General features: G+C 66.4%; 60 protein-coding genes (1 of these 60 only partly in view). 23 read left to right on the forward strand and 37 right to left on the reverse strand.

From position 1 onward, the window contains the following. Together HUU99_RS07265 and HUU99_RS07270 are read left to right on the forward strand one after the other, a co-directional pair. On the forward strand, positions 1-651 hold a 651-nt coding region (locus HUU99_RS07265; protein WP_174285913.1), incomplete at its 5' end, for an AAA family ATPase. A gap of 220 nt (positions 652-871) precedes the next feature. Beyond that, positions 872-2,416 carry a sensor domain-containing diguanylate cyclase gene (locus HUU99_RS07270; RefSeq protein ID WP_174285914.1) on the forward strand — a complete coding sequence of 515 codons (1,545 nt, stop codon included), beginning with the start codon at positions 872-874 and terminating at the stop codon, positions 2,414-2,416. Between the two features lie 27 nt (positions 2,417-2,443). Here HUU99_RS07270 and HUU99_RS07275 read toward each other — a convergent pair whose 3' ends face one another. The 9 genes from HUU99_RS07275 to HUU99_RS07315 form a co-directional block, all read right to left on the reverse strand. After that, entirely contained in the window at positions 2,444-2,902 is a 459-nt protein-coding gene (locus HUU99_RS07275) for a hypothetical protein (protein ID WP_254603013.1), read from the reverse strand. 57 nt (positions 2,903-2,959) lie between these two features. Next, entirely contained in the window at positions 2,960-3,511 is a 552-nt protein-coding gene (locus HUU99_RS07280; protein WP_174285915.1) for a F0F1 ATP synthase subunit B family protein, read from the reverse strand. Between the two features lie 12 nt (positions 3,512-3,523). Next, entirely contained in the window at positions 3,524-4,009 is a 486-nt protein-coding gene (locus HUU99_RS07285; RefSeq protein WP_174285916.1) for a F0F1 ATP synthase subunit B family protein, read from the reverse strand. A gap of 45 nt (positions 4,010-4,054) precedes the next feature. After that, complete coding sequence (locus HUU99_RS07290; protein ID WP_174285917.1) at positions 4,055-4,279, reverse strand: F0F1 ATP synthase subunit C; 225 nt, start codon at positions 4,277-4,279, stop codon at positions 4,055-4,057. A gap of 22 nt (positions 4,280-4,301) precedes the next feature. Next, positions 4,302-5,051, reverse strand: coding sequence for a F0F1 ATP synthase subunit A (locus tag HUU99_RS07295; RefSeq protein WP_254603014.1), 750 nt, complete (start codon positions 5,049-5,051; stop codon positions 4,302-4,304). 10 nt (positions 5,052-5,061) lie between these two features. After that, entirely contained in the window at positions 5,062-5,364 is a 303-nt protein-coding gene (locus tag HUU99_RS07300) for an AtpZ/AtpI family protein (protein WP_174285918.1), read from the reverse strand. 174 nt (positions 5,365-5,538) lie between these two features. Further along, positions 5,539-5,910 (reverse strand): YdbL family protein, encoded by a 372-nt coding sequence (locus tag HUU99_RS07305; RefSeq protein ID WP_375380044.1) that lies wholly within the window; start codon positions 5,908-5,910, stop codon positions 5,539-5,541. Between the two features lie 8 nt (positions 5,911-5,918). Then, on the reverse strand, positions 5,919-6,146 hold the full coding sequence (locus tag HUU99_RS07310) for a YnbE family lipoprotein (RefSeq protein WP_174285920.1): 228 nt from the start codon (positions 6,144-6,146) through the stop codon (positions 5,919-5,921). Continuing rightward, positions 6,143-9,310 (reverse strand): intermembrane phospholipid transport protein YdbH family protein, encoded by a 3,168-nt coding sequence (locus HUU99_RS07315; RefSeq protein WP_174285998.1) that lies wholly within the window; start codon positions 9,308-9,310, stop codon positions 6,143-6,145. Before HUU99_RS07315 ends, HUU99_RS07310 begins: the two co-directional genes overlap by 4 nt. Before the next feature lie 139 nt (positions 9,311-9,449). On the opposite strand from HUU99_RS07315, the gene radC reads away from it, so the two are divergent. Next, positions 9,450-10,139: a RadC family protein gene (gene radC / locus HUU99_RS07320; RefSeq protein WP_174285921.1), complete on the forward strand. Its 690-nt coding sequence runs from the start codon at positions 9,450-9,452 to the stop codon at positions 10,137-10,139. 114 nt (positions 10,140-10,253) lie between these two features. Next, positions 10,254-11,558 (forward strand): adenylosuccinate lyase, encoded by a 1,305-nt coding sequence (purB, locus tag HUU99_RS07325; protein ID WP_174285922.1) that lies wholly within the window; start codon positions 10,254-10,256, stop codon positions 11,556-11,558. 1 nt (position 11,559) lies between these two features. Here the strand turns inward: purB and astD are convergent, their stop codons facing one another. Further along, on the reverse strand, positions 11,560-12,972 hold the full coding sequence (gene astD / locus HUU99_RS07330; RefSeq protein WP_174285923.1) for a succinylglutamate-semialdehyde dehydrogenase: 1,413 nt from the start codon (positions 12,970-12,972) through the stop codon (positions 11,560-11,562). A gap of 79 nt (positions 12,973-13,051) precedes the next feature. Further along, positions 13,052-14,413, reverse strand: coding sequence for a protein adenylyltransferase SelO family protein (locus HUU99_RS07335; RefSeq protein ID WP_174285924.1), 1,362 nt, complete (start codon positions 14,411-14,413; stop codon positions 13,052-13,054). A gap of 37 nt (positions 14,414-14,450) precedes the next feature. Between HUU99_RS07335 and HUU99_RS07340 the strand changes: the two genes are divergently transcribed. Together HUU99_RS07340 and HUU99_RS07345 are read left to right on the forward strand one after the other, a co-directional pair. Then, positions 14,451-15,314 (forward strand): alpha/beta fold hydrolase, encoded by an 864-nt coding sequence (locus HUU99_RS07340; RefSeq protein WP_174285925.1) that lies wholly within the window; start codon positions 14,451-14,453, stop codon positions 15,312-15,314. Between the two features lie 138 nt (positions 15,315-15,452). Further along, positions 15,453-16,568, forward strand: coding sequence for a glycosidase (locus HUU99_RS07345; RefSeq protein ID WP_174285926.1), 1,116 nt, complete (start codon positions 15,453-15,455; stop codon positions 16,566-16,568). Here the strand turns inward: HUU99_RS07345 and HUU99_RS07350 are convergent, their stop codons facing one another. From HUU99_RS07350 to HUU99_RS07365, 4 genes are read right to left on the reverse strand one after another with little or no spacing between them, the layout of a single operon-like run. Further along, positions 16,569-17,975: a coniferyl aldehyde dehydrogenase gene (locus HUU99_RS07350; RefSeq protein WP_174285999.1), complete on the reverse strand. Its 1,407-nt coding sequence runs from the start codon at positions 17,973-17,975 to the stop codon at positions 16,569-16,571. A gap of 19 nt (positions 17,976-17,994) precedes the next feature. Continuing rightward, a complete protein-coding gene (locus tag HUU99_RS07355; RefSeq protein WP_254603015.1) occupies positions 17,995-18,408 on the reverse strand; it encodes a hypothetical protein in 414 nt (137 codons plus the stop codon). Further along, the gene (locus tag HUU99_RS07360) at positions 18,405-19,160 is read right to left on the reverse strand and encodes a prepilin peptidase (RefSeq protein WP_174285927.1); all 756 of its coding nucleotides are present in this window, start codon (positions 19,158-19,160) and stop codon (positions 18,405-18,407) included. Before HUU99_RS07360 ends, HUU99_RS07355 begins: the two co-directional genes overlap by 4 nt. After that, positions 19,157-19,417: a hypothetical protein gene (locus tag HUU99_RS07365; RefSeq protein ID WP_254603016.1), complete on the reverse strand. Its 261-nt coding sequence runs from the start codon at positions 19,415-19,417 to the stop codon at positions 19,157-19,159. The genes HUU99_RS07360 and HUU99_RS07365 overlap by 4 nt, the downstream gene beginning before the upstream one ends. A gap of 88 nt (positions 19,418-19,505) precedes the next feature. Between HUU99_RS07365 and HUU99_RS07370 the strand changes: the two genes are divergently transcribed. The 7 genes from HUU99_RS07370 to HUU99_RS07400 all read left to right on the forward strand — a co-directional run bounded on the left by HUU99_RS07370 (position 19,506) and on the right by HUU99_RS07400 (position 25,420). Further along, positions 19,506-20,693, forward strand: coding sequence for an acetyl-CoA C-acyltransferase (locus tag HUU99_RS07370; protein WP_174285928.1), 1,188 nt, complete (start codon positions 19,506-19,508; stop codon positions 20,691-20,693). Positions 20,694-20,939: 246 nt separating this feature from the next. Next, positions 20,940-21,728, forward strand: a complete 789-nt coding sequence (gene cobA / locus HUU99_RS07375; RefSeq protein ID WP_174285929.1) for a uroporphyrinogen-III C-methyltransferase — start codon at positions 20,940-20,942, stop codon at positions 21,726-21,728. After that, positions 21,725-22,021 (forward strand): DUF2849 domain-containing protein, encoded by a 297-nt coding sequence (locus HUU99_RS07380; protein WP_174285930.1) that lies wholly within the window; start codon positions 21,725-21,727, stop codon positions 22,019-22,021. The genes cobA and HUU99_RS07380 overlap by 4 nt, the downstream gene beginning before the upstream one ends. 41 nt (positions 22,022-22,062) lie before the next feature. Further along, positions 22,063-23,694: a nitrite/sulfite reductase gene (locus tag HUU99_RS07385; RefSeq protein WP_174285931.1), complete on the forward strand. Its 1,632-nt coding sequence runs from the start codon at positions 22,063-22,065 to the stop codon at positions 23,692-23,694. Continuing rightward, on the forward strand, positions 23,687-24,136 hold the full coding sequence (locus tag HUU99_RS07390) for a DUF934 domain-containing protein (protein ID WP_174285932.1): 450 nt from the start codon (positions 23,687-23,689) through the stop codon (positions 24,134-24,136). Before HUU99_RS07385 ends, HUU99_RS07390 begins: the two co-directional genes overlap by 8 nt. Continuing rightward, positions 24,129-24,887, forward strand: a complete 759-nt coding sequence (locus HUU99_RS07395) for a phosphoadenylyl-sulfate reductase (protein ID WP_174285933.1) — start codon at positions 24,129-24,131, stop codon at positions 24,885-24,887. The genes HUU99_RS07390 and HUU99_RS07395 overlap by 8 nt, the downstream gene beginning before the upstream one ends. Positions 24,888-25,045: 158 nt before the next feature. Then, positions 25,046-25,420 (forward strand): hypothetical protein, encoded by a 375-nt coding sequence (locus tag HUU99_RS07400; protein WP_174285934.1) that lies wholly within the window; start codon positions 25,046-25,048, stop codon positions 25,418-25,420. A 43-nt stretch (positions 25,421-25,463) separates the two neighbouring features. On the opposite strand, the gene HUU99_RS07405 is transcribed toward HUU99_RS07400, so the two are convergent. Continuing rightward, positions 25,464-26,969: a replicative DNA helicase gene (locus HUU99_RS07405; RefSeq protein ID WP_174285935.1), complete on the reverse strand. Its 1,506-nt coding sequence runs from the start codon at positions 26,967-26,969 to the stop codon at positions 25,464-25,466. Between the two features lie 98 nt (positions 26,970-27,067). On the opposite strand from HUU99_RS07405, the gene HUU99_RS07410 reads away from it, so the two are divergent. The 5 genes from HUU99_RS07410 to HUU99_RS07430 all read left to right on the forward strand — a co-directional run bounded on the left by HUU99_RS07410 (position 27,068) and on the right by HUU99_RS07430 (position 29,217). Next, on the forward strand, positions 27,068-27,565 hold the full coding sequence (locus HUU99_RS07410) for a UPF0262 family protein (RefSeq protein ID WP_174285936.1): 498 nt from the start codon (positions 27,068-27,070) through the stop codon (positions 27,563-27,565). Beyond that, positions 27,562-28,011 carry a cytidine deaminase gene (locus HUU99_RS07415; RefSeq protein WP_174285937.1) on the forward strand — a complete coding sequence of 150 codons (450 nt, stop codon included), beginning with the start codon at positions 27,562-27,564 and terminating at the stop codon, positions 28,009-28,011. Before HUU99_RS07410 ends, HUU99_RS07415 begins: the two co-directional genes overlap by 4 nt. Positions 28,012-28,089: 78 nt before the next feature. After that, positions 28,090-28,401 carry a hypothetical protein gene (locus tag HUU99_RS07420; protein ID WP_174285938.1) on the forward strand — a complete coding sequence of 104 codons (312 nt, stop codon included), beginning with the start codon at positions 28,090-28,092 and terminating at the stop codon, positions 28,399-28,401. 28 nt (positions 28,402-28,429) lie between these two features. Continuing rightward, complete coding sequence (locus HUU99_RS07425; protein WP_174285939.1) at positions 28,430-28,786, forward strand: hypothetical protein; 357 nt, start codon at positions 28,430-28,432, stop codon at positions 28,784-28,786. Positions 28,787-28,794: 8 nt separating this feature from the next. Next, the gene (locus tag HUU99_RS07430; RefSeq protein ID WP_217430802.1) at positions 28,795-29,217 is read left to right on the forward strand and encodes a hypothetical protein; all 423 of its coding nucleotides are present in this window, start codon (positions 28,795-28,797) and stop codon (positions 29,215-29,217) included. A 35-nt stretch (positions 29,218-29,252) separates the two neighbouring features. Here HUU99_RS07430 and HUU99_RS07435 read toward each other — a convergent pair whose 3' ends face one another. The 4 genes from HUU99_RS07435 to rsmI form a co-directional block, all read right to left on the reverse strand. After that, complete coding sequence (locus HUU99_RS07435; protein WP_174285941.1) at positions 29,253-30,557, reverse strand: homoserine dehydrogenase; 1,305 nt, start codon at positions 30,555-30,557, stop codon at positions 29,253-29,255. A gap of 276 nt (positions 30,558-30,833) precedes the next feature. Beyond that, entirely contained in the window at positions 30,834-31,829 is a 996-nt protein-coding gene (gene gshB / locus HUU99_RS07440; protein ID WP_174285942.1) for a glutathione synthase, read from the reverse strand. A 101-nt stretch (positions 31,830-31,930) separates the two neighbouring features. Next, a complete protein-coding gene (locus HUU99_RS07445; protein WP_174285943.1) occupies positions 31,931-32,299 on the reverse strand; it encodes a YraN family protein in 369 nt (122 codons plus the stop codon). Next, on the reverse strand, positions 32,296-33,141 hold the full coding sequence (gene rsmI / locus HUU99_RS07450; protein WP_174285944.1) for a 16S rRNA (cytidine(1402)-2'-O)-methyltransferase: 846 nt from the start codon (positions 33,139-33,141) through the stop codon (positions 32,296-32,298). Before rsmI ends, HUU99_RS07445 begins: the two co-directional genes overlap by 4 nt. A gap of 10 nt (positions 33,142-33,151) precedes the next feature. Here rsmI and HUU99_RS07455 point away from each other — a divergent pair, with 10 nt between their 5' ends. Next, positions 33,152-34,390 (forward strand): penicillin-binding protein activator, encoded by a 1,239-nt coding sequence (locus tag HUU99_RS07455; RefSeq protein WP_174285945.1) that lies wholly within the window; start codon positions 33,152-33,154, stop codon positions 34,388-34,390. Positions 34,391-34,402: 12 nt separating this feature from the next. On the opposite strand, the gene hemW is transcribed toward HUU99_RS07455, so the two are convergent. Continuing rightward, positions 34,403-35,578: a radical SAM family heme chaperone HemW gene (gene hemW, locus HUU99_RS07460; RefSeq protein ID WP_174285946.1), complete on the reverse strand. Its 1,176-nt coding sequence runs from the start codon at positions 35,576-35,578 to the stop codon at positions 34,403-34,405. Between the two features lie 42 nt (positions 35,579-35,620). Here hemW and HUU99_RS07465 point away from each other — a divergent pair, with 42 nt between their 5' ends. After that, the gene (locus HUU99_RS07465; protein WP_174285947.1) at positions 35,621-36,205 is read left to right on the forward strand and encodes a CAP domain-containing protein; all 585 of its coding nucleotides are present in this window, start codon (positions 35,621-35,623) and stop codon (positions 36,203-36,205) included. A 132-nt stretch (positions 36,206-36,337) separates the two neighbouring features. Here HUU99_RS07465 and HUU99_RS07470 read toward each other — a convergent pair whose 3' ends face one another. From HUU99_RS07470 to HUU99_RS07500, 7 genes are all read right to left on the reverse strand, one after another. Next, a complete protein-coding gene (locus HUU99_RS07470) occupies positions 36,338-37,042 on the reverse strand; it encodes a lipid-binding SYLF domain-containing protein (protein WP_174285948.1) in 705 nt (234 codons plus the stop codon). Positions 37,043-37,223: 181 nt separating this feature from the next. Beyond that, on the reverse strand, positions 37,224-38,153 hold the full coding sequence (gene mmsB / locus HUU99_RS07475; protein WP_368039938.1) for a 3-hydroxyisobutyrate dehydrogenase: 930 nt from the start codon (positions 38,151-38,153) through the stop codon (positions 37,224-37,226). A 3-nt stretch (positions 38,154-38,156) separates the two neighbouring features. Next, positions 38,157-38,933: an enoyl-CoA hydratase gene (locus HUU99_RS07480; protein WP_174285950.1), complete on the reverse strand. Its 777-nt coding sequence runs from the start codon at positions 38,931-38,933 to the stop codon at positions 38,157-38,159. A gap of 99 nt (positions 38,934-39,032) precedes the next feature. Next, positions 39,033-40,073, reverse strand: a complete 1,041-nt coding sequence (locus HUU99_RS07485) for an enoyl-CoA hydratase/isomerase family protein (RefSeq protein WP_174285951.1) — start codon at positions 40,071-40,073, stop codon at positions 39,033-39,035. A 133-nt stretch (positions 40,074-40,206) separates the two neighbouring features. Beyond that, positions 40,207-41,352, reverse strand: coding sequence for an acyl-CoA dehydrogenase family protein (locus tag HUU99_RS07490; RefSeq protein WP_174286002.1), 1,146 nt, complete (start codon positions 41,350-41,352; stop codon positions 40,207-40,209). A gap of 14 nt (positions 41,353-41,366) precedes the next feature. Beyond that, positions 41,367-41,582, reverse strand: coding sequence for a hypothetical protein (locus HUU99_RS07495; protein ID WP_174285952.1), 216 nt, complete (start codon positions 41,580-41,582; stop codon positions 41,367-41,369). A 2-nt stretch (positions 41,583-41,584) separates the two neighbouring features. Then, positions 41,585-43,117 (reverse strand): CoA-acylating methylmalonate-semialdehyde dehydrogenase, encoded by a 1,533-nt coding sequence (locus HUU99_RS07500; protein WP_174285953.1) that lies wholly within the window; start codon positions 43,115-43,117, stop codon positions 41,585-41,587. Positions 43,118-43,245: 128 nt separating this feature from the next. Between HUU99_RS07500 and HUU99_RS07505 the strand changes: the two genes are divergently transcribed. Continuing rightward, on the forward strand, positions 43,246-43,767 hold the full coding sequence (locus HUU99_RS07505) for a hemerythrin domain-containing protein (protein WP_174285954.1): 522 nt from the start codon (positions 43,246-43,248) through the stop codon (positions 43,765-43,767). Positions 43,768-43,779: 12 nt separating this feature from the next. Here the strand turns inward: HUU99_RS07505 and HUU99_RS07510 are convergent, their stop codons facing one another. Together HUU99_RS07510 and HUU99_RS07515 are read right to left on the reverse strand one after the other, a co-directional pair. Further along, positions 43,780-44,898: an aspartyl/asparaginyl beta-hydroxylase domain-containing protein gene (locus HUU99_RS07510; RefSeq protein ID WP_174285955.1), complete on the reverse strand. Its 1,119-nt coding sequence runs from the start codon at positions 44,896-44,898 to the stop codon at positions 43,780-43,782. 48 nt (positions 44,899-44,946) lie between these two features. Further along, positions 44,947-48,030, reverse strand: coding sequence for a TonB-dependent receptor domain-containing protein (locus HUU99_RS07515; RefSeq protein ID WP_174285956.1), 3,084 nt, complete (start codon positions 48,028-48,030; stop codon positions 44,947-44,949). Between the two features lie 192 nt (positions 48,031-48,222). Here HUU99_RS07515 and HUU99_RS07520 point away from each other — a divergent pair, with 192 nt between their 5' ends. After that, positions 48,223-48,759 (forward strand): hypothetical protein, encoded by a 537-nt coding sequence (locus HUU99_RS07520; RefSeq protein WP_174285957.1) that lies wholly within the window; start codon positions 48,223-48,225, stop codon positions 48,757-48,759. Positions 48,760-48,781: 22 nt separating this feature from the next. On the opposite strand, the gene HUU99_RS07525 is transcribed toward HUU99_RS07520, so the two are convergent. The 6 genes from HUU99_RS07525 to HUU99_RS07550 form a co-directional block, all read right to left on the reverse strand. Beyond that, a complete protein-coding gene (locus HUU99_RS07525; RefSeq protein WP_174285958.1) occupies positions 48,782-49,084 on the reverse strand; it encodes a hypothetical protein in 303 nt (100 codons plus the stop codon). Continuing rightward, positions 49,084-50,778: a putative 2OG-Fe(II) oxygenase gene (locus HUU99_RS07530; protein ID WP_174285959.1), complete on the reverse strand. Its 1,695-nt coding sequence runs from the start codon at positions 50,776-50,778 to the stop codon at positions 49,084-49,086. The genes HUU99_RS07525 and HUU99_RS07530 overlap by 1 nt, the downstream gene beginning before the upstream one ends. A 68-nt stretch (positions 50,779-50,846) precedes the next feature. Beyond that, positions 50,847-51,152 (reverse strand): hypothetical protein, encoded by a 306-nt coding sequence (locus tag HUU99_RS07535; protein ID WP_174285960.1) that lies wholly within the window; start codon positions 51,150-51,152, stop codon positions 50,847-50,849. Positions 51,153-51,200: 48 nt separating this feature from the next. Then, entirely contained in the window at positions 51,201-51,833 is a 633-nt protein-coding gene (locus HUU99_RS07540) for a 2-dehydro-3-deoxy-6-phosphogalactonate aldolase (RefSeq protein ID WP_174285961.1), read from the reverse strand. After that, on the reverse strand, positions 51,830-52,729 hold the full coding sequence (locus tag HUU99_RS07545) for a 2-dehydro-3-deoxygalactonokinase (protein ID WP_174285962.1): 900 nt from the start codon (positions 52,727-52,729) through the stop codon (positions 51,830-51,832). Before HUU99_RS07545 ends, HUU99_RS07540 begins: the two co-directional genes overlap by 4 nt. Beyond that, a complete protein-coding gene (locus HUU99_RS07550) occupies positions 52,726-53,622 on the reverse strand; it encodes an SMP-30/gluconolactonase/LRE family protein (protein ID WP_254603018.1) in 897 nt (298 codons plus the stop codon). The genes HUU99_RS07545 and HUU99_RS07550 overlap by 4 nt, the downstream gene beginning before the upstream one ends. A gap of 338 nt (positions 53,623-53,960) precedes the next feature. Between HUU99_RS07550 and HUU99_RS07555 the strand changes: the two genes are divergently transcribed. Further along, the gene (locus HUU99_RS07555; protein WP_174285964.1) at positions 53,961-55,751 is read left to right on the forward strand and encodes an IlvD/Edd family dehydratase; all 1,791 of its coding nucleotides are present in this window, start codon (positions 53,961-53,963) and stop codon (positions 55,749-55,751) included. Positions 55,752-55,800: 49 nt separating this feature from the next. On the opposite strand, the gene HUU99_RS07560 is transcribed toward HUU99_RS07555, so the two are convergent. After that, positions 55,801-55,956 carry the 3' end of a DUF2252 family protein gene (locus HUU99_RS07560; protein WP_174286003.1) on the reverse strand. It continues 1,050 nt past the right edge of the window, so only the last 156 of its 1,206 coding nucleotides appear in the window; the start codon falls outside the window, past its right edge; the stop codon is at positions 55,801-55,803.

Consider the following 55,956-nt stretch of genomic DNA (forward strand, 5'->3'; position numbering starts at 1 on the left):
ACCGATGCGGTCGACCAGAACCCGCATTGCGTGCTGCTGCTCGACGAGATCGAGAAGGCGCATCCGGACCTGTTCAATATCCTGTTGCAGGTGATGGATAACGGTCGCCTGACCGACCAGCATGGCAAGTCGGTCGATTTTCGCAACGTCATCCTGATCATGACGACCAATGCCGGCGCATCCGACATGGCGCGCGAGACGGTCGGCTTCGGCAACCTGACTCGCGAGGGCGAGGACGAGCAGGCGGTGCAGAAGATGTTCACGCCCGAATTCCGCAATCGTCTGGATGCGGTGGTGCCGTTCGGCTACCTCCCGCCCGAGGTCGTCGCGCGCGTCGTCGACAAGTTCATCCTTCAGCTCGAACTCCAGCTGGCCGATCGCAGCGTCCACATCAATCTGGACGATGCGGCCAAGAGCTGGCTGACCGAGAAGGGTTACGACAAACTGTACGGCGCACGCCCGATGGGACGCTTGATCCAAGAGAAGATCAAGCAGCCACTCGCCGAGGAACTGCTGTTCGGCAAGCTCGTCCATGGTGGCGAGGTGACGGTCCGGATGAAGGACGGAGCGTTGTCCTTCGCGATCGAACCCGCCGCGCCGAAAAAGCCGAAAAAGAAGGGTGGCAAGCCCGAGACGGTGTCCGCCGAATAAAATGCCTCCACACCGGGCGGCGCGGATGTCGCCCGGTGGGTCACTTTGCAACGTTCACCAAAACTTTCCGCCACCGCGCCTAAGCCGATGCATGACATCGCGGCGTGCGTTATTTCTGATCTTCAGCTTTGCGGCATTTCTGTTCGGAGGCGTCTTCACGTCGTCGGCCCGGGCGACGCAGCTGCCGCTTCACCCCTGCATCATCCGCGCTGCGCCCGGCATGACCGCACGGGATCTGTTCGCGCGGCCGAACCGGTTCGATTGTACGACGCCGCAGGTTCGGTTCGGCAGCGGCGATTTCTGGCTGCTGTCCGAACCCCTACACCGTGGCCCGACGACGAACGATGTCGTCACCATGGCCAGCGGTTGGCAAGACGCGGTGACGCTCTACGTCCTGCGCGCCGACGGATCGATCGGCAGCGTCGGCGTCACGTCCCGCACGATCGGACCCCATCTCCGGCTCGGCCCGGTGGCCGCGCTGCCCATCCCCCCTGATTCATCGCCGCCGATGCGTGTGTTGTGGCATGTGCGCGGTGCAACGAATCTGCGGGGTGTTCTGCTGCGCCCTACGATCGGAACCGAAAACCAGGTTGCCGGCAGGGAGATCCGTCTGTCCGGTTTCTTCGGCGCGCTCGCCGGCATGGCAATCACCATGCTGATCGGCAATCTGGCCCTGTGGCGCGCGCTGCGACAGGCGTTCCAGCCCGCCTATTGCATACTTCTGCTGTGCATCATCGGCTATGGCGCGACATCGTCCGGCGCGCTTGGCGAATGGTTGCCGCAAGTGGACGACCATGATCGGATGCGGCTTGCCACGCTGTTTCTCGGCGCGAGCGGTGCGGCGATGATCTTCTTCGTGCGCAGTTTCTTCGAGCCAGCGGTGTTCGCCGGATGGCTGGATCGCGTCAGCCTGTCGGTGGCGGCCTGCGTCCTGGGCGCGGAAATGCTCTGCGCGATCCTCATCCCCTGGCACGCACGGCTGCTCGACCATCTGGGGCTGGGTGCATTCATTCTCATGATGCTCTTGTTCCCGGTGATCGCCTGGCGTGCGTGGCGAGAACGAAGCAAATATTTCTGGCTGTTCGCCGCGACATGGGGGGTGCCGATCGGCTTCGCCTGGCTCCGGATCGTGAAGATGCTCTCGATCGTCGATGGCGGGTTTCTCATCGAGAACGCGACGATCATCGCCATGGGCCTGGAGGCCGCTCTATCCGGTTTGGCGATCGCCTACCGCGTCTACCTGCTAAGCTGCGAACGCGATCAGGCACAGGCGCGTGAGCTGGTGGCACTGCAACTGGCGGAAATCGATCCGCTGACCGGGTTGCTGAACCGTCGCGCTTTCTTGTCGCGCGCGATCGGGCGGCCCGGCGAACATACGCTGCTGCTGGCGGATATCGATCATTTCAAGACCGTCAACGATACGATCGGCCACGACGGCGGCGACGAGGTGCTGCGGGTCTTCGCCCGCGCATTGCGCGCGGCGACTCCGGCCGATGCATTGGTATCGCGATTCGGCGGCGAGGAATTCGCGATTGTCGTGGCCGCGGATACCGACATCGCCGCGTCGGACATCCTGGATCGCCTTCGCCGCGAGCGCATGCCGTTCGATCTGCGCGTCACCGCCAGCATCGGCACCTGTGTCGGCATGCTGTCACGAGAAAGCGATTGGAACGCGCTCTACCGAAGCGCCGATCGTGCGCTGTTCGATGCCAAGGCGTCCGGCCGCGACCGTACCCGCGCCGCGCCCGCCCAAGCCGCCGCCTGACCGATGTCGCAAGCAAATGCGGGGCGATCAACGGCCGTTGTCGGCCCTGCGCGAAGTCGGGCTCCGCGGCACGGGCACCGGTGAACGTGCCAATACAGGCGATGGCGCGATTGCAGCCAGATCAGCCCCTGTCTTCGCCAATAGCGCATCGGTCATTTGACCGCCGGTCATCGGCTGGAATTGGCGCAGCGACATCGACTGGAACTTCGCCAGATTCGTATCCGTGCTGAGCCCCGGGAGGTCCGTGTCGAGAACGAGCTTCGCCTTCGGATCGGCGATGATCTGGCCGATCGGCGTATCGAGCGTAAAGACGGCCGGTACGGATGGTGGCGCGTCGGGATCGGATACGGCGGCAGGCGCGTTCGCCGCGGGCAGGTCAAGCGAGAAAGCCTTTGCGGCATCCGCGGCGCTCCGCTGATCGGCCTGTCCTCCCGAAAGAGATGACACCAGCATCAGCGCGGAGAACAGGGTCAGGTATATCGTCATTCCGACTGAACCGGCGAAACGCTCAGTGGTTGCATCCCGGCCAAGCCCGCCGGACCGTCAGTTGAGGCGGCCTAGCCCGGCGATAGCGCGGTCGACCAGCGCGCGGTCAGCGTCCGCACCGTGACGCTGCGCGATGATCGAAGCGGCGGCATGCACCGCGGCGTCGGCGGCACGACCGCGGACGTCGGCGATCGCCTGACGTTCCGCCGCGCCGATCTTGTCCTCCGCCATCTTGCTGCGCCGGGCGAGCAGGTCGGTCGCGTCGCTTTCCGCCTTCGCCAGCATGGTCCTGGCCTCCGCCTCGGCATGCGCGATAATGGCCGCGGCATCGCCGGCACTTGCTGCATCGCGGGCGTTGGCCTGTGCTAAAAGCGCTTCGGCTTCGGCGCGGATCGCCTTGGCTTCGTCAAGTTGGCGCTTGGTTTCGGCAATTCGCTGGTCAAGCGCGTCCGTCACCTTTTTCGGTGCCTTCGCGACGAAGATCGCGAGAAGTAAGAAAATTGTCAGGCCGACATAGACCCAACCTTCGGCTGAAAAACCGAGCAACGTCGGCCCTTCGCGTGACGCACCGTCGGCCTCGGTCAACGCGGTCATGTTGTGCTGTGCCATCCGTTCCGGTCCTTAGGCCATCGCCGCGCGGGTGGCATCGATTGCCACTTCACCAATCGGACGATGCCCGGTCAGCTTCTCGACGATATCAGCGGCAGCATCGGCTGTTGCCCCTTCGATTTCGCCGAGCGCACGAACACGTGCCGCACTGATCGCCATCTCTGCTTCCGCTGAACGCGCATCAAGCACGGTCTTGGAAGTTGCGCGTTTCGCTTCAATCGAGGACGAAGCCGAAACCTGGGCCGCCTGCAGAGTTGCACGTGCCGCATTCTGCGCGGCGGCCAGGCCTGCCTCATGCGCCGCCGCCATCCGATCAGCGTTGGCCTTTGCCGAATCCGCCGCCGCCAAATCCCCGGTCACCTGATGCTCACGTGCGGCCATCACCCGGCCCAGCTTGGGCAACGTCAACCGTACCACACCGAAATACAGAATGGCGAAAAACACCCCCAGCCATACGAGCTGCGGCCAGAAGACATGATGAAAGTCGAATTGAGGCATCGTGTCAGCCGATCCGGCAGGCGGGTAAGAAGACCCGCACGAGCATTACGAGAAGGCGAGCGCCAGCGCGACGACCGCAGCGATCAGGCCGAGCGCCTCGGTCACCGCGAAGCCAAAGATCAGGCGACCACCCATCTTCGCGTCCGCTTCCGGATTACGCAAAGCGCCGTTCAAATATTGGCCGAAAATCGAACCGACGCCGATCGCCGCCAAACCCGCGCCGATCGCCGCCAAGCCTGCGCCGATAACCCTTGCCGAACCAAGATCCATGATAAATCCTTTCAGTAACCAATTAGTGAAGATTGACCGCATCGTTCAGATAGATCGACGCGAGTAGAGCGAAGACATACGCCTGGACCACTGCGATCAATACCTCCAGTGCCGACAGCGCAACGTTGACGGCAAGTGGCAGGACGCCGAACACATAGGGCAAGGCACCGAACGAGCCGAGCGTAACGACGAAGGTTCCGAACACTTTCAACAACACGTGCCCGGCGGTCATGTTCGCGAACAGGCGAATGGCGAGCGTGAACGGTCGGCTGAGAAAGCTCAAAAACTCGATCGCAGCGACGAACACCGCAAGCGGGAAAAACGTATCTTTCGGCCAAAACAGGCTGAAGAAATGCAACCCGTGCTTAGCAAATCCAACGATGACGACGATCACGAACACCAGCAGAGCCAAGCCGAGCGTCACCGATATATGGCTTGTCGGTGTGAAAGCACCCACCCACGGGATGAGTCCGAGCAAGTTGCAGACCAAAACGAAAACGAAGATTGCGAACAACAAAGGCGCAAACTGCAGCCCTTCAGGCCCAACATTCTCACGAAGCATGTTACGCACGAAATCGTAGAGATATTCGACCGCGGCTTGCATCCGCCCTGGCACCAACTGGGGCTTCGCCGTGCCGATGAACAAAAAAGCTCCAATCGCCGCGGTCGCGATCGCCATCCATAGGGAGGAATTAGTAAAGGACAAATCGTAACCACCCGCATGAAGCGGCGTGATCGTCCTGATCGCAAATTGTTCCATTGGACTGGCCATATCCGTCGCCTTATTTCGCGCTATCGGAAGGATCGGCGAATTGTGCCGATGTCTTTGCCGCGCGGTAGACGCCCGCCACAAATCCCAGGATCAGCATGCCGATCATAACCCAAGGCTTCGTTCCGAGGCCGGCATACGTGTCGACCCCCCAACCTATCGCTGCCGAGACCAAGATCACGCTGACGAACTCGATACCAATGGCCCACCCCCGGCTTTCCGCCCGCCCTTCAGCAGACGTCACGCCGCCGCCCTGTGCTGCTTTGGCACGAGCGATTCGAGTGTCGAGGTCGTCGGTGCGGCGGTCGTCGGCCAAAAAAATGCTTCCCGATAAAGAAACGCCGCCGGCCCGGGGGGCGGCGACGAGGGCTCACGACGGGCGAACCCGTGCTGGGTGGCGTTTAGGAAACGGGTCGGGCCAAGTCAACCGTCGGGGGCCATGGCGTGTTCCTCGACCGCCATGCCGGGCTTGTCCCTGCCTCACGGATCATCAGATACACCGCGAATCGCGCTCCGGCGCGGCGGCGGTGCGGGTCTTCCATATGCCGTCAGGCGTCTTGTACTTCTCGCCCGGCCTCGTCTGCCCGATCAGGTTGCAGCCGCTGGCAAACGCCAGCTGCTCGACCGTCGCGCCGCTGGCCGTTGCTTTTTGCGTGTAGGCCGCCTTGCGCTGGATGTTGATGCTATTCACCAGCGCGCGATATTCGCCGCTGCCGGTGCCGACGAGGCCGAGATAGCCATCGGGCTGCTCGCCCACTTCGCCCGTGGACCGCGCGGCGGCATAGGCCGGGTCGCGCTGCGCCCAGGCGCTGCTCGCGGTAAGAGCCGACAGCGCCAGCGTGCCGGTAACGATGCCAACCATGATCTTCATCAGAAAATCCCCGGATTCTGCTGGATCAGCGCCTTCGCCGCGCCATCGAGACGATAGACCACTTGCTGCGTGACGTTGATGTTCAGGTTGATCTCGATGGGTTTGTCGGGCGCGGAGACGTTGACGCACCCGCCAAACCCTGCGCTCGCCAACACCGCCGCGATCGACCAGCGAACGCGCACGAAACTCGTGATCCTCTCCGGCTTCGTCAATCCTGTTTCGCTCATGGCACGGTCCTGCTTGCGGGGGGCTGAATGGGGGCCGGCACCGAACTCGATTGGGGCGCGGCCTGCTTTTCCTGTTCCTCGATCAGTGTCGGCAGATTGCGTTCGATCAGCCGTCGGGGATCGTAGAAGCTCGCCGCCGAATCGAGAAGCCCGCGAAACGGCGCGCGGATCGTGACGTTGAACACGAACGGCAGCCGCTGGAGACGACGGACGAGGAAATCGGCCTTCGCGCCCGCACCCTGGCTGACGCCCGCGAAGCGCACCGCGGTGACCATCTCGCCCGACAGCGGCCCGTTCATCGTGATCGACAGGCGCTGATAGCGAAGCGATTTCAGCGCCTGGAACGCCAGATCGCCCCAGAAGCCGAGGTCCTTCTGGCCGATCTCACCGACATAGGCGATGCCGCCCCCGCCGCCCCGGACGGTCAGTGTACCGCGTTCGATCCGACCGCCGCTTTCATTGAAGATCATCGGCAGTACGCCGTCGAACACCCCCGTCGCGTTCAGATTCTTGAAGTCGAACTGCAGGAGGAACTGGTCCGCCGCCGCACCGTCGACGCGTAAGGTGATCCGGCGTTCGACGGGCGGGGCGAAATCGAGCAAGGTCGGGTCGAGCGTCAGCGCGCCGCCTGCAAAGGGCCAGCGCGCGCTATCCACGACAATGCGCGAACCGGGCAAGGTCTGGTAGACGATGCGACCGTCATTGACCGCGATGCCGGGATTGATCGTGCGCACCGTCGCGACCTGACCTGGCGCGCTCTGCAGCGACAACAGGTCGGTGAAGACGATCTCCCCCGCCAGCCCCGTCACCGGTCCGAACGCCGCCGCCAGATCGAGCGCGCCGGTGCGGAACCGGCCCGTGCTGGTCACGCCGGTCCGCGACCAGGCGACATGCCCGGCACCGGCGATATCGCCCTTCACCGCCGCGATGACGCCGTAGGTCAGCGGGGTCAGCAGGTCGGGCTGGAACGTATCGGTAAAGGCCAGCGCCGGCACGGTCAGGTCCGCGGTGCCAGCGCCGGCGGACAGGTCGTGGCGGATCGCGACGTCCGCGACCTTCACACCACGCGTCGGTTCGTACAGGGTGCCCGTCGCATCGATCCGGCCGTTCGCCAGCGTCAGCACGACGCCTCGCGCGGAAAGCGGCTTGAACCGCGCATCCTTGTCCACGTCCGCGACGCCGAGCGTCCCACGGAGCGACAGAACCTTACCGGCGATACGCCAGTCGCCGGCTGCAGCCGACAGCGCCAACGGCACATCGGCGATCGTCCCCGCCCCGCCCGCGAACCGGCCGGCAACCCCGCCACCCGTCGCGGTTCCCGACAATTGCCCGAAATCCAGCTGCGTCCGCCGATCGCTCGGTCCCAGCAGCGCGTGGACGCCGTCGACCGCGAAGCCCCCGCCGGCCATCCGAAGCACCGCTTTATCCGTCACCAGCGAAAAGGGGCTTCCCCCGAGCGTTCCGGCGACCCGCACGGCGGCAAGCGCCGCGCCGCCGCCGACCCGGCCGCCCGCGACGTGGACCAGCGCACCATCGACCGGACACAGCGCGGTACGCACACTGCCGAGGACGAAGCCGGACAGCATCAGCCGATCGAAGCCGATCACCGTACAGCGATCGTCGACAAGCAGACCCGCCGCGCCCCAGCGGGCGTCGATCGGGATCGTCAACCCTGCCACCCGCCCCGACCCCACGGGGCCGGACAGCGTGGCACGGGTCGATACCCGCGTACCGCCACGACCGGCGACGAACGCGACCGGAGTCAGCGTCAGCCGCGCACCGCCCGCCGCATAGGGATCGACCGTCGCGGTGCCGCGAACGGGATCGTCCGCTTTCGCCTGATGAAGCGACGCGCGTATGCCGGGCACGCCACCGCCTGCGACGGCCAGATCGCCATCGATCGTGACGGCGCGTTTCGCGATATCGATTCGCACGCCATCCCCGCCCGACAGCGCCGCCCGAGCCCCGCTCGCGCTCGCCAGCCGGGCCGCTTCCACGCGGACGACACCCTGTCCATGCGCCCAGGCGAGCGCGACCTTCGCGGTGACGCTGACATCGCGCGCGGCTGCGGTGACGGCGTGTCCCGATGCGGCTACGAGAGGCGCGATCGGCGTTCCGGTGACACCGGATATCGCCGAGGCAATCGCGGTTTCGAGCGCGGTGCCCCATCCCTTTTCCCCTCCCCGGCGAAGGACATTCGCGACCGTAACGGTCCCGTCGAATGCACGCGTTCCGCCGACCCTGTACGCCCCCGCAACCGCGACTCGGCCTGCGCCCATCGACCCCTCCCTCGGCGCGATGAGCGACACCGCGACCCGCCCCCGAGTCTGCGCCGCGGTGCCGTCGAACGACACATCGCCGTGCGCACGCTGCGCCGCATAGCCCGTCGCATCGAGCCGCCCGGTCGTCAGCACCGCGCGTCCCGTCCACCGACTGAGATCGGCGGTGAGCGTGGTGTCGAGATCCGCAGCGATGCCCCCTGCCCGGCCGTCGGCGCACGCGATTCCGCCGACACGCACCGGGCCGCGTAGCGTCGGTCGTCCCGCGATCGTGACGACACGCAAGGCCGCGGCGACCTGCGTCCCGGCGCAACCCGCAGCGGCCATGCGATCGGATACCGCCGCTACCGTCCCGCGGAACCCGTCGTCGAGCCGCCCGGACCCGGCGATCTTCACGCCAACGACCCCCGCCTGCGTCGCCAGCCGCATCCGCGCGTCGGCGATGGCGACATAGATCGCCGGCAACGCGAAGCGCTGGCCCGACCCGGCCGGCAGCAAGCGATCGATCGTACCGAGCGAAACACGACCGCGAACCACGGTTCCGCGGAGGCGAACATGACCGACCCGCAATCCCGTCACCCGCGCGCCGCCGAACCCGATCGCGGTCTCGGTCTCGATCCAGTCGGCGACAAGATCGGGCCGCGCCGGGTCGCCGATGACGACATTCGTCAGCCGCTGATGCCCGGGCCCCAAAGCCGCCAGCGTATAGCGCGCCGGGACACCTGCCGCCGCGAGCGTCCGCGCGATATAGCCCTCCGCGATCGGCTTGCGGTCGATCCACAGCAGGAGGAGCGCACCGAGCAGGATCGCCGCGACGACGATCGCCGCGCGCGCCGCGCGACGGAAAGCCGGGCGATACGGGATCGGTGGCGCGTCGGGGCGCATGTCGCTCACTCGCCCGCTCCCGGTCGTTACTCGATCGTCACTTAGGCGGCGCGGCAGTGCAGTGGCAACCGCGTGCGATCGGATCGGAATCCGATCCATCATGGTCCCTGCCGGCCCGAAGGACGCTAGCTTCGCCCGTATGAGCGAAGCCGATCCCACGGACGATCATGCCGGCCACCGCGCCCGGCTGCGACGGCGGCTGTTCGACGGACGCGGCGACTCGCTGCTCGATCACGAGCTGATCGAATATCTGCTCGCCACTGCGATCCCCAGGCGCGATACCAAGCCGCTCGCCTGGGCGTTGCTGCGCGAATTCGGCGGGATCGGCGGCGTGCTGACCGCCGATTCGGATGCGTTGTCACGCGTGTCCGGCATGGGGGAGACGTCGATCGCCGCGCTGAAAATCGCACATGCCGCCGCGATCCGCCTGCTGCGCGACGGGATTACCGCGCGCCCCATCCTCGCCAATTGGCAGGCGCTGCTCGATTATCTGCGCGCGGACATGGTCCATCACGCGATCGAACGGTTCCGCGTCCTCCACCTCAACACCCGCAACATGCTGATCCGCGACGAGATGATGAGCGAAGGCTCGATCGATCAGGCCGCGGTGCACGTCCGCGAGGTGATCCGCCGCGCGCTGGAGCTGGGTTCGGCCTCGATCATCCTTGTCCACAATCATCCCTCCGGCGATCCCGCACCCAGTCGCGCCGACATCCAGATCACCCGCCAGATCGAGGAGGCGGGCAAGCGCCTCGGCATCGCGGTCCACGACCATCTGGTGATGGGCGCGAACGGGCATGTGAGTCTGCGGGCGCAAGGACTGATTTGAGGCTTCTGCTAACTCCTCCCCGGGACGGGGAGGAATGAGCGGCGTCCCGCCCGCGATTGTCCCCGAACCCCCACGCTGCTACCCGCCGCGCCTTACCGCAACCGAAAGCACATCATGGTCCCCCGCTATGCCCGCCCCGCGATGACCGCGATCTGGACACCCGAAGCGCGGTTCCGAATCTGGTTCGAGATCGAGGCGCATGCGACCGACGCGCTGGCCGAGCTGGGCGTCGTACCGAAATCCGCAGCGAAGGCGTTGTGGGACTGGTGGGCGACCAACCCCGCGATCGACGTCCCCGCGATTGACGCGATCGAGGCGGTGACCAAGCACGACGTCATCGCCTTCCTGACATGGGTCGCGGAACAAGTCGGCGACGAAGCGCGCTTCATGCATCAAGGGATGACATCGTCGGACGTGCTCGACACTTGCCTCGCGGTGCAACTAGCGCAGGCGAGCGACGTGCTGATTGCCGATATCGACGCTCTGCTGGCAGTTCTGAAACGCCGTGCGATCGAGCACCGGCTGACCCCGACGATCGGGCGCAGCCACGGCATCCACGCCGAGCCCGTCACCTTCGGGCTAAAGATGGCGCAGGCCCATGCCGAGTTCGCGCGTAATCGCGAGCGGCTGGTGACGGCACGCGCGGATATCGCGACCTGCGCGATCTCGGGCGCGGTCGGCACGTTCGCCAATATCGATCCGCGTGTCGAGGAGCATGTCGCGGCGAAGATCGGCCTGTCGGTCGAACCCGTCTCCACTCAGGTCATCCCGCGCGACCGGCATGCGATGTTCTTCGCCACGCTCGGCGTCGTCGCCTCCTCGATCGAACGCCTCGCGACCGAAGTCCGCCATTTGCAACGCACCGAGGTGCTGGAGGCGGAGGAATATTTCTCGCCCGGGCAGAAGGGTTCGTCCGCGATGCCGCACAAGCGCAACCCCGTGCTGACCGAGAACCTGACCGGCCTCGCGCGCATGGTGCGCGGCTATGTCACCCCCGCGCTAGAGAATGTGACGCTATGGCACGAGCGCGACATCAGCCATTCGTCGGTCGAACGCTATATCGGCCCCGACGCGACGATCACGCTCGATTTCGCGCTAGCCCGGCTGACGGGGGTTATGGACAAGCTCGTCGTCTATCCCGAACGGATGCTGAAGAATCTGAACAAGATGGGCGGCCTTGTCCATTCGCAGCGCGTGCTGCTGGCGCTGACGCAAGCCGGGGTCAGCCGCGAGGATTCGTACCGGCTGGTCCAGCGCAACGCGATGAAGGTCTGGGATTCGGACGGCGCGCTGTCGTTGCTGGAATTGCTGAAGGCCGACCCGGAGGTAACGCTGAGCGATGCCGAGTTGGAGGACAAGTTCGACCTGGGATATCATCTGCGCCACGTCGACACGATCTTCGCGCGCGTGTTCGGGTAGCCTACTCGTCCCTTAGCCCGATGCCGATGCTTGCCCGCGCCGAATCCGCCTCGCTCGACACCACTGGATAGGCACAATAGTCCGCGGCGTAATAGGCGCTCGGCCGGTGGTTGCCAGACCAGCCGGTCCCGCCGAACGGTGCGTTCGATGCCGCGCCGTTGGTCGGTTTGTTCCAATTGACGATCCCCGCCCGCGCGTCCGACCAGAACCGGTCGTACAGCGCGGGCGTCTGGCTGACGAGGCTGGCGGACAGGCCGTAGCGCGTGTCGTTCGCCTCGGCGATCGCGGCGTCGAAATCCTGGACGCGGATCACCTGCAGGATCGGGCCGAACAATTCGATGTCCGGCCGTTCCGGCATGTCGGTCACGTCGATCATCGCCGGAATCAGGAACGGCTTGTCGGGAACCGGCCGCTCCAGATGGCGGAGCGGACGACCGCCGCGCATCATCAGCGCCAGGAAGCTTTCGGTCAGCTGGTCCGCCGCCTCGTTGTCGATCACCGGCCCCATGAAGGGCGCTGGGTCGTCGTGCGGGCTACCTACGATCAGCCGGTCGATGATGGTGTTAATCGTCGCGACCAGCGGCTGCGCCATCGCATCGTCCACGATCAGCCGCCGCGCCGCGGTGCAGCGCTGGCCCGCGGAGGTGAAGGCGGACTGCACCACCAGCACCGCGGCGGTGTAGAGATCGGGCGTGTCCCACACCACGATCGGATTGTTGCCGCCCATCTCGAGCGCCAGGATCTTTTCGGGCTTGGTCGCGAACGCGCGGTTCAGATTGATACCGGTCCGTGCGGACCCGGTGAACAACAGCCCGTCGATCCCCGGATGCGCCGCCAGCGCCTGCCCCTCCGCGGGCCCGCCGATCACGACGCGGATACATCCCTCCGGCACGCCTGCGGCGCGGTAGCATTCGATGAGGAACGCACCCGAAGCCGGCGTTTTCTCCGACGGTTTGAAGACCACGGCATTCCCGGCGAGCAACGCGGGGACGATATGACCGTTGGGCAGATGCGCCGGGAAGTTATATGGCCCCAACACCGCGAGCACGCCATGAGGCTTGTGGCGAAGCGCGATCCGGCTGCCCATCGACGCGTCGATCCGGCGTTGCGAGGTGCGTTCGGCATAGGCGGTGACCGATATGTCGACCTTGGCCACGACCGATGCGACCTCGCTCCGCGCCTCCCACAGCGGCTTGCCCGTCTCGCGCGCGATCAGATCGGCGAAGGCTTCGCTGCGCTGACGGACGACATTGGCGAAGCGGCGCAGCGTCTCGACGCGCACGGTCAACGGCAACGCCGCCCAGGGTGCCCAGGCAGCGCGGGCCAGACCGACCTCATGATCGGGATCGCTGACCGGATTCCGCCAGAGAAGCGCACCGGTCGCGGGTTCGTGCGAGAGCATCTCGTTGGCCATGCGCGCCGAACTAGGCGAATGGCGGTTGAGCGGCAAGATGGCGACACAGACACCTTATCCCTCCGCTGGCGCGTGCGAATTATCGGGCCAGCGCGGCCCCCATTTCCCGGATCGCCGCCACTTTCGCCGCCAGTATCGACCAGTCGTCCCGCTCCGCTATCCCCGCCCAGATCGCCTCGACCTCGTCGATCAGCATCGAACAGGGCTCCCCCGACCAATAGGGATGCGACCGGTCGTTGCGCGGCATGTAAGCGGCAAGTGCCGCGCGAACCTCGGCCCACGCATCGCCATATTCCTCCGGCAACACGCCGCCGAACGCATCGAAGAAGAACCGGTCGATCCCGACCCCGGTCGTCCGCAACGCGCGCTCGACCGTCTGGACCAGCGCGCGGTCCCCCTCGCCGTCACGCCCGACGACACCGAGCCGCCACAGGATCGCCGCCGCCACCGCTTCCTGATAGCGCGCCGGAAACGCCTCCAGCGCCGCGACCAGCGGGCCGCTGTCCGCGATCAGCCGCAACGATGACGCCAGCTGCATGACGTCCCAGTGGATCGCTTCCGGCTGACGCCCGAAGGCGTACAGCCCGTCGCGATCGAAATAGGCCGCGACGAACCCCGGGTCCCAGGTCGGGGCGAACCGCCACGGGCCGTAATCGAAGCTTTCGCCGGTCACGTTGATATTGTCCGAATTCAGCACGCCATGCACGAACCCGGCGGCCATGTACGACGCCGCGAGCGTCGCCGCGCGGTTGACGACCAGCGTGAGCAGCCGCGCCGGATCGTCGCCCGGTTCGTCGTACAGCCAGCCCAGCACATAGCCGACCAGCCGCCGCATGTTCGCTTCGTCGCGCAGATACGCCAGCCGCTGGAACGTGCCGATACGGATATGCGAATGGCTGAGCCTGACCATCACCGCGCCGCGGGTCGGGGACGGCTCGTCGCCGCGATCCAGCGCCTCGCTCGTCTCGATCAGCGACAGCGTGCGGCTGGTCGGTACGCCGAGCGCCTCCAGCATTTCGGTTGCCAAAATCTCACGTACGCCGCCTTTAAGCGTCAGCCGGCCGTCGCCCGACCGGCTCCATGGCGTCCGGCCCGACCCCTTGGTACCAAGGTCCATCAGTCGGCCGTCCCGCCCGCGCATCTGCGCGAAGGTGAAGCCGCGACCGTCGCCGATATCAGGATTGTACACGCGGAACTGGTGCCCGTGATAGCGCAGCGCCAGCGGCTGCGGCAGCGTATCCGGCAACGGATCGAACCGGCCGAAATGGCGCACCCACGCGTCGTCGGTCAACCCCGCCAGCCCGATCTCGGCCGCCGCCCGGTCGTTGCGGAAGCGTAGCCGCGCATCGGGGAAATCCGCTGCGACGACCAAGTCCCACATATCGGGACCTAGCGAGCGGATTATGGTCTCGGGGCGATAGGCTTGCGGGTCGATCGGCATCCCGCGATATGGCGGACGTACGCCCAAGGACGCAACCGTGGCCGCCTATCAAAACCTCTATTGGTGGTCGAACGACGGGTTGCGGCTACATGCGCGCGATTATCCGGGTGGCGACGGCGGAGGCCGGCCACCGATCCTGTGTTTGCCGGGGCTGACCCGGAACGCGCGCGATTTCGACGGGCTGGCGGCGAGGCTCGCCGGGCGATGGCGAGTCATCGCGCTCGATTTCCGGGGCCGGGCGGAGAGTGCTTATGCCAAGGACGCGATGACCTACGTCCCGTTGACCTATGTGCAGGACGTCGCCGCCCTGCTCGCCGCGCAATCAATCGACCGGTATGTTGCGATCGGCACGTCCCTGGGCGGAATCGTCACGATGCTGCTTGCAGGCGCCGGCAGCGGCGGCATCGCCGGGGCGGTGCTGAACGATATCGGGCCGGAGATCGAGGCGGCGGGGCTCGCGCGGATCCGCGGCTATGTCGGCAAGGCGAGCGCGTTCCCCACTTGGGAGCATGCGGCACGTCATCTCGCCGGGAGCCAAGGTGATATCTATCCCGACTGGGCGATCGAGGATTGGCTGGCGATGGCCAAGCGGCTGTACCGCCTGAACGGCGCGGGGCGGGTCGTGCTCGATTACGATCTGAAGATCGCGGAGCCGTTTCGCGCGGCGGGCGCTGAGGCCGGTCCCGACATGTGGCGCGCATTGTCGGGGCTGCGCACCGTGCCGACGGCGGTCGTGCGCGGCGGGCGGTCCGACGTGCTGAGCGCGACGACCGCCGACCGGATGGCCGCGACCTTGGATCGAGGGTTGCTGGCCACCGTGCCGAGCGTCGGCCATGCGCCGCTACTGACGGAGCCCGAGGCGCAGGAGGCGATCGATGCGTTGCTGGGCCGGGTTCTCTGACCTCCCCTCCCGTTTAGGGCAGGGGATTGAGGGGTGGGCGCTCCCTGTCCACACGCAGCGTCCGCGGGGAGATAGCGATCGCCGACCCCCAGCCCCTCCCGCTTGCGGGAGGGGAGCAAAGCTGGGAATGCCCATGCCATGACCCACTTCCACGACGCGCTGATCTTCACGCCGAACGATGTCGACCTGTCCCGATCCCCGCTCGCCGGAAAGATCGACGCGGAGACTTATGTGCTCGGCGCGTTCAATCCGGGGCTCGCGCAGCTCCCGAACGGTAATCTGCTTATGATGGTCCGTGTCGCCGAAGCGCTTCGGACGCCGATCGTCGACGGCTATGTTCGATCGATTCGCTGGCAGCAGGGCGAATATAGGCTCGACCGATGGCCATTGGCGCTGGTCGATACCGCCGATCCCCGTACCATCATCATGCGCGGCGGCGGGTGGCGGATCATCGCACTGACATCGCTATCCTGGTTGCTGCCGGTCGAACTGGATCCGGAAGGACGGCGCGTCATCGCTGTCCATTACGACCGTGCGATCGTGCCGCGCGCCTCGTACCAATGCTACGGCGTCGAGGACCCAAGGATCACGAAGGTCGAGGACCGGTATCTTATGACGACGTGCTCGGTCAGCCCGGAACGGCAATGCGCGACGCTCTACACCTCGGCGGACGGTGTGGACTGGATGCTGGAGGGCATCGTCCTCGATCACCAGAACAAGGACATGCTGATCTTTTCCGGGCTGATCGGCGGCCGATACTGGGCACAGACGCGCCCGCTCGGCGACATGTATTTCGCTTACCCGCCGGACAGCGAATGGCGGCCGGGGCCGTCGATCAATCTGGCCCGCTCGCCCGACGCGCTTCATTGGAAACCGCATGAAGCGCCCGGCATCCGCCCTCATGCCGCGACGATCGCGACGGCGCGGATGGGCGGGGGTGCGCCGCCGGTGCTGACCGACCAAGGTTGGCTGACCCTGTGGCACGGGGTCGAACCGTCGGGGGTGGTCGGCATCTACCGTACCTATTGGTCGGTGCTCGACCGCGACGATCCGTCGGTGACGCTTCGCACCGACCACGTGCCGCTGCTAGAGGCCGCGCCTGCGCTGACCGAGCCGCTGAAGGACCTTATGTACATCGACAACGTCGTGTTCACGACCGGGATCGTCGATGGCGGTGACCATTATGTCGTGGCCAGCGGCGAGGCGGACCTGGCCTGCCGGATCACGCATGTCGCGAAGTCGGTATTCGCGTAATTACTTCATCTGTTGCGCGATCGACCGCTTGGTCGCCGCGCCGTAAGGCGGTTTCAGCCCGGAAAGCTTGCCGATATCGAAGCGGCTCTGCTTGAACACCGCCTTGGCGTGGCTGAACGTCTTGAAACCATCGGTGCCGTGATACGCACCCATCCCCGACGGCCCGATCCCGCCGAAGGGCAGTTCCTCCATCGACACGTGGAAGACCACGTCGTCGAGCGTCACCCCGCCCGAAATCGTCCGGTCGAGCACCCGCCGCCGCTCGCCAGCGTCCGGCCCGAAATAATATAGCCCGAGCGGCCGGTCGCGGCGGTTCACCTGCCCGATCGCATCGTCGATGCCGTCGTACCGGACGATCGGCAGGACGGGACCGAAAATCTCCTCCTGCATCAGCGTCATGTCGTCGGTCGCGCCGCGGACGATGTGGAGCGGCATCTTGCGCGCGTTCGACCGTGCGAAGTCCTCGTTCGCCGGGTTCGCGACCTCCACCGTCGCTCCCTTGGCGCGCGCATCGTCCAGCCAGTCGTTCAGCCGCTGGAAATGCCGGTCGTTCACCAGCGATGTATAATCCGGGTTCGCCAGCAGCGTCGGATACATCGCACTTGCCGCCGCCTTCAGACCGTCGACCACCGCCTGTTCCTGCGCCGCGGGGGCCAGGACGTAATCGGGCGCAAGGCATATCTGCCCGGCGTTCAGCATCTTGCCCAGCGCCACTCGCTCGGTCGCCTGTGCCAGGTTCGCGCCCTTGCCGATGATGACCGGCGACTTGCCGCCAAGCTCTAGCGTCACCGGCGTCAGATTGTCCGCCGCGGCTTGGAGGATATGGCGGCCGATCCCCGTCGCGCCGGTGAACAGCAGATGGTCGAACGCCAGTCCCGCAAACGCCTTGCCCACGTCCGGCCCGCCGCTCACGAATGCCAGTTCCTCGGGCGCGAAATAGCTGCCGACGATCTCTTCGAACAGCGCAGCGGTTACCGGGGTGAACTCGCTGGTCTTCACTATCGCGCGGTTGCCCGCCGCGAGGATGCCGGCGAGCGGACCCATTATGAGGTTCACCGGGAAATTCCATGGCGCGATCACGCCGATCACGCCCTTTGGCTGATATTCCACCCAGCCCCGCGCACCGAGCAGCCCAAGCGGGAACTGCACCGGACGCTTGTCGCGTTTCATCCAGCGGTCGACATGCCGGATCGCATGGCGTAGCGGCGCGACGGAGCTGGCGATGTCGGTCAACATCGACTGTTCCCGGCTGCGATGGCCGAAATCCTCCGACAGCGCATCGCAGAAGCGGCCGGCATGATCGGATAGAATCGCGATCGCGCGAGTCAGTCGATCCTTCCGGATCGCGGCCCCGATCGGCAGTTCCGCCATGAACGCCGCGCGCTGGGCCGCCAGCATTGCCTGCATGTTCGTCATCCGCCCGTCCTCACGTGCAGCCGATCAGTCCCGCGACCGGCATAATGATCGTGTCATGCCCCGGACGATCGATCCGCAGCGTCGCGTCGGGCACGGTCGCGCCCTGGGTGAGGTCGGCACGAGCAGCGACCGCCATGTCGAGCGTCGCGGTGACGTCGCCCAGGCCATAGGTCGTCACGCCGGCAAAGCCGTAGCCCCCCACCCCCGACTGCGCGGTGCGCGGATAATCGGTGACGACGCCGTCGATCGACAGGCGAACCGCGGCTGGATCGGCGACCGCCATCGCGACCAGGATCCGTTTTTCCCCGGAACTCCACAGGAACGCGGCGCACCCGGTCGCGGGCAATTGCTGTTTGGGAATCGCGCCGACCGTCACGCCGTTCGCGGCGGCGGCGACCTGCAACGCGAGGAGAAGCGCGATCATGATGCCATCGATATCATGAAGACCCAGGCCGGGTAAGCCGCGATCGCGAGCAGCGTGCCGAGCGGCATCGCCGCATCGCGCGCCATCGTGCGCCCCCGCAGACGCTGAAGCAGGACGAAGCCGAGTCCGATCAGGCATCCGACCAGCAGCACCGCGGGCAGTGTCCGCCACCCGAGCCATAGCCCGATCGCCCCCAACAGCTTGGGATCGCCCCCGCCAAGCCCGTCCCGGTGCCGGACGAGCCGGTATGCGCGCGCGGTCGCCCACAGCAATCCGAACCCCGCGACGCCGCCGATAAGCCGGTCCGCCATCGGCGGATCGAGCCCGGCCCCACCGCCCGCCAGTCCGATGATCGCAAGCGTACCGGTCAGCCGGTCGGGCAGCCAGAACACCGCCAGGTCGAGCATCGCCAGCGCGATCAGCAACCAACCGAACACCGCCCCGGCCACGCCCGACCACCCCGGCGCGACGAGGCCCGCAACGACACCGACCGCAAGCGAAGCCAGTTCGATCGCCGGATGACGCGGATCGATCGCCGCCCCGCACTCCCGACACCGCCCCCGCAGCACGGCGTAGCTCAGGACCGGCACGAGATCGCGTGCGCGCACCGGCGCATCGCAGTGGTCGCAGCGCGATCGGCCGCGGCTCACCGACCGCCCCGCCGGCCAGCGGATCACGAGCGCGGCCAGGAAACTGCCGATGATCGCGCCAACCCCGCCAAGCAGGATCGCCCAGGCCGCCGCTTCGTTCATTCCTGGCGCGATTGATCCCTAGCTTGCGTGAAATAGCGGTAAACCCCGATCAGGTCGATCACCAGCAGCACGACATTCTGTGTGCCGAGCGCCCAGTCGCGGGTCAGCAATCCCCCCGCGATCCAGGCCAAAGCCGACACGCAGAACAACACCATGCCCCAACCCGTATCGCGCTTTCCCAGATCGAGCGCGACGATCGTCGCAGCGACCATGCCGGTACCGGCGGCGGCCCATTTCAGTTCAGTGATGATGTCCATAAGGGTCGCTTACGCCCTTACACCCGGCTTTGTAATTGACCGGCGTCAGTCCTAGATGCAGTGCAGCATAAATTTGGGAAAACTTGTCATGGCCTCCGATCCTGTCGTCATCCTGTCCTACGCGCGCACCCCGATGGGATCGTTCCAGGGCAGCCTCGCCGGTGCGTCCGCGACCGAATTGGGCGCGACCGCGGTGAAGGCGGCGGTGGAACGCGCCGGGATCGCAACCGACCGGATCGACAAGGTCTTCATGGGCAACGTGCTGCCGGCCGGGCTCGGGCAGGCCCCTGCGCGACAGGCCGCGATCGGTGCCGGCCTGCCCACCTCGGTCGAAGCGACGACGGTAAGCAAGGTCTGCGGTTCGGGAATGCAGGCGGCGATCTTCGCGCACGACATGCTGGCGGCGGGGTCGGCCGACATCATCGTCGCGGGCGGTATGGAAAGCATGTCGAACGCGCCGTATCTGATGAAGAAGCACCGCGCGGGCGCACGGATCGGGCACGACGCCATCTACGACCACATGATGCTCGACGGGCTCGAAGACGCTTACGACGCGGGCCGCGCCATGGGCACTTTCGCCGAAGATACCAGCCGCGAATACCAGTTCACGCGCGCCGCGCAGGACGATTACGCGATCGAGTCGCTGACCCGCGCGCTCGGTGCGCAGAATAGCGGCGCGTTCGATGCCGAGATCGTCGGCGTTACGGTCAAGGGGCGCAAGGGCGATACCGTCGTATCGACCGACGAGCAGCCCGCGCGCGGCGATCCCGAGAAGATCCGGCAGTTGAAGGCGGCATTCGCCAAGGAAGGAACGATCACTGCGGCCTCCTCCTCGTCGATTTCCGATGGTGCCGCGGCGTTGGTGTTTACCCGTGCGTCCGTCGCCGAAGCCGAAGGGCTGAAACCCGTCGCCCGCATCGTCGCCCATAGCGCGCACGCCCAGAACCCGGAGCATTTCACCACCGCACCGGTCGGCGCGGTCAGGAAACTGCTCGCCAAGACCGGCTGGACGGTCGACGAGGTCGACCTGTTCGAGATCAACGAGGCGTTCGCATGCGTGCCGATGGCCTGGATGCACGATCTGGGCGTCGATCATGCGAAGGTGAACATCAACGGTGGTGCCACCGCGCTCGGTCATCCGATCGGCGCATCGGGGGCACGCATCCTCACGACGCTCATCGCCGCGCTGCAACGAACCGGCGGCAAGCGCGGGATCGCCAGCCTGTGCATCGGCGGCGGCGAAGCGACGGCAATGGCGGTGGAGTTGATGGGGTAGCCGCATAGCTCAGGCTAGCGATCGAACCACATCCCCCCCCCGCCCCGGCGAAGGCCGGGGCCCAGTTGCAAGCCGGTCGCGGTGGCGCGGTGCCCTCCCTACGCAACCGTGGCGATTGGGCCCCGGCCTTCGCCGGGGCGGGGGGGGGAAGGTTTATCGATCCCGGATGCCACGACAAACTTCCCCTTGACCCCGGAAAAGCATCCGCCGGTTGCCGCAGCGCGCCACACGGCGCATCTAGCCGGAATGCCAAGTCTCCTCGATCCCGACGCCCGCGGGCGCGTCATTCTCGTCGGGGCGGGTCCCGGCGATCCGGGCCTCCTGACCGTCCGCGCCGTCGAGGCGTTGAATATCGCCGACGTGGTCGTTCATGACGGGCTGATCGACCCCCGGGTGCTCGATCTCGCGCCAGCCACCGCGCAGCGGATCTCGGTCGCCAAGCAGCGCGCGCGCCATACGCTGCCGCAATCGGCGATCAACACGCTGATCGTCGCGCACGTCAAGGCGGGTGCGATCGTCGTCCGGCTCAAGGGCGGTGACCCGTTCATCTTCGGGCGTGGCGGCGAGGAGGTCGAGGCGGTGCGCGCGGCCGGATTGCCGGTCGAGGTGATCCCCGGCGTATCGGCCGCGCTGGGTTGCGCGGCGGAGGCGATGTTGCCGCTCACGCATCGCGACCATTCTTCGGCGGTGTCGTTCGTGGCGGGGCAGTGCAAGGGCCTGGCGGATCAGGACTGGTCGGGGCTTGCCGGCCAGGGCCGGACGTTGGTGATCTACATGGGCGTCGCCACCGCGTCCGACATCGCGGACAAGCTGATGGCGGGCGGGGTCGCCCCCGACATGCCCGTCGCGGTGCTGGAACGCGGTACGCTGACCGGCAGCCGCGCGCTGCGGACGCTGCTCGCCGACCTCGGCTCCATGGTGGCGCGCGAAGGCGTAAAGAGCCCGGCGATCATCGTCGTCGGCGAGGTCGTCGAACTGTCCGACGCGACGGACAAGCTGGCGCGCTGGGCGCGGATCGCGGAGGACGTGTCGTGAAGTTGCTGACCGGGAACGACCTGCCGACGGGCGACGTGATCTGGTGGACCGGCAATGGCTGGTCGCGCCATGTCGAGGATTCGGGCGATGTCGGCGCGAACGGCGAACCGATCGCCCGCGCCGAGGAAGGCGCACGCCGCGTCACCGGGGCCTATGTGATCGATGCCACCGAAACCGCGGACGGGCCCCGCCCCGCCCACATCAAGGATCGAATCCGCGCGCTGGGGCCTACCGTGCGGCCGGATCTGACGTTGAAGCCGACCGATCCGGCGGCGGGGAGCTGGGTGATATGAGCATTCTCGCGAATTCCTCCGCGCTCGCGGGGAGGAATTGAATGTATAAATACGACACCTACGACCAGGGACAAGTCGACGCGCGCGTCGACGAATTCCGCGACCAGGTCGAACGCCGTCTTACCGGGCAGCTGACCGAGGACCAGTTCAAGCCGCTCCGGCTGATGAACGGCCTATATCTCCAGTTGCACGCGTACATGCTGCGCGTGGCGATCCCGTACGGTACGCTCGATGGACGCCAGATGCGGATGCTGGGGCATATCGCGCGGACGTACGACCGTGGCTATGGCCATTTCACCACCCGGCAGAACATCCAGTATAACTGGATCAAGCTGGAGGACGCGCCCGACATCCTCGCCGATCTGGCAACGGTCGAGATGCACGCCATCCAGACCAGCGGCAATTGCATTCGCAATATCTCGTCCGACCAGTTCGCCGGTGCCGCCGCGGACGAGGTCGCCGATCCGCGGCCCTGGGCGGAGCTGATCCGGCAATGGAGCACCTTCCACCCCGAGTTCAGTTTCCTGCCGCGCAAGTTCAAGATCGCGGTCATCGCGTCCGATGAGGACCGCGCGGCGATGCGACTGCACGATATCGGCATCCAGCTGGTCCTGCGGGACGGCGTGCTGGGCGCGAAGGTCTTCGTCGGCGGCGGCATGGGACGCACGCCGATGATCGCACCGGAAATCAAGGACTTCGTCGCTGCGGACGACCTGATGAGCTATCTGGAAGCCGCCTTGCGCGTCTACAACCGCTACGGCCGGCGCGACAATATCTACAAGGCGCGGATCAAGATCCTGATCCACGAGATCGGCGCGGCGGACTATGCCCGTCAGGTGGAGAAGGAATTCGCCGCGGTGAAGGCGCTGGGCGTCGACCCGCCGGCGGCCGAATTCGCGCGGATTACCGCGTTTTTCGGCGAACCGGCGTTCGAGGCGAGTCTGCCTGACGCGATCGATCGCAGCGATCCCGATTTCGCGGTCTGGGTCGATCAGAATGTCCGTCCGCACAAGCGGCCGGGCTACGGCATCGTCACGATCAGCCTGAAACCGGTTGGCGGCATCCCCGGCGATGCGTCGGCGGACCGGATCGACCTGATGGCGGACCTGGCCGAGCGCTATTCGCTCGACGAGCTACGCGTGACGCACAGCCAGAACATCGTGCTGCCGCATGTGCGCAAGGCGGACCTGCACGCGCTGTGGACCGCGCTGTCGGCCGCCGGCCTGGCGGAGGCGAACCTCGATCTCATCAGCGACATCATCGCCTGCCCCGGGCTCGATTATTGCAGCCTGGCCAATGCCCGCTCGATCCCCGTCGCGCAGAAGATCGCGACCCGCTTCGCCTCGCCCGAACGCCAGCGCGACCTTGGCGAGCTGAAGCTCAAGATCAGCGGCTGCATCAACGCCTGCGGCCATCATCACGCCGGCCACATCGGCATCCTCGGCGTCGACAAGAAGGGCACCGAAAATTACCAGCTGCTGCTCGGCGGATCGGCGGCGGAGGATGTCAGCCTTGCCCGGATCACCGGCCCCGGCTTCTCGGAAGATGGTATCGTCGACGCGATCGAGCGGGTGACGGACAAATATCTGGTAGTCCGCGAAGAGGGCGAGCGTTTCCTCGACACCTATCGCCGCGTCGGCTTCGATCCGTTCAGGGAGGCGATCTATGGCTGATCTCGCGGGCGACACCGACAAGCTGCTGCGCTTTCGCACCGACGAACCGCATGACGAACCCGCGATCACGATGGACTCGTTCCTCGTCGGTCAGACCGACGCGACCGCCGTCCGCCTGGAGGCGGGCGACGACGCGCGCGCCCTGCTGCCGCATCTCGGGCAAATCGCGCTCGTCGAGGTGAGCTTCCCATCCTTCCGCGACGGCCGCGGCTATTCCGCCGCCAGCATCCTGCGCGAAGGCGGCTATACCGGCGAACTGCGCGCCGCAGGCGATGTACTGGTCGACCAGATCCCCTTCATGCGCCGCTGCGGCTTCGACAGTTTCGCGCCCGAAGCGCCGGTCGATCCGGTCGTCCTCCAGCGCAGCCTCGATCGCTACGCGGAGCATTACCAATCCGCTGCCGATCACGCGGCACCGGTGTGGAAACGCCGGCATGGCTAACGCCGCGCGTGTTCTCGACCTGATCGACGTCGCCCCCGCCGCCCTGGCGGTCGATGCCGCCGCGATGGAAGCCCGCTTCGCCGACGTATCGACCGAAGCCATGCTCGCCGAATTGCTGACGAAGGATTTGCTCGGCCGGGTCGCGGCGGTGTCGTCGTTCGGCGCGGAGTCGGCGGTGCTGCTCCACATGATCGCGCAGATCGACCGTGACGTGCCCGTAATTTTCACCAACACGCAGAAGATGTTCGGCGAGACGTTGGCGTACCGCGACGAACTGGCGGAAAAACTGGGCTTCACGGACCTTCGCGTCTACCGCCCCGATCCGCGCCTGCTCGCGGCTAGCGATGCGAACGGCCTGCGCTGGTCCTATGATCCCGACGGCTGCTGCGATCTGCGAAAGGTCCGGCCGCTGCGCCGCGCGCTCGTCGGCTTCGACGCCTGGATTTCGGGTCGCAAGGGCTTTCAGGCGAAGACGCGCACCGCGATCCCCCGGTTCGGGATCGACGAGGGCAAGCTGAAACTCAACCCGCTGGCGGACTGGGACAAGGGCCGGCTCGACGCCTATTTCGCCACTCACGACCTGCCCCGCCACCCGCTGGAGGCCGAGGGCTATCGCTCGATCGGCTGCGCGCCCTGCACCAGCAAGGTCCAACCCGGCGAAGACCCCCGCGCCGGCCGCTGGCGCGGCTGGGACAAGGTGGAATGCGGCATCCACGTGCCCGAGAAGCCGGGTGAGGAACCGGTGTTCTGAACGGAAAGGCTCGCCATCGTTCCCCTCGCGCTGCGTCATACGGCAAACAATAAACCCAGGTACGCCCGCGATGCCGTTGACCCAAAGGAAGCGATGGAGGAACATGGCCACGGAACCGTTCGATCCGATCGGCCATTGGGGGAGGCATCGGAGCAGTCATGTTCATCAAGGACTTGCGATTGCTTCTGGACGAGACATCCGCCTCGATCCAGACCCTCAACCGTATCTGCCGCGAGCAGCAGGGCGATTGGCGTCAGGAAGTGGTACGGATGCGCCGCCGCGTCTCGGACGAGATGAGCCGGATAAGCGTGCTGGTGGCGAGCTGCAATGAACCGTCGCCATCGCTCATCGCGTTCCGCAACGCCCTGTCGAAGCTGCGCAGCGCGGTGGCGCATCTGCAGGCTTCATGGCCGGCGGTCTCGCTCGATCCAGATAATTTATCCTATCGTGATTCGGTGAAGCATGTCCGGATCGAGCTGGAAGCGCTTGCGGCGGCGCTTGTCCTCTGCGAGCAGGATGGGTCAGGCAGATGATGACGGCGACAGCATTGTGGAAGGCTTGGTACGCTTCATTCGATCAATGGTAGGATGAACGATCCCGATCCTCCAGATCGGAGAAGCGAGTATATTCGGAGTCGAACTTCAGATCGACCGCGCCGGTCGCGCCGTGCCGCTGCTTCGCCACGATGAGCGTCGCCTTATTGGCCACCTTCATCTGATCCGCTTGCCAATCGGCATATTTTGCCTTCTCCGCGTCGCTCGAATGCTCGTTCGGCACCGACGGCTGCTTGAACAGGTTGTAATATTCATCGCGGTAGACGAACCACACCATGTCCGCATCCTGTTCGATCGACCCGGATTCGCGAAGGTCCGATAGCATCGGCCGCTTGTCCTCGCGGCTTTCGACGGCGCGGCTGAGCTGCGACAGCGCGATGACGGGGACGTTCAGGTCCTTGGCGAGCGCCTTCAGACCGCGGCTGATCTCTGATATCTCCTGCACGCGGTTTTCGTTCGATCCCCGGCTGCTGCCTTGCAGCAGCTGGAGATAGTCCACGATGACGAGGCCGAGCTGGTTGTTCTGCCGGCGCTTCAGCCGTCGGGCGCGCGTATGCAGCGACGAAATCGTCAGCGCCGCCGTATCGTCGATGAACAGCGGCAAATGCTCGAGTTCGACCGCGGTCGCCGCCAGCTGACCCATTTCCTGCCGCGAGATCTTCCCCGATCGCAGCACCCCCGAATTGATCCGCGACTGCTCGGAGATGATGCGGCCCGCCAACTGGTCGGCCGACATTTCCAGGCTGAAGAACGCCACCTTCGCGCCGGAGGATTTGTCGGGTGCGATCTTGTCGTCCATGTCGCGCATCCAGCGACGGGCGGCATTGAACGCGATGTTGGTGGCAAGCGACGTCTTGCCCATGCCGGGACGTCCGGCGACGATGATGAGGTCGGATTCGTGCAGTCCGCCGACGAGCGCATTGACGCTGTCCAGCCCGGTGGTGATGCCCGCGATATGACCGCCCGAATTCAGCGCCCGCTCCGCCTGTTTGACGACCATCGTCGTCGCCTGCGCAAAGGTCTTGACGCTGGACTCCGCGCCCCCGTCCGCCGCGACCTTGAACAGTTCCTCCTCGGCCAGTTCGATCTGGGCGCGCGGGTTCACCTCTTCCGACGTGTCCATTGCCCGGTCGACCAGCGTACGGCCGACCGACACCAAGGCACGCAGCATCGCCAGGTCGTAAATCTGCTGCGCGAACTGGCGCGCACCGATCAGCCCGGCACCGCTGCCCGTCAGCCCGGCGAGATAGGCAGGGCCGCCCAGTTCCTTCATCCCCTCGTCCGCATCGAACATCGGGCGAAGCGTCACCGGGGTCGCGAGCATGTCGTTGCTGCGAAGCGTCTTGATCGCGGCGAAGACCCGGCCGTGCAGCGGTTCGAAGAAATGCGCCGGCTCCAGCCGGTCGATGACATCGTCCGCCAAACGGTTGTCGATCATCATCGCGCCGAGCATCGCCGCCTCTGCCTCGACGTTGCGGGGAAGCTGCGGTTCGGGCGCGGCAGGGGCTGGGAATGCGAGGGTGGCCATCAGGCTGCTTCTACGCGGCTCGCCCCGCCGCTCAAGCGTCGTGCGATGGAATGCCGCGGATAAGTGACACGTCCCCGCACCGGCGCTAACGATCCGTGATGGGCGATCCCCGGATCATCGCGATAGACCTCGACGAACGCAGTCTCGGCTGGCGGTCGGCGGATATCGAACAGGAACGGCGGATCGCGATCTTCGACCTGATCGAGGGCAATCATTTCGCGCCGCAGCGTCAGCATGCCGATGGCTATGCGGGACCGTACCGGATCAAGCTGGAGTCCGAAGAGGGACGGCTCGGCATCCATATGTACCGCGAGGACGGGTCGCATCTGGAGACCCTGGTGCTGGCGCTCGGACGATTTCGCCGCCCGATTCGTGATTATTTCGCGATTTGCGACAGCTATTTCCAGGCGATCCGTGCCAGCACGCCGCAGCAGATCGAGACCGTCGACATGGCGCGGCGGGGTATTCACAACGAAGCCGCCGAACTGCTGAAGGATCGGCTGGCGGGAAAGATCGAGGTCGATTTCGACACCGCACGGCGGCTGTTCACCCTGATCTGCGTCCTCCACATCCGCGGCGACGAGGGCATGCGATGACCGACGAGATCGACCGCCTGATCGACGCGGCGCGCGCCGCCTCGGCGCATGCCCATGCCCCCTATTCGCGCTTCGCGGTCGGTGCCGCGCTGTTGATGGCGGATGGCGGCATCGTGACCGGCGCGAATGTCGAGAACGCGAGCTACGGCCTGTCGCTGTGCGCGGAAACCGTCGCCGTCGCGACCGCCAGCGCACAAGGCCGGATCGCACAGATCGTCGCGGTCGGCGTCATCGGCGGCGCGATGGACGCGGACGGCCGGGCCACCGGCCATCGACCGGTCAGCCCCTGCGGCCGTTGCCGCCAGGTGCTGAACGAGGCGGCGCAGATGGCGGGGATCGACCTGCCCGTCCATTGCGGTGCAGCCGAAGGCGACGCGGTCGCCAGCTACGCCTTGTCGCAATTGCTGCCGGACGCGTTCGGCCCCGCGGATCTTGGTATCGTCTGACCGTGCGAAACCCGGTCGCGAAGACCGGCGAGACCTGCTACCTGTCGCATACCGACACAAGCGCGACGGAGACGAACGATGGGAATGCTCGACGGACTGCTCAGCCAGGTGACCGGCAATGTCGATGTGAACACGCTTGCGGCAAAGGTCGGGCTGACCCCCGATCAGGTCGAACAGGCGATGACCGCGCTCGGCCAGGCGCATGGCCAACCCGGCGACACGGTGGCGACGGCCGCGGACAATACGGGGATCGAGCCGAACAAGCTGCAGGACATCGTCAGCCATATCGGCGGCGAGGGCGCACTGGGCCAGTTCGCCGGCCTGTTGCAGGGCCAGGAGGGCGGCATCGGCGGGATGCTCGGCGGGTTGAAGTCCAAGCTGTTCGGCTGATCGCCGAGCCGCAGCGCCGGAGGCCGTCATGCTCCTTGCCCTGCTGATCCAGACGGCGGACCCGGCGGCATTGATCGCCGGGGAAAAGCTGCGCACCACCGCGGAAACGCGGTGCATCGCCAATCCGGACACGACCGACATCACCGTGTGCGGGCGTCGCCATGCCGACCGGTTCCGCGTGCCCTTCGCGACGCCGACGGTGGCGCGTCGCGACGATGTCGTGGCCGAGCGCGGCGAACTGCTCCACCGCAACACGCCGATCCAAGATATGGGCCCATTTCTCGTCGGTGGCGGCGAGATGGGTGTGAAAGTGGGCGTGGGGATGGGCATCGACGTCGGAGCGGGCAAGACCACGGTAGGCGGGTTGCGCCAACTCGCGCCGTGATCGGCGTGTTGTACCTCCTGCTTCAGACCACCACCCCGACCCCGGCGACGAAGCAATGGTCGATCCTGCACGACCCTTGCGCCGCGGCGAGCGACGAGCAGGGCAAGGACATCGTCGTCTGCGGTCATCCCGATGCGATCACGCCGCGTCTGCCGCTGCCGCAATATCGCGGGGCCCCCGATCATCCGGTGCCGTCCAATCCCGATCTGTCCGCGGCCGTCGCGCTGAACGGACCATCGGGCCGCGGCGAATGCGGTGCGTATGGCGAAGGCTGCCCGGTCGCGGGGGGCGGGTATGTCGCCCCGAAACTGGTCGAGGGTGCGCTGGATTTGGCGCATGGCCTCAAGAAGCGGCACTACAAGGGCAAGGGGGTATCGATCCCGCTCGACGAGCCGGCGGTTGGGGATATGAAGGGCAGGCTGCTGCCATAGTCTTGCCCGTTCGTTTCGAACGGATGAGACACCCCTCACCCCAAGATATGCATCCACAACGGCTGTCCCACGACGCTCGGCGAGCCGCGCAGTTTCTCCAGCGCCTGCGCAACGCAGCGTTCGGGCCCTTCGTGCGTCACGATGGCGATCAGCACCTGGCCGTCGGTCATGACCCCGCGCTGGATCAGGCTTTCGATCGACACGCCCGCATCGCGCATCGCCGCGGCGATTTCCGCCAGCACGCCGACCCGGTCCGCCACGGTGAAGCGAAGATAGGCGCGCCCGCGCCGGTCGCCGGTGTCGGCGCGCGGCATCGCAGTCAGCGCGGCGACCGGCATCGCGAAGGCGGGGCCATATTCACCGCGCGCGATGTCGATCAGGTCCGCGACGACCGCCGATGCGGTCGGCCCGTCGCCGGCACCCGCACCCTGGAACAACAGGCGACCGACGAAATTGCCCTCCGCCACCACCGCGTTCAACGATCCGGTGACATGCGCCAGCGGATGGTCGATCGGCACGAGATGCGGATGGACTCGCTGGAACAGTCCGTACGGCCCCGCCTCCGCGATCCCAAGCAGGCGGATCCGGTACCCGAGCGCCGCCGCCTCCGCGACATCGGCGGCCATGATATGACGGATACCGCTCGACACGACGTCCGCGAAGGCGGGCATAGTGCCGAACGCGACCGAGGCCAGGATCGCCAGCTTGTGCGCCGCATCGACGCCGTCGATGTCGAAGCTGGGGTCGGCCTCGGCATAGCCCAGCGCCTGCGCCTCGCTCAGCACCTCGGCGAAATCGTGGCCGCCGCCCTTGTCGGCGGGCGCTTCCATCTTCGACAGGATGAAATTGCAGGTACCGTTCAGGACACCGTAGACACGCGCGATCTCGTTCGCCGCGGCACCGTCGCGCAGCCCCTTGATGACCGGTATGCCGCCTGCGACCGCCGCCTCGAACGCCAGCGGCGCCCGCCCCGTCTCGGCGGCCGTCGCCAGTTCGAGACCGTGATGCGCGATCATCGCCTTGTTGGCGGTGACGAAACCCTTCCCCGCCAACAGCGTCCGCCGCGCCAGCGTCAGCGCGGGGCCGTCCGATCCGCCGATCAGTTCCACCACCACGTCGACATCGGCGCGGTCCGGCATCGCGGTCGTGTCGTCGACCCAGTCGAAGCGCGACAGATCGACCCCGCGATCCTTCGTCCGGTCCCGCGCCGACACCGCGACGATCTCGATCGACCGCCCCGCCCGCCGGGCAATGAGATCGCGATTGGCGTCCAGCAACCGCACGACACCGCCGCCGACCGTCCCAAGCCCCGCCAATCCGATCCGCAATGCCTCGGTCATGTCTGTCCCCTATCCGTCCTGCCAGCGCCTAGCGGACCAGGCGCCGCGCTGTCGACCGGGTAGCGATGGTGCCGATCCCGGCCCGCGGAAGTGGAGGAAGTGGAGGCATGCCATTGCGCGTTCCACATCGTTCGAAAACAATGGGTTGGGGTGGGTGTGATTGCCCTTTCGCGACGCGACGAATGGATTCTGCAAATACATGCAGGCGGCATCGCACGGACCTGGGATTGTAGGACAGTGGGTTCATCGCCTTGCCGATCGGGACGGCATAAGGCCTTAGTCAATCCCTCCCTCAGGGGAAGGATAAAGAATGGCGTCGCCGTTACCCGCCGCCTTCGCCTCGATCGCATCCCAGATCATCCCCGCGACATCCGTCCCGTCGAAGCGTTCGATCGCGACGATGCCGGTCGGTGAGGTCACGTTGATCTCGGTCAGCCATTCGCCGCCGATCACGTCGATGCCGACGAACAACAGCCCGCGGGCGGCGAGTTCGGGCCCGAGCAGCGCGCAGATCTGTTCTTCCTTCGCGGTTAGCGCGGATTTTTCCGCCGACCCGCCGACCGCCAGATTTGAGCGGATTTCGCCTGCCCCCGGCAGCCGGTTGATCGCGCCCGCGACCTTGCCGTCGACCAGCACGATCCGCTTGTCGCCCTTCGCCACGTCGGGCAGGAACGCCTGCACCATATGCGGTTCGCGCCACGTCTGGTTGAAGACTTCCATCAGTGCGGACAGGTTCTCGCCCTCGGGCCCGACCTTGAAGATCGCCTTGCCGCCGTTGCCGTGCAGCGGCTTGATGACGATCGCGCCGTGCTCCTTCAGGAACGCCCGCGTCTCGTCCAGGCTTCGGGTGACCAGCGTCGGCGGCATGAACTGCGGATAGTCGAGGACGAAGACCTTCTCCGGCGCGTTACGGACGCTGGCGGGGTCGTTGACCACCAATGTCCGGTGCGCGATCCGCTCCAGCAGGTGCGTCGCGGTGATGTAGCCCAGGTCGAACGGCGGGTCCTGCCGCATCAGCACCACATCCGCGTCGTCGCCGAGGTCGAGGCTGACCGGGTCGCCGAACGTGAAGTGATCGCCCTCGACCCGCTGCACCGTCACCGGATGCGCGCGCGTCCACACCCGGCCGTCGCTATAGTTCAGGTCCTCCGCGCCGTAATGGAACAGCCGGTGGCCGCGCGCCTGCGCGGACAGCATCAGCGCGAAGGTGGAGTCGCCCGCGATGTTGAGGCCTTCGAGCGGGTCCATCTGGACGGCGACGGTTAACGGCATTGCGAAGACCTTCCGTTCGCCCTGAGCTTCTCGAAGGGCGGTTGTCGTGTCCAATCAGAAGAAAGGTGCTTCGACAAGCTCAGCACGAACGGAAAAGGGGGTCACGGCATCCACGCATTCTCGATATGCCGCGGCCGGGTGCCGGGTGCGAGCAGGATCACGTCGACGCGGATGTCCTCCCCCGCCCCGGCATAGCGCGGCATCAGATATTCCGCCGCCGCGGCCACTCGCGCGAGCCGGCGCTCGTCGATCGCGAAATCCAGTTCGGCGGCGGTCGCGCGCGCCTTCACCTCGACGAACGCGACCAGGCCGCCGCGCTTGGCGACGATATCGACCTCCCCGGCGGGCGTCCGGACGCGGCGATCGAGGATCTGCCAGCCCTTGAGCCGTAACCACCACCCCGCCATCCGCTCGCCGCGCCGGCCTGCGGCTTCGGCGACGCGGCGCTCGCCTGTCCCGCGCGCCCTCATCCCTTCATCGCCAGCGCGCGGGCGTATAGCGTCTTGCGATCGAGCCCGAGCCGCTTGGCGACCTCGCCCGCCGCCCTGGCCGCGGGCAGCCGGGTCAGCGCTTCCGCGAGGGCCGCGTCGCCGTCTTCGGCGCTGGCGGCGGGTGCCTCGCCCGGCGGCGCGACGACGATCACGACCTCTCCGCGCGGCGGCGCATCGGCGTAGCGCGCGGCGAGCGTCGACAGCGTCCCGGTCACCGCCTCCTCGAACGTCTTGGTGATCTCGCGAGTCACCGCCGCCTCGCGGTCGCCCAGCCCCTCGGCCAGCGCGCACAGGCATGCGGCCGTCCGTCGGGCGGACTCGTACAGCACCAAAGTCGCGCGGATGCCCGCTACCTGCGCGACCGCGTCGGCGCGCGCCTTCGCCTTGCTCGGCAGGAACCCGACGAACAGGAAGCGATCGGTCGGCAATCCCGCCAGCGTCAGCGCGGCGACCGCGGCGCAGGGGCCCGGGATCGTCACCACCGCATGCCCCGCCGCGCGTGCGTCGCGCACCAGCTTGTAGCCGGGATCGGAGATCAGCGGCGTCCCGGCGTCCGACACCAGCGCGACCGCCTGTGTCGCCATGCGCGCGATCAGCCCGGGGCGCATTCCTTCCGCATTGTGATCGTGGTACGGCAGCATCGGCCGCTTGACGCCGATATGGCGGAGCAGCCCCGCGGTCACCCGGCTGTCCTCCACCGCGATGATATCCGCGTGCGACAATATGGCGGCGGCGCGCGGGCTCAGATCGCCAAGATTGCCGATCGGGGTCGCGACGATGTAGAGGCCTGGCCCAAGAGACTTGGAATCGAGCGGGTTCATAGGGGCGACCATGACAGAGCAGCGGACGATAGCACAGTCGCGATCGACGCGACCGACGGTACAGTGGCGTTCGAAACGACGGACGGGGCAATGGATCGCGCTGGCGGCGGCGTGCCTGCTCGGCGCGTGTCAGACGGTCGTCCCGCGCGGCGCGGTGGAGGCACCCGAGCGTCAGGCCCCGCGCCTACCGACCGCGCAGTCCGGCGAAGGCGTCGCGACCGGTATCCCGCAGGATACGCAGCGCAATCGGGTCGCGCTGCTGGTGCCGCTGTCGGGTGCGAATGCCGGTGTCGGCCAGTCGATCGCGAACGCGACGATGCTCGCGTTGCTCGACACGCAGAACGAGAAGGTCCGGATCACCAATTACGATACCGCGACGGGCGCGGCGGGTGCAGCGCAGCGCGCGATCGCGGACGGTGCGCAGCTGATCCTGGGGCCGTTGCTGGCCGAGGATGTCCGCGCGGTCGCACCGATCGCACATGCGGCGGGCGTACCGGTCATCAGCTTCTCCAACGACGGCGGTGTCGCGGGTAACGGCACCTATGTGATGGGATATGTGCCGTCGCAGTCGGTCGACCGGGTCGTCGGCTATGCACGCGGACGCGGCGTCGCCGCCTTCGCCGCCCTGGTCCCGAACGGACTTTACGGCCAGCGCGCATCGACCGCGTTCCTCCGCTCGGTCGAGGGCGCGGGCGGGCAGGTGGTGTCGCTGGAGACCTATGGCCGCGCGACCGGCGGGATCGCCGCGGCGGCAGGCAAGCTGGCGGCGAAGGCCCCCTATGGCGCGGTGCTCGTTGCGGATTCGGGTGCGACCGCCGCGCTCGCAGCGCCGATCCTTCGCAAGCAGAGCGGCCCGTCGATGCACGTGCTCGGTACCGAATTGTGGAACGCGGAAAACGGGATCGCCGCGAAGCCGGCGCTGACCGGCGCGTGGTTCGCCAGCGTCGCGGACACGCTGTACCGCCAATATGTCGCCAAATATCGGGTACGGTTCGGCACCTCGCCCTACCGCCTGTCGAGCCTTGGCTATGACGCGGTCCTGTTGACGGTCCGGATCGCGCGCGATTGGCGCGCGGGGTCGCCTTTTCCGGAGGGACGTCTGCGCGACCAGGGCGGGTTCGCCGGGCTGGACGGCGCATTCCGCTTCGGGCGCGACGACATCGCCGAACGCGCATTGGAAGTGCAGGAAATCCGCGCCGGCGGGCCGGTGGTGGTGTCGCCCGCACCGAGCGGGTTCGGGGGGCGATAGCAGGCGAGCGATCTAGACCAGCACCTCCGCGCTCATCACGATCTCTGGCAGGATCGCATCGAGCAACAGCGCCCCCGCCTCCGTCACGCGCAGCCAGTCCCCCTCGCGCACGATCAGCCCAAGCGTCGCGAGCCGCGCCACCGCGGCGGCGTCCACCGGCGCGGCACCGCCCGCCAGCCGCGCGATCCGCGTCAGATCGACGCCATCGCGCAGCCGCAACCCCATCAGCAGCGCCTCGGTCGCCCGGTCGTGCGGGGTCAGCGAGTCCTCCGTTGCCAGGCCGTGACCGTTGCGATCCACCGCGGCCAGCCAATTCTCCGGCTTCCTGTGCCGCACCGTCGCCATGCCCAGCCGCCGGCCATGCGCGCCCGGACCGACCCCGGCATAGTCGCCGTAGCGCCAATAGGTCAGGTTATGCCGGCTTTCGGCACCCGACCGCGCGTGGTTCGATGTCTCGTATGCGGGCAGCCCCGCCGCCGCGGTCGTCGCGCGCGTCGCCTCGAACAGATCGGCGGCCGCGTCGCCATCGGGAATGGTGATCCGCCCCGCCGCCGCCTCAGTCGCGAAACGGGTGCCGGGTTCGATCGTCAGCTGGTATAGCGATAGATGCTCGGTCCCGAACGATAGCGCACGCGCGAGTTCCGCCTCCCACGCCGCGAGCGTCTGCCCGGGCAGCGCATAGATCAGGTCGAAGCTCACGCGCGCGAACGCCGTCTGCGCGGTCGCGAGCGCGGCCAGCCCCTCCCCGACGCCGTGCGCACGCCCGAGAAAGCGAAGCGCGTCGTCGTCAAGCGACTGCAGCCCGAGCGACACCCGGTTGACCCCCGCACCCGCGAGATCGGCGAAGCGCGCCGCCTCGACCGAGGACGGGTTTGCCTCCAACGTGATCTCGACATCCCCCGCCATGCGCCAGTGCCCCGCCGCGGCGTCGATTATCGCTGCGACCGTCTCGGGCGGCATCAGCGATGGCGTGCCGCCGCCGAAGAAGATCGACCCGAGCGTTCGCCCCGGCAGCATCGCCGCCTCGTGGCGCAGGTCCGCCAGCAATGCCGCACGCCAAGCCGCCTGGTCCACCGCGGCGCGGACGTGACTGTTGAAATCGCAATAGGGGCATTTGGATACGCAGAACGGCCAGTGCACATAGAGCGCGAACGGTTCGTCCGGCGATCGTGTTTGGCTGCGGTTCATGCGCGGCCGCTATGCCTCTCCGCAGCAGTCGAAGGAAGAGTGATGGCAAGAAGCGACGCACGCGAACTCGGTTTGCTGATCGCCGCCGCCGTCGCGATCGCAGGCGGCGTGCTCGCCGGTTGCGCGGCCGAGCCGCCGCGCGTCGTCGAACGCCGGACGAACGATGCTCCGGCCGCGCGCGGCGCCGGGCTGCTCCGACAGGCGATGCTGAACGACCAGAACGCCGCGCGCGCCGCGGCCGGCGCTTCACCGCTCATATGGAACGACATGCTCGCCGTCGATGCGCTGTCCTATGCCCGCACGCTCGCGAGGACCGGTCGCTTCCAGCATGCCGAACAGCCGCAGGGGATAGGTCGCGAGGGCGAGAACCTCTGGACCGGCACGCGCGGGGCCTATGCCTATGACGAGATGGTCGGGCATTGGGTCGCCGAGAAGAAGGACGTGGTCGACCTGCCGGTACCCGCCTCCAGCCGCACCGGAAGGTTCGGCGATGTCGGGCATTATACGCAGATCGTATGGCGGGCGACGACCGAGGTCGGTTGCGCGATGGCGAGCAACGCCACCGACGATTATCTGGTGTGCCGGTACTCGCCGCCGGGGAATATCGCCGGGTTGCGGGATTTCTGAATCCCCTTCCGTCATCCCCGCGAAAGCGGGGACCCCGCTTCTTCCTTCTGCGTCAGTTCAAGAGAAAGCGGGCCCCCGCTTTCGCGAGGGTGACGAGGTGAGGCGGATGCGCGATGCCGATCGCCCCCAGCCCTATCGCGGCAAAACCCGCGTGAGGATCATCGACCCCGGCGTCGGCGCGACCCGGCCGTCTAACAGCGCGTTCTGGTTGACCGGGTGGCCGTAGAAATCGCGCATCCGCCCGCCGTCGACACCGACATTGCTCGCCTCGATCGTCGCGCCGGCATAGGCACCGCGCGTGTTCGTCAGCAGGATCACGTCGGCCTTGCCCAGATTCGCCTGACCGTCGGTCGAATAGGTCACCACCGACAGCCCGGCATTGGCGGTCAGCGCGAACTTGCTGCCACCGCGAAACGCATTCACCGCCTTCGCATTCATCAGCAGGAAGATGATCGACCCGCCCTGCGCGCCGATCTGCGCGCCGATGCTGAGCCCACCGAAATTGTAGAAGGCCGGCGGCGTCCACATGCCGCCATGACGGACGGTGACGACACCCGCGCCGCCCTTGCCGCCGATGATGAAGCCCGCCTTGCCATATTCGGGCACGATATACATGCCGCGCGCGCGGCTCATGATTCCCGCTTCGCCCCGATCCCGCTGGAACTCGACCGCGACCGATGCCGCCTTATCGACCAGCTTCTGCGGCCCATACGCGGCATCGCTGTCCGCGCTCGGGTGGCGTGTCTGATCGACTGCGAGGGCGGGGGTGCCTGCGAGCATGAGCGCGAGCGCCGTCGTGCCGAGGATGCCGAATGCGACCGATCGCTTGAATGTCATGGCGGGTTCCTTGTGTACGCACGGATCGGCCGATATCTGCCGGTCGAACAACAGAGGATACCGCGCGGGGTTCCCATGCTTCCGTCACGCCGGACGTGCTCCGGCATCCATCCATGCATACGCGAGCGATGATTTCGGGGCACGATAGACCCTGGCGCAAGGCCGGGGTGACGTCGGGGCGTCACGCCTCCAGCATCCGGATGATCCCCGAAAAATCGGTGGCGCCCTTCCCCGCCGCGGCGAACGCCTCGTACAATTCGGTCGCGCGCTCGCCCAGCGGCGCGGCGAAGCCGGCATCCGTCGCTGCCGCCATCGCGAGCCGCAGGTCCTTCAGCATCAGCGCCGCCGCGAAGCCGCCCTGATAATCGTGGTCCGCTGGCGTGTCCGGCCCGACACCGGGCAATGGCGCATAGGTGGTCATCGACCAACTCTGTCCGGACGAGACGCTGGCGATATCGTAGAATTTCTGCGGATCGAGCCCGAGTTTCTGCGCCAGCAGGAACGCCTCGCATGTCGCGACCATCGTCGCACCGAGCAGCATGTTGTTGCAGATCTTTGCCGCCTGCCCCGCGCCGCTGATGCCCGCGTGTATCACCGCCTTGCCCATGTCGGCGAGGTAGGGCTGGGCGCGGTCGAACCCGTCGTCGCCGCCGCCGACCATGAAGGTCAGCGTCCCCGCCGCCGCCGCCCCGATGCCGCCCGATACCGGCGCATCGACCGCGGTCAGCCCCTTGGCCCGCGCCGCTTCGGCGACGCGCTTTGCGGTGGCGACGTCGATCGTCGAACAGTCGATCAGGATCGCGGACGGCCGCGCGATGCCGAAGACGCTGTCGGTATAGACCTGTTCGACATGCGTGCCGGCGGGCAGCATCGTGACGACGGCCTCCGCCCCGTCCGCCGCCCCGGTGGCCCTGGCGACGGGCAGGCACCCCGCCGCCTTCGCCTTGTCGAGCGCCGCCGCGGACAGGTCGAAGGCGCGGACATCATGCCCCTTCTTCGCCAGGTTCGCGGCCATCCCGCCGCCCATATTGCCAAGACCGATGAAACCGACGCGTGCCATATCCTGCTCCTTTTCTTTCGTCTCCCCTCCCGCGAGCGGGAGGGGGAGCAAGTGTTATTTCCCCGTCCACACCCCCGGCCGCTTCTCGACGAATGCCGCCATGCCCTCGCTCTGGTCGGCACTCCCGAACAGCCCGTGGAACAGCCGCCGCTCGAACTGCACGCCCATCGCCAGCCCCGTCTCGAACGCGGCGGTCACCATTTCCTTGTTCGCCAGCACCGCGAGCGGGGCCATGCCGGCGATCGTGGCGGCGGTCTTCACCGCCTCGTCGACCAGATCGGCGGCGGGGACGATACGGCTGACGAGCCCGGCGCGTTCGGCCTCGGCGGCGTCCATCATACGGCCGGTCAGGCACATCTCCATCGCCTTCGCCTTGCCCACCGCGCGGGCCAGCCGCTGCGATCCGCCCATGCCGGGGGCGACCGCCAGCCTGATCTCGGGCTGCCCGAACTTCGCGGTATCCGCCGCCAGGATGAAGTCGCACATCATCGCCAGCTCGCACCCGCCGCCAAGCGCATAGCCCGCGACCGCGGCGATGACGGGCTTGCGCGTCTTCGCGAACCGGTCCCATCCGGCGAAGAAATCCGCGCCGTACATGTCGGCGAACCCCCGCGCCTGCATCTCCTTGATGTCCGCCCCCGCGGCGAACGCCTTTTCGCTGCCGGTCAGCACCGCGCAACCCTGGCCCGGATCGGCATCGAACGCGGCGAAGGCGGCGAGCAGGTCGGCCAGCACCTGCGAATTCAGCGCGTTGAGCGCCTGCGGGCGGTTGAGCGTGACGAGCATTACCCTGTCGCGGTGTTCGACGAGGATCGTTTCGTAGGTGGGCATAGTGTTCTCTCCTTCGTCACCCCGGGCTTGACCCGGGGTCCCGCTTCGTCGGCCGATCGAAGCGGGGCCCCGGCTCAAGGCCGGGGTGACGTATCATTATCAGGCAGGTGTCCACGCCTCCGCGTCCGCCAGCGGCGCGAAGATCTGGTCGATGACGTGATCGGTCACGCCTTCGGGCGTATCGGGGTGCCAGCGCGGCGCATTGTCCTTGTCGACGATGACCGCGCGGACGCCTTCCAGGAAGTCGTGGCGCTGCACGACTCGCGCACCGACCGCGTATTCCTGGCGCATCTCGTCCTCGAACGTCGCCATCGACCGGCCGTCGAGCAGCAGCTTCAGGCTGACCTTCATCGTCTGCGGCGACTTGGTCCTGAGCGTGGCGAGCGTCGTGGCGGCCCACTCGCCGGGATCGGCCGCGAGCGCGGCGTAGATGTCCTCCAGCCGATCGCTCGCGAACAGCCGGTCGATATCGGCACGGCGCGCCAGGATCGCGGCTGCGGGCGGCGCGATCGCCAGCGTATCCAAACTACCCGCAACCCTTTGTGGACCGGCACCGATCCGCGTCTTCGCTTCGACCAGCAAACCGGCGGGCAGGTAATGGGTAGCGAGCCCGAGCGCGATGCATTCCGCGCCGTCCAGCCGGTGCCCGGTCAGCGCGAGAAACTGCCCCATCCGCCCCGGCAACCGCGACAGATACCAGCCGCCGCCGACGTCGGGGAACAGCCCGATCCCGGTTTCGGGCATCGCGAACTTGGTATTCTCCGTCGCGACCCTGAAATCGCACGGCAGCGCCAGTCCGACGCCGCCGCCCATGGTGATCCCGTCCATGACCGCGACCGTCGGCTTGGCATAGGTGAACAGCGCGTGGTTCATCCGGTATTCGGCATGGAAGAACGCACGCGCGTCGACCCCGTCCTTCGCGCCGCTGTCCGCGAGCATGCGGATATCCCCGCCGGCGCAGAAGCCGCGGCCTTCGGCGTGGTCGATGAGGACGACCTCGACCGCGGGGTCGGTTCGCCATGCGTCGAGCGCGGCGAGGATGGCCTGGCACATCGGCAGGTTCAGCGCGTGGAGCGCCTTGGGCCGGTTCAGGCGGATGCGGCCGATCGGGCCGTCCACACGCGTTTCGACATCGCTCATGCGGCCCGCTCCGGACACGCAATTCTTTTCATGGCTTCGTGTCTTTGTGCGAGAAAAATCGGCTCGCACGAAGACACGAAGACGCGAAGAGAAGAACGTGTTGCCGCTTGCGCGGCGGGGGTCAGCCCCCCCCTCATTGCCGCGTCAACTCGCGGCCGACGATCATCCGCATCACCTGGTTGGTCCCCTCCAGGATCGAATGCACGCGCAGGTCGCGCCAGAAGCGTTCGATCGGGTAATCCATCAGATAGCCATAGCCGCCGAACAATTGCAGCGCGCGGTCGACCACCGACGATCCGGTATCCGTCGCCAGCCGCTTCGCCATCGCGGCGAACTTGGTCTTGTCGGGCGCATTCGCGGTGACCTTCGCCGCGGCGACGTAGAGCAGCGCGCGCGCCGCCTCCAGCTCGGTCGCCATGTCCGCCAGCATGAACTGCGTGTTCTGGAAATCCGCGATCGGCTTGCCGAACTGCTGCCGGTCGCGCGTATACGCGATCGCCTCGTCCAGGCAGCGCTGCGCCCCGCCGAGCGAGCAGGCACCGATGTTGAGCCGCCCGCCGTCCAGGCCCATCATCGCGATGCGGAACCCCTCGCCCTCGCCGCCGACCATGTTCGCGGCGGGCACACGGACACCATCGAAGATCACCTGCCGCGTCGGCTGCGAATGCCAGCCGAGCTTGCGCTCGTTCGCGCCGAACGACACGCCGGGCATATCGCGCTCGATCACCAGCGCGGAGATGCCCTTGGGGCCGTCCTCGCCGGTGCGGACCATCGTCACGTACACCTCGTTTTCGCCGGCACCGGAGATGAACTGCTTGGTGCCGCTGACGATCCAGTTGTCGCCGTCCTTGACCGCGCGCGTCTTCAGCGCGGACGCGTCGGACCCCGACCCCGGCTCGGTCAGGCAATAGCTCGCCATCCGGTCCATGCCGACCAGCGAGGGCAGGTATTTGTCCTTCACCCCCGGCGATCCGAACCGGTCGATCATCCACGCCGCCATGTTGTGGATCGAGATGAACGCGCTGGTCGAGGGACAGCCATAGGCCATCGCCTCCATGATCAGCGCCGCCTCCAGCCGACCGAGCGCGATGCCGCCCGATTCTTCGCTGACGTAGATCGAGGCGAAACCGAGTTCGGCCGCTGCCGTGATCGTCTCGCGCGGGAAGATGTGCTTCTCGTCCCATTCGCCCGCATTCGGCGTGATGCGATCCGCGGTGAAGCGGCGCGCGAGGTCCTGGATCTCGCGCTGGTCGTCGGTGAGATCGAACTGGTTGGCGATGGCGGATGGGTCGGTCACGATGTGCTTTCGTTGGCGGGGTCAGCGGCATTGCCGGTCGCGTCGGCGCGGTTGTCCACGGGTGGCAGGAAACGCCCCGCCTTTGCCCCGCGATCGTCGCTGAGGTTCCTGGCGTCCATGCCCGGGGCCTGCGCGCTCCGGCCGCACGCGGCGAGGCCGACGAGCGCGATCGGCGCGAGCATGTACAGCGTGGTTTTGATGACAAGCGGCATCGTCAGCCCATCGTCGGAATGACGAACGCGTCCTGGACCCGGCTCGGCCCGCCATCCTCGCTGCCGCGCGGCAACTCCGCGGTCCCATCGGGCCAGCGCTGGGTGACCGTCTTGACCCTGGTCCAGAACTTCACGCCCTCCATGCCGTGCTGGTTGGTGTCGCCGAACGCCGACCGCTTCCACCCGCCGAAGGTGTGGTAGGCGACCGGTACCGGGATCGGCACGTTGATCCCGACCATGCCGACATTCACGCGTGCCGCAAACTCGCGCGCGGCGTGGCCGTTGCGGGTAAAGATCGCAACGCCGTTGCCGTACTGGTGATCGCCCGGCAGCTTCAGCGCGGTCTCGAAATCGGGGGCGCGGACGATCTGCAGGACAGGGCCGAAGATCTCCTCCTTGTATGCGCTCATGTCCGGGGTGACGTGGTCGAACAGGCTGGGGCCGATGAAGAACCCCGCCTCATGCCCCTGCAGCGCGAACCCGCGGCCGTCGACCACCAGTTCGGCCCCCTCGTCCACGCCGGTCTGGATCCAGTCCTCGATCCGCTTCTTGTGCGCGGCGTTCACGACCGGGCCGTAATGCGCGTCGGTATCGGTGGAAACGCCGACGCGGAGTGCCGCGATCGCGGGGATCAGTTTCGCCCGCAGCGCCTCGGCGGTCTTGTCACCCACCGGCACCACGACGGGTAGCGCCATGCACCGCTCCCCCGCCGATCCGAACGCGGCCCCCGACAAGTCCGCGACGACCTGATCCAGGTCCGCATCGGGCATCACGATCCCGTGGTTCTTGGCGCCGCCCATCGCCTGCACGCGCTTGCCCGCCGCGACGCCGCGGCGGTAGACATAATGCGCGATGTCGGACGAGCCGACGAAGCTGACCACGCCGATCGCCGGATGATCGAGGATGGCGTCCACCATCTCCTTGTCGCCGTGGACGACTTGCAGGATGCCCTCGGGCAGCCCCGCTTCCAGGAACAATTCACCCAGCCGCACCGGCACCGACGGATCGCGCTCGCTCGGCTTCAGGATGAATGCGTTACCCGTCGCGATCGCGACGCCCGACATCCATAGCGGGATCATGCCGGGAAAGTTGAACGGGGTGATGCCTGCGCCGATGCCGAGCGGCTGGCGCATCGAATACACGTCGATCCCCGGCCCCGCCCCTTGCGTATACTCGCCCTTCAGGATGTGCGGAATGCCGCAGCAGAACTCGATGACTTCCAGCCCGCGCTGGATATCGCCCTTGCTGTCCGCGATCACCTTGCCATGTTCGGACGACAGCAGCTGCGCCAGCGCGTCCATATTGGCCTCGACCAGTTCCTTGAAGCGGAACATCACGCGTGCCCGGCGCTGCGGGTTCGTCGCGGCCCAGCCCGGCTGCGCCGCCTGCGCGGCTGCCACCGCACGGTCGAGATCGGCTGACGTGCCAAGCGTCACACGCGCCTGCACCCGGCCGGTGTTCGGGTCGAACACCTCGCCCATACGCCCGCCGCCACCGCCGCCGGGACCCGCGATCAGATGGTCGATGATACGCATGCCTTGCTCCCGAATATATTTTGGGCGCGCCATCGCACGGATGAACGCCTTTGTCAGTCCCGACACCAGGGGAACCGATCGGCGACCGACCGGTTGCGTGATGACGTCAACAAACCTGGGAAAAGCGAATGGATATCTGTCAGTTGATCCTCGACGACCATGCCGAGCAACGTAAGCTGTTCGGCATCATCGAGGAAATCGACCGGACGGATATCGCCTCGCTCGACGCGGTATGGGGTCGCCTGCGCAAGCTGCTCGACACCCATGCCGAAGCGGAGGAGCGCTTCTTCTACCCCATCGTCGTCCGCCGCGGCGAGGGCGCGGGCGATGCCGACGGGATGAAGGACGAGGTCGAGGACGCGATCGACGACCATAACGAGATCCGCGACGCCGCAGCCGCGGTCGGCAAGGAGCAGGCCGGGACGGATGCCTGGTTCAAGGCCGTCGAGAAGGCGAACGAAGCCAACAGCAAGCATATGGCGGAGGAAGAACGCCAGGGCATGACGGACTATCGCCGCCACACGAGCGCCGACGAACGCCACCGGGCGGGCATCAAGTTCGCGGCATTCGATGCGCGGTACGTCGACGGGGTGGAGGCGGTGGACAAGGACCCGGGCGACTATATCGCGGCGCAGGCGAAGGCGGGGTGAACCCGCCGACTTTCACGCCATCAGAGCATGGAGCACGGTCCGCTCCCTCGCGCTGAGGTCGGGGTGCCACAGGTCGCCGATCAGCACCACGCGCGTGTCGTCGCTGTCGTTGACCGCTTCATGCTCGATCGTGTCGTCAAACACGATCGCTTCGCCCAGCATCCACCCGCGACGTTCGCCGCCCACGGTCAGCGAACAGTCTTCGGGAATGATCAACGGAATATGTACGACGAGCCTGACGTTCGTCACGCCGACATGGGGCGGGATGTGGGTGTGCGGTGCCAGGATGGAGAACATCAGATTGGGCGATCGGCCGCCGATTACCGGCGTCGGCAAGGCTGCAAAGGCTTCGACCGTCGCCGGACAGCGATCGGCGTTGCCGCGGACGATGCCGCCCCCGCGCCACAGATGCGCGGCGCTCCATTGTCGCGAGCGGTTGAGATCTACCCATTGATCGAGCGGAACGTCGGTCGGGTGGTCGACATAGGGCACAGCCGCCATCGCGTCGTCGGCCAATAGCCGTAGATACTCCACGGTAAGGGCGGCATGCCCGCGCGCCACCGCGACCAATCCGGCGAAGGTCGCGGAGTCGTGATAGGCGTGCCGCGACAGCATCGGAAGCACCGGCGACACCGCGTCCGCAATCCCCAGTACGAACGCGTCGATCCGCGCGCATTCCTCGCGCGTACAGCCGAGCCGGTCGATTTCCGAAGCCGCGATCCCGGACAATCGCACGGTCCGCGAACGATGCGCCGTGTCGCAGTAGCGGCGCGCATGCTCCAGCCGGGCACGAAGCGCGGGCGGTGCGGCATCGGGTTCGTCGATCAGGGACAAGGCGGCGCGATACGGCTCTTCGGCATCATCGCCCTTCGCCTCGATCAAGCCGGCCTTCAGCAGCAGCGATAGGGGATCGCGCGGTTCGATCGCCAGCGCATGGCCGATCGCGATCATCGCGTCTTCGGAGCGGCCCAGCGCACGGTGGATCGCCGCCAGCTTCTTCCAGGTTACGGCGTCGCCAGGGTCGTATGCCGCCAGTTCCGCCAGCATCGCCGCAGCGGCCGGCAAGTCGCGCCGCGCTGCAGCCGCATCGGCCTGCCCGGACAGGGTCTGGATATCGGCGTTGGACAGCATTCGGGGACTCCGCCGGCGGGTTCGATGTTGCCGGCGGAGCCTATCCCGTTAGAAGTCGACCGTCACGCCGGCGAAGATGTAGCGACCCAGCGAGTCCCACACCTGCGGGTAGGTGTTGCCGTTGCCAATTGTCCCCGACAAATTGTTCGATCCGACGAGCGGCGGATCCTTGTCGGTGATGTTGTTCGCACCGACGTGCAGCGAGAACTTGTCGGCGATGCGGACGCTGGTCGACAGATCGAAGTAGTTATACGCAGGCAGGCGGCTATCCGATGCGAACACGAGACTAGGACGGCTCAGGAAGCTGTTTGGGCTCGAAGCATCGACATTGACGCCGGAAAGATGTCGCCAATTAAGCGAGATCTGGAAGTTGCTTGGGGCATTGTACGTTACGCGCAGCTTCGAACGGTACTTCGGTGCCGGCGCGAAACCATTGGTTCCGTTAGCTGCACTGCAGACCACCCCATAATAGCCGGCGCAATCGAACGTCGTCGTTCCGTCGGCGAGCGTCGTGCCGGGCGAATCCTTCAAGTTGATCAAGAAGGTTCCCGTATAGTCCAGACCCAGCGACCCGATGTTATGAAGACCGGCGCGTTCGAAATCGAAGCGATAGCTGCCGGCAACGTCTACACCGCGGGTCTGCAACTGGCCAACGTTGATCGTGGTGTTAACCACCTGACCTACCGTGCCAAGGAACAGCGAACCGTTCGTCGGATCACGCTGAACCAGCGAACAGAAGCTGGAGCTTCCAGTTGCAAGACACTGGTTCAGAATGATCTGCGCGCCCACCGTGCTGATGGCACCCTTGACCTTGATGTTGAAGTAGTCGGCCGAGATCACGAGCCCGCGAAGGACCCCTTCGCGCGGTGCGATAACCGCGCCCGCACTGTACGTATCAGATACTTCCGGCTTCAGGTTGACGTTACCGCCGCTGAACTGAGTGTACTGATTAGCGCTATTGGCAACGATATTGCCGAATTCCGCTCCAGTGACGCCGGTGCGGGCGCATGCGGCGGCCGAGTTACCGTTGACGGTGCCGTTGATGGCGGTGCCCGCGCAGGGATCCGTACCCGTGAACAGGCTTTGCCCGGCAGGTGCGAACAGTTCCTGGATATTCGGTGCTCGGACCGCTCGGTTATAGCTCGCACGCAGGAGAAGTGGGCTCACCGGCTTCCATTCAACGCCACCCTTGTAGGTGTCGGTGTTGCCGGCGAGGTTGTAATGCGAACGACGATAGCCTGCAGTGGCGACCAAAGATTGGAACAACGTCTTATTTTCGATTAGCGGTACGCGCGCTTCGCCGAAGAACTCATAGACGTTGAACGAACCCGCGACGCCGATGGTCGGACCACCCTGACCGGCGAGATCGCCACTTGTGAACTCCGAATCGGTCAGCAGCTGAAGCTGCTCCTTGCGATATTCGGTACCGACGTTGATGCCGATGCCGTTGTCAGCAAAAGGCGACTTGATGCCGTATTTGCCCAGATCGCCGGTAATCGAGAAATCGGCAACATATTCATCGACGGTCCCTTGCTGGAAACCGGGGGTCTGCAGATAGTTCAGTGCGCCCTGCGTAACGCCGCCAACCGCAAAGAGGTTGTAGGGGACGCAACCTTGTGCCCGCGCATTCACATCGGCGCAGACGATCTGGCCGTTGACCGTGATGTCGTTCAGCGCATTGCGGGTCCGATTGACCGAGAAATCGTTCTGGTAGTTCTCGGCATAGACCACGCGGCCGAACTGCAGATAGCCGTCATAGCTGAAGGCCGGATCGATCTGCCCCTTCATACCGACGACGTAGCGATAGTCGGTATGACGAAGGTCGTTGATACGACCGCCGCCCTCAACGTTGCGCTTGCCGATCGATACGGCACCCGTAGCGGTCGTCGAACCGGCATTCGCGCCGCAGATCGCGGTCGCTTCCGATGCCGACAGCAGCGGATTGTTGCAGTTGATATTGATGACCTGGCCGAAGATGCCCGACGGCGCGATCTGCGCGGTCGACCGATCGTCCATGAACATGAACTCGATATAGGGATCGAACGCCGGCGTGATCTCGTAATCGGCAAACACGCCCGCGGTGTAGCGCTTGTCGGGGCGCTGATAATAATTGTACGGTGCGAAGTTGAACGCGTCACGCGATCCGACATACGGGCGGAACGTGTTGCCGGTCGCCGGGTTGAGCGTCACCTGTGCACCCGCACCACCGTTCAGAATGAAACGCGCCGGGCTGGTCGTGCCCGAACCCGAGCAATTAAATCCGAGCGACGTCGTGACTTCGGCAAGCGAGCAGGCCGAGTAATCGTAACTGTCCTGCGTCACCGCCTGAATCTGACGATAGCCGGCATAAGCGACCACATGACTGCGGCCGTCCGCGCCACCAGTACCGATGACGGCGGTGATGTTCTGCGTTGCACCCACGTCCGTGTGACCCTGCGGAAAGGCGAACCCGCGGCCGCCGGTCGGATCACGGAAAACGTTATCGGCGGTCGCGTTGTTGTTGTCATGATCGAACAGGCTGTACTGCGCGTCGAGGCGAACGCCCTCGAACCGCGTGTTCATGACGAAGTTGACGACGCCGGAGATCGCGTCCGAGCCGTAGGTCGACGATGCGCCGCCGGTCAGCAGGTCAACCCGATCGATCAGCGCCGCGGGTACGAAGTTAAGATCGGCCGCCGACGATACGGGATCACCCGGCATCAGGCGACGACCGTTAACGAGCACCAGCGTGCGCTGCGATCCCAAACCGCGAAGATCGACCGTTGCCGTACCGTTGGACCCGTTCGAAAGGTTACCGCCCTGACCGGAAAAGACCGACGGGAGGTTATTCAGGAGATCCTCGGTACGTGTCACGCCTTCGAGTCTGATTTCCTGCGCGCTGACCGTGGTCAACGGACTAGGCGATACTGCACCGGCATTGGCGATGCGCGAACCGGTGACGACGATGTCCTGACCGCTTTCGGATGCGGGCTGCGCCGGGTCGGTCGGGAGAGCCGAAGCCGAACTGCCACCGATGACGGGTGCGGTCGGAACCGTCGGTGCCGGGTTGGACTGCGCGAAGGCTGGCATCGCGGCGAACGCGCCGGCGATGACGGTCGTCGCGAGCAGCAACGGCTTAACCTGCTTCATCATGGAAATTGCCCCTTTGAAAAACGCTCAGACCGCTGACGGGTCTTCTGGGACGCTCCTCTATGTCTCGCCGGGTCCGATCAAGTCATAAAATCGTAATGACCGACACTTTTACAACGTGTCGTTGCGCCGAAGACACAGCTTGTACGATGCACTTTACGCAGTCAGTCAGTGTCGGTCGATAGAGGAGAAAATATGCCGGCCCGCCCCCTGCTGCACCTCGTGTCAGCACTCGCATTGCTCGCGCCCCTGCCGGCGCTGGCCGCAGACAAGCGAGACGCTACAGATCAGTCGCAAGCGATCGCTACGCTGCTGGCGTGTCGCAAGATCGCGACATCTGCCGATCGGCTCGCATGCGTCGACCGCGAACTCGACCGGTTGAGCGCACGGATCGATGCCGGATCGATCGCCGTCGTCGACAAGGCCCAGGTCGAGCGGCAACGCCGCGAACAATTCGGACTTGCCCCCAAAGGGAGCGCGATCTTTGCGAACGAAGCGAACGGTGGAACCGTCAAGGAAGTCCGGGGGGCAATCGCAAGCGCCTCTACCGATGCATCGGGCAAATGGGTGTTCGCCCTGCAGGACGGCAGCCGCTGGCATCAGATCGACGATTACACGATTGGTAGTACCCCGCGCGCGGGAACGACAGTGCTCATCACCCGTGCGGCGCTGAATTCATTCAAGATGAGCGTCGGCGGACAACCCGCAATTAGGGTCCGCCGCACCGGCTGATCGCAAATGTTCACCACATGCATCAATGGTAATTGGTAACTTGCGCCCGTTCGGTATCCGACCGCACATTCTGGCGATCCTGGTCCCATTCGGCTTTGGTCCTGCAAATCCGGTGGCCACCTAGCCGGGTGCCCAGTTGTTGTGCCTCGACACAAACCAACTTGTCGGGTTGCGGCTTGCGTCCGACGGGCGTCGTCGGCGTCTGGGCCGTACCTGCGGCAACCTGCGCCACCATCAACAATCCGATCAACACGGTCATTCCCCATCCCCCGGCAAAAACGCTGCGGATCAACATATCGCGCTGCGCGGCGGCGTCAAATCGCATCAGGTCAGCGGCTGCACGTCGAACGCCACGGTCAGCCGTTCGCCCGCCGGGGCGGGGCGTGTGCCGTGCCACATCGTGGACGGAAACAACGTGACCTGCCCCACGGCCGGTTGCACTGTCCGTACCGGTGACAGGTCTAGCCCGAGATCGACCGGCGGCTGCCCCAATGTCAGCCATCCCGCCTCGTCATCCGCTCCGCCGTCCGTCATCGCGTCGGGCAACGCGATGTAGCATGCGGAGCTGAGCCATCCTTCGCTGTGGACATGGTTGACGTGATGTCCGCCGTCCGACAGCCGGACCGACCACGACCCGGCGAAACGGATGCCGTTACGCGGGACGGATAACGTGGGGTGAGCGAGATCCACTGCAGGCAACTGGTCGATATGCGCTCGTACCGCGCGCTCGATCGCGGCGCGAAGGCTTCGAATAGCGGGCGATTGGCGGGATAGGAGAACGCCGTCCGTCTGCGTGCCGCCGCGCATGGACTGTTCAAACGGCGCGTGGCGCGCGGTATGCAACGTGCGCAACTCGGCGGCGAGAACCGCGAGATCGGGTGCGTCGATCCCCAGATCATATGTGCCGACCAGCTGCGGATCGCCCTCCAGCCACGCATGGCGCGGGTCGCCGAGCATTCGCCACGCCGTACCTATATAGGGGATTGCGAACCGCGCCGCCGGGCCTGCCGTCATAGGCTCCCCGATCGCAATCGCATCATCCGGCCAGCCGGCGCGCAACGAATGACGCAGGCGGGCGAGCAACACGACCGGGTCGTCGATCGCGGCCAGCCTTGTGAATGCCGCGTCCGCGCGTGCAATGTCCCCGGTCTCGCTTGCCGCCTGCGCTTCGATCAGCGCCAACGGCAGCGTATCACCCAACGCCCCCCTGATTGCATGCAGCATGCCGAGTACCGCGTCGTTTGCGCCGACCGCCGCAATACTCCGCAGCATGCTCGTCGCCACGTTCGCATCGCGAGGCGCGGCAGCCAATGCGACCTGGGCTGCCTTGATACTCGCCCCGTGTCCCTGCCACCGATAGACCAACGATACGAGCGCGGCCCACCCCTCCGCCCAATCGGGTGCGCGTGCCAAACCGGTTTGCAGCGTTGCCTCGGCAAGGTCGTACTGCCCAGCACCAGCCTGGGCCGCCGCAAGTCCGAGCCGCGCCGGCCCGCTGTCCGGCGCAGCGGCGAGCGCAGCAGTGAAATCGGCGGTGGCTGGCCGACCCAGTTCTTCCGACATCCGCGCCCGCGACAATAAGCCGAGAGAAACGCGCGGCGCGAGGGTCACGACGCGGTCGAACGCCGCCAGAGCATCCACCGCCCGGTCCGCGGCGTGCAAAGCCGCCCCAAGCGCCTGCCACGCCATCAACGATCGTGGCTCATCGCGCGTCAAACCGCCAAGCAAGGCGATCGCGGCGAGAACCTTTCCGGCATCCATCGTAGCGAGCGCATGTCGCAACCGGAGCGGCGGGGAGTCGCCTGGCGTCGCTGCGATCGCGCGTTCGTAAAGCGATGCTGCGAGCTCCGCTTGACCGATCGCCGAAGCGAAGGCCGCGTAATCGGTCAGAAAACGCGCGTCCGCCTGCCCATCGGCCAATGCGGAGGCGAACAGCGTCGCCGCAACCTGGGTCTGCTCGTCCTGAGCGGCACCGACTGCAGCCATATGAGCGGAATGAAGGGATGATGCGGCGGTCATGCGACCTGCCTATCGCGGCTACCGGCGCAGCGCGACCGGGATTTTCGCCGTGTGTGGGATCGCAATTGTCACTCGCGTAGATGGGGCGGTATTCCCGGCAACCCTGGTGCATCGCTCCGGGCGATCAGCGCAAGCACGTGATGATCTTGTGCATCATGGCGTTGACCGCATCGCCGTAGCCGGCGTCCGCCGCGACCATCGGGTCGAACCCGCCGCGGATCGCGGCCTCTCATCGGGATCGGCATGATCGGCATGATCGGCCGCGAACCGCGACGCATCGGTTCGATGCCGATCCGAAGTTCGTTGAAACGACACTGCAGGGGCAACGAGAATTTGCGGTCGAGCAGCCAGCCGAGCACGTCGGGGTCGAACAAATCCAGTTCGCCTCGCCGATTTCCCCCGAGGCGACGAGCCGGCGCCGCTCAGGGCGCGATGGCGCGCCAGGCGGCGACCACCGCCCGCGTCTTGCCGGCGACTGTCCTGGCATCGTCGCCCGGGCGGTAGATGGCACCGCCGACCCCGACCCCTTCCGCGCCCGCCGCCAGCCAGTCGTGCATGTTGTCGGCATCGGTCCCGCCGACGCCCCAGGTTTTGACGTCCTTGGGCAGGACGTCCCGGATCGCCTTCAGATAGGCCGGCCCAAGCGCCGTCGCCGGGAACAGTTTCAGCCGGCGCGCCCCCGCGGCGATGCCGCGGAACGCTTCGCTGGGGGTGACGAACCCCGGCATCGGCTCCAGCCCGCGCGCCACGGCACGGGCGATCACCGCGGGGTCGATATTGGGCGTCACCATGATCCGCGATCCCGTATCCGCGAGCCGATCGACCGATGGGACATCCAGCACCGTACCGCCGCCGACCAGCGCATGATCGCCGTAAGCCTGCTGGATCGCGGTGATGCTGGCGAAGGGGTCGGGTGAGTTCAGCGGGACCTCGATCATCCGGATCCCGGCGTCGATCAGCGCGGACGCGATCGACGCGGCCTCTTCCGGCTCGATACCGCGCAGGATCGCGACGATCGGCGGTGCACCGTCGGCGAGGATGTCGTCGATCGTCACGATTCGGTCTCCAGTGCGTTCAGCCCCGCGAGCGCGGCGGCGTCGCCATCGACTAGTTCGACGGCGATGGCATATCCGGCGAACGTGCGGCGGTAGCGTTCGGTAAGCCGGGGATCCCCGACCAGCGCAATCCGGCCCGTCGGCGGTTCGTCGTGCAAGGCCTCCGCGATCTCGCCGCCGATCAGCAGGCCGGAGAGATAGCCAAGCGCCCAGCCATGCGACCGGCCTTCCAGCAGTTGTGCGCTCCGTGCCTCGAACAGCGCACCGATCACTCGCCCCGACCGGGACCGATCGAGCCCATGCGCAAAGCCGATGTCCTCTTCGCCCGGATCGACGGTCGAGCCGGCGGCAGCACGCGCCAGGATCGAATGATCGCGAAGCGACGCGAACAATTCGCCCGTGAGATAGGTGCGAAAACCGGTGATTCGACCGTCCTCGATCGTCGTCCATTTGCTGTGCGTGCCGGGCAGGATCACGCGGTGCCGTCCGTCGGCGAGCCGGGGGTCGAGCGCGACCGCGCCGAAGGTCTGCGTCTCCTCGCCGCGCATCACGTCGGGGACGCCGGCCTTCGTGGCCAGTCCGGCCAGGATCGCCACTGGGATGTCGTCGAGCGCCAGCCGCGCCGCACCGGTGATCCATGTCGCCTGGTCGGCGGGGCATTCGACATAGGGCACCTCGACCCAGCCGTTGCGCGATCCCACCATTCCGCACAGTGCGATCGCCGACGGATCGCCAGCCGCGCGCCATTGGGCGAGCGTCTCGCGCAATACCGCCTCGGGCGGTGTGCCGGCAGTCCCGATCCCCGGTGCCTCGCACCGATCGGTCACCACGCCCGACTCGATCCGGAACAGCCGCAGCCGGCTCGTCCCCCAATCGCCGACGACTCGGTAGCTCATCGTGCGATCCTGACCGGCGTGATCGGGATGCCCGGCACCGGCGCGTCGAACGCGAACAGCCCGCCGGCCAGGGGTTGCGCGGCGAGTTCCACGTCCGACAACCCAGCGCGGGCGGTCGTGACGAAGGCGGTCCGCAGGTCGGGGCCACCGAACGCGACCTTGGTGACGTTTGCGCACGGGAAGGCGACCGTCGCCAGCAACGTTCCGTCGGGCCCATAGCGTCGGACCTGCCACCCGCCCCAAAGGGCCACCCAGACGCACCCTTCCGAATCGATCGACGCGCCGTCCGGATGCCCGTCCTCGGGCGCTATCGTCACGAACGGTTCGCCGTCGAGCAGCCGGTCGGTGGCGGCGATGTCGAACCGCGTGATGACGCCGGCGACGGTATCGACGTGATAGAGAAAGCGGCCGTCCGGACTGATCGCGGGGCCATTGGTTATGATGCTTTCGCCGCCCGCCACGGTGATCGTTCCGCCGTCGAAAAGATGGACCGCCCCGGTGACCTTCGTCTCGCCGTCGTCCATCGTCCCGAACCACAGCCGGCCGGACGGATCGACCGCGGCATCGTTGGTGCGATTATGCGCAGGCATGTCGATCGTCGCGACCGGGTCGCCAAGCGTTCCGTCGCGCACGATATGCAACCCGTCGCCGCTGCCGACGATCAGCCCCCCGTCATCGGTCGGCAACACGAAGCTGGGGCGACCGCCGACCGCGACCGTCGATCCGTGACCGGTCGCCGGATCGTAGCGATGGAGCGCGCCCTGCTTGATGTCGACGAACCACAACGCAGCATCGTCGGCGATCCAGGCAGGACCTTCGCCGAGTGTCGCCGCGACGGGCCAGATCAGGCGACTGAGCAGTTCATCCTCCTGGTCTTCAGTAAGGCTAAGCACTCGACAGGTCCGATCGATCATAATTACCGGCGCAGGGCGGGTTTCGCGTACGGCGTCGCGATCTTCGGGCTCGCGCAATATGTCTCGCGTGACAAGGTGGGGGCCGGGCCCAGGAATACCACCGATTATTCCCGGCGTCGAAGGATCTGCCCTGGTGGGCGATCGACGCGTCGTCGAATCGCGGCGCTCGTCGCATCGACCGCATCGAGGATCAATTCGATCACGACGATCTTCACGCTCGATCAGGCTCCCCGACTATTGTGTTATCGCTCGATGCCATGACCTATAAGCCTGGTTCGTAATTCCTGCGCTCCGGCTCCATCGATCACGAGGTCAAGATGTCCGACACCCCGACGCTCCGCAGCAAGGCGTGGTTCGACAATCCCGCCAATGTCGACATGACCGCGCTGTATATCGAACGCTATCTGAATTTCGGGCTCAGCCAGACCGAACTGCAATCCGGCCGGCCGATCATCGGGATCGCGCAGACGGGCAGCGACCTCAGCCCGTGCAATCGCCATCATCTGGTACTCGCCGAACGCGTGCGTGAAGGGATTCGCGACGCAGGCGGGATCGCGATCGAATTCCCCGTCCACCCCATCCAGGAAACCGGCAAGCGCCCGACAGCGGCGCTCGATCGCAACCTGGCCTATCTCAGCCTGGTCGAGACGCTTTACGGGTATCCCCTAGACGGCGTGGTGCTGACGATCGGCTGCGACAAGACGACGCCCGCCTGCCTGATGGCGGCGGCGACGGTGAATACCCCGGCGATCGCGCTGTCGGTCGGCCCGATGCTGAACGGCTGGCACAAGGGCAAACGCACCGGTTCGGGCACGATCGTGTGGAAGGCGCGCGAGATGCTGGCGGCGGGCGAGATCGACGCGGCGGGCTTCGTCAAGCTCGTGGCCTCGTCCGCGCCATCGACCGGATATTGCAACACGATGGGCACCGCGACGACGATGAACAGCCTTGCCGAAGCGCTGGGGATGCAGCTGCCCGGATCGGCGGCGATTCCGGCACCGTACCGTGATCGGCAGGAAATGGCCTATGAGACGGGCAAGCGGATCGTCGCGATGGTGCGCGAGGATCTTAAGCCGTCCGACATCATGACGCGCGACGCCTTTCTGAACGCCATCCGGGTCAACTCCGCGATCGGCGGATCGACCAACGCGCCGATCCATCTTGCCGCCATCGCCCGGCACATCGGGGTCGACCTGTCGATCGACGATTGGCAGGAACATGGCCTCGATATACCGTTGCTCGTCAATCTGCAGCCGGCGGGCGAATATCTGGGCGAGGATTTCTACCACGCGGGTGGTGTGCCTGCGGTGGTCGCGCAGCTGATCGAACAGGGACTGATCGCCGAGGACGCGATGACGGCGAACGGCCGGACCATCGGCGAGAATTGCCGCGGTGTCGCGATCGAGGACGAACGAGTCATCCGCCCCTTCGCCACGCCGTTGATGGCGGCGGCGGGCTTCGTCGTGCTGCGCGGCAATCTGTTCGACGCCGCGATCATGAAGACCAGCGTGATCTCGCCGGAATTCCGGGCCCGCTATCTGACGAACCCCGACGATCCCGAAGCGTTCGAGGGGCCGGCGATCGTGTTCGACGGACCGGAGGATTATCACCACCGGATCGACGACCCCGCGCTCGGCATCACCACCGAAACGCTGATGTTCATCCGCGGCGCGGGGCCGATCGGCTATCCCGGCGGGGCGGAGGTCGTGAACATGCGCCCGCCCGCCTATCTGATCCGCGAGGGCGTCCATGCGCTGCCCTGCATCGGCGACGGGCGGCAATCGGGCACGAGCGGGTCGCCGTCGATCCTGAACGCTTCGCCGGAAGCGGCAGCGATGGGCGGCCTGGCGCTGCTTCGGACGGGCGACCGCGTGCGGATCGACCTCGGTCGCGGGACCGCCGATGTGCTGATCCCCGACGATGAACTGGCCGAACGTCGCCGCGTGCTGGTCGAGGCCGGCGGCTATCGCTATCCCGAATCGCAGACACCATGGCAGCAGATCCAGCGGTCGCTGGTCGGCCAGTTCGATACCGGCGCGATCCTGGAAGGGGCCGAAACCTATCAGCGGGTCGCGCAGACCCGTGGCTTGCCGCGTGACAGCCACTGACACCATGGCGGCGCACCGCGCGTCGGACCCGACCTACGCAGGCGTTCGCTCAGGCCGCCGTGCCGAGCGCATAGTGGCGGCAATGGTCGAGATACCCCGCCTCGTGGCTGGCGGCGAGATCGACGACGCTCTGCCACAGCCAGGACGGCGCATCGATCGCAAGGTCGCCGTGGTCGCGCAGTGCGGATCGCCATTCTCGGCGCTG

This window comes from Sphingomonas bacterium (assembly GCF_903642285.1).
Classification (GTDB): Bacteria; Pseudomonadota; Alphaproteobacteria; order Sphingomonadales; family Sphingomonadaceae; genus Sphingomonas.

Coding starts and splice junctions, on each gene's coding strand:
- HUU99_RS07270 (WP_174285914.1), top strand. CDS start 872: ATGACCGCACGGGATCTGTTCGCGCGGCCGAACCGGTTCGATTGTACG.
- HUU99_RS07275 (WP_254603013.1), bottom strand. CDS start 2,902: ATGACGATATACCTGACCCTGTTCTCCGCGCTGATGCTGGTGTCATCT.
- HUU99_RS07280 (WP_174285915.1), bottom strand. CDS start 3,511: ATGGCACAGCACAACATGACCGCGTTGACCGAGGCCGACGGTGCGTCA.
- HUU99_RS07285 (WP_174285916.1), bottom strand. CDS start 4,009: ATGCCTCAATTCGACTTTCATCATGTCTTCTGGCCGCAGCTCGTATGG.
- HUU99_RS07290 (WP_174285917.1), bottom strand. CDS start 4,279: ATGGATCTTGGTTCGGCAAGGGTTATCGGCGCAGGCTTGGCGGCGATC.
- HUU99_RS07295 (WP_254603014.1), bottom strand. CDS start 5,051: ATGGCCAGTCCAATGGAACAATTTGCGATCAGGACGATCACGCCGCTT.
- HUU99_RS07305 (WP_375380044.1), bottom strand. CDS start 5,910: ATGGTTGGCATCGTTACCGGCACGCTGGCGCTGTCGGCTCTTACCGCG.
- HUU99_RS07310 (WP_174285920.1), bottom strand. CDS start 6,146: ATGAGCGAAACAGGATTGACGAAGCCGGAGAGGATCACGAGTTTCGTG.
- HUU99_RS07315 (WP_174285998.1), bottom strand. CDS start 9,310: ATGCGCCCCGACGCGCCACCGATCCCGTATCGCCCGGCTTTCCGTCGC.
- radC (WP_174285921.1), top strand. CDS start 9,450: ATGAGCGAAGCCGATCCCACGGACGATCATGCCGGCCACCGCGCCCGG.
- purB (WP_174285922.1), top strand. CDS start 10,254: ATGGTCCCCCGCTATGCCCGCCCCGCGATGACCGCGATCTGGACACCC.
- astD (WP_174285923.1), bottom strand. CDS start 12,972: ATGGCCAACGAGATGCTCTCGCACGAACCCGCGACCGGTGCGCTTCTC.
- HUU99_RS07335 (WP_174285924.1), bottom strand. CDS start 14,413: ATGCCGATCGACCCGCAAGCCTATCGCCCCGAGACCATAATCCGCTCG.
- HUU99_RS07345 (WP_174285926.1), top strand. CDS start 15,453: ATGACCCACTTCCACGACGCGCTGATCTTCACGCCGAACGATGTCGAC.
- HUU99_RS07350 (WP_174285999.1), bottom strand. CDS start 17,975: ATGCAGGCAATGCTGGCGGCCCAGCGCGCGGCGTTCATGGCGGAACTG.
- HUU99_RS07355 (WP_254603015.1), bottom strand. CDS start 18,408: ATGATCGCGCTTCTCCTCGCGTTGCAGGTCGCCGCCGCCGCGAACGGC.
- HUU99_RS07360 (WP_174285927.1), bottom strand. CDS start 19,160: ATGAACGAAGCGGCGGCCTGGGCGATCCTGCTTGGCGGGGTTGGCGCG.
- HUU99_RS07365 (WP_254603016.1), bottom strand. CDS start 19,417: ATGGACATCATCACTGAACTGAAATGGGCCGCCGCCGGTACCGGCATG.
- HUU99_RS07370 (WP_174285928.1), top strand. CDS start 19,506: ATGGCCTCCGATCCTGTCGTCATCCTGTCCTACGCGCGCACCCCGATG.
- cobA (WP_174285929.1), top strand. CDS start 20,940: ATGCCAAGTCTCCTCGATCCCGACGCCCGCGGGCGCGTCATTCTCGTC.
- HUU99_RS07385 (WP_174285931.1), top strand. CDS start 22,063: ATGTATAAATACGACACCTACGACCAGGGACAAGTCGACGCGCGCGTC.
- HUU99_RS07390 (WP_174285932.1), top strand. CDS start 23,687: ATGGCTGATCTCGCGGGCGACACCGACAAGCTGCTGCGCTTTCGCACC.
- HUU99_RS07395 (WP_174285933.1), top strand. CDS start 24,129: ATGGCTAACGCCGCGCGTGTTCTCGACCTGATCGACGTCGCCCCCGCC.
- HUU99_RS07400 (WP_174285934.1), top strand. CDS start 25,046: ATGTTCATCAAGGACTTGCGATTGCTTCTGGACGAGACATCCGCCTCG.
- HUU99_RS07405 (WP_174285935.1), bottom strand. CDS start 26,969: ATGGCCACCCTCGCATTCCCAGCCCCTGCCGCGCCCGAACCGCAGCTT.
- HUU99_RS07410 (WP_174285936.1), top strand. CDS start 27,068: ATGGGCGATCCCCGGATCATCGCGATAGACCTCGACGAACGCAGTCTC.
- HUU99_RS07415 (WP_174285937.1), top strand. CDS start 27,562: ATGACCGACGAGATCGACCGCCTGATCGACGCGGCGCGCGCCGCCTCG.
- HUU99_RS07420 (WP_174285938.1), top strand. CDS start 28,090: ATGGGAATGCTCGACGGACTGCTCAGCCAGGTGACCGGCAATGTCGAT.
- HUU99_RS07425 (WP_174285939.1), top strand. CDS start 28,430: ATGCTCCTTGCCCTGCTGATCCAGACGGCGGACCCGGCGGCATTGATC.
- HUU99_RS07435 (WP_174285941.1), bottom strand. CDS start 30,557: ATGACCGAGGCATTGCGGATCGGATTGGCGGGGCTTGGGACGGTCGGC.
- gshB (WP_174285942.1), bottom strand. CDS start 31,829: ATGCCGTTAACCGTCGCCGTCCAGATGGACCCGCTCGAAGGCCTCAAC.
- HUU99_RS07445 (WP_174285943.1), bottom strand. CDS start 32,299: ATGAGGGCGCGCGGGACAGGCGAGCGCCGCGTCGCCGAAGCCGCAGGC.
- rsmI (WP_174285944.1), bottom strand. CDS start 33,141: ATGAACCCGCTCGATTCCAAGTCTCTTGGGCCAGGCCTCTACATCGTC.
- HUU99_RS07455 (WP_174285945.1), top strand. CDS start 33,152: ATGACAGAGCAGCGGACGATAGCACAGTCGCGATCGACGCGACCGACG.
- hemW (WP_174285946.1), bottom strand. CDS start 35,578: ATGAACCGCAGCCAAACACGATCGCCGGACGAACCGTTCGCGCTCTAT.
- HUU99_RS07465 (WP_174285947.1), top strand. CDS start 35,621: ATGGCAAGAAGCGACGCACGCGAACTCGGTTTGCTGATCGCCGCCGCC.
- HUU99_RS07470 (WP_174285948.1), bottom strand. CDS start 37,042: ATGACATTCAAGCGATCGGTCGCATTCGGCATCCTCGGCACGACGGCG.
- HUU99_RS07480 (WP_174285950.1), bottom strand. CDS start 38,933: ATGCCCACCTACGAAACGATCCTCGTCGAACACCGCGACAGGGTAATG.
- HUU99_RS07485 (WP_174285951.1), bottom strand. CDS start 40,073: ATGAGCGATGTCGAAACGCGTGTGGACGGCCCGATCGGCCGCATCCGC.
- HUU99_RS07495 (WP_174285952.1), bottom strand. CDS start 41,582: ATGCCGCTTGTCATCAAAACCACGCTGTACATGCTCGCGCCGATCGCG.
- HUU99_RS07500 (WP_174285953.1), bottom strand. CDS start 43,117: ATGCGTATCATCGACCATCTGATCGCGGGTCCCGGCGGCGGTGGCGGC.
- HUU99_RS07505 (WP_174285954.1), top strand. CDS start 43,246: ATGGATATCTGTCAGTTGATCCTCGACGACCATGCCGAGCAACGTAAG.
- HUU99_RS07510 (WP_174285955.1), bottom strand. CDS start 44,898: ATGCTGTCCAACGCCGATATCCAGACCCTGTCCGGGCAGGCCGATGCG.
- HUU99_RS07515 (WP_174285956.1), bottom strand. CDS start 48,030: ATGATGAAGCAGGTTAAGCCGTTGCTGCTCGCGACGACCGTCATCGCC.
- HUU99_RS07520 (WP_174285957.1), top strand. CDS start 48,223: ATGCCGGCCCGCCCCCTGCTGCACCTCGTGTCAGCACTCGCATTGCTC.
- HUU99_RS07525 (WP_174285958.1), bottom strand. CDS start 49,084: ATGCGATTTGACGCCGCCGCGCAGCGCGATATGTTGATCCGCAGCGTT.
- HUU99_RS07530 (WP_174285959.1), bottom strand. CDS start 50,778: ATGACCGCCGCATCATCCCTTCATTCCGCTCATATGGCTGCAGTCGGT.
- HUU99_RS07545 (WP_174285962.1), bottom strand. CDS start 52,729: ATGAGCTACCGAGTCGTCGGCGATTGGGGGACGAGCCGGCTGCGGCTG.
- HUU99_RS07555 (WP_174285964.1), top strand. CDS start 53,961: ATGTCCGACACCCCGACGCTCCGCAGCAAGGCGTGGTTCGACAATCCC.